Origin of the sequence: Pantoea sp. B566 (assembly GCF_024793925.1) — a bacterium.
In the GTDB taxonomy this organism is placed as follows: domain Bacteria; phylum Pseudomonadota; class Gammaproteobacteria; order Enterobacterales; family Enterobacteriaceae; genus Pantoea; species Pantoea ananatis.
Window position 1 is genome coordinate 1 of sequence record NZ_JANUQL010000003.1, and the last position, 56,898, is coordinate 56,898.

At 51.4% G+C, this 56,898-nt stretch carries 52 protein-coding genes and 4 pseudogenes (1 of these 56 only partly in view); 28 read left to right on the top strand and 28 right to left on the bottom strand.

Translation table 11 applies throughout. The annotated features are described in order from the left end of the window. Positions 1–86 precede the first annotated feature (86 nt). From NYE92_RS01720 to NYE92_RS01730, 3 genes are all read right to left on the bottom strand, one after another. Positions 87–776, bottom strand: a complete 690-nt coding sequence (locus tag NYE92_RS01720) for a DUF4440 domain-containing protein (protein WP_064373555.1) — start codon at positions 774–776, stop codon at positions 87–89. Positions 777–833: 57 nt separating this feature from the next. Then, positions 834–1,796, bottom strand: a complete 963-nt coding sequence (locus NYE92_RS01725; protein WP_259018439.1) for an alpha/beta hydrolase — start codon at positions 1,794–1,796, stop codon at positions 834–836. Between the two features lie 78 nt (positions 1,797–1,874). Then, positions 1,875–2,861 (bottom strand): LysR family transcriptional regulator, encoded by a 987-nt coding sequence (locus NYE92_RS01730; RefSeq protein ID WP_309600921.1) that lies wholly within the window; start codon positions 2,859–2,861, stop codon positions 1,875–1,877. A gap of 12 nt (positions 2,862–2,873) precedes the next feature. Between NYE92_RS01730 and NYE92_RS01735 the strand changes: the two genes are divergently transcribed. From NYE92_RS01735 to NYE92_RS01750, 4 genes are all read left to right on the top strand, one after another. Beyond that, complete coding sequence (locus NYE92_RS01735) at positions 2,874–4,439, top strand: NADH-quinone oxidoreductase subunit L (RefSeq protein ID WP_259018440.1); 1,566 nt, start codon at positions 2,874–2,876, stop codon at positions 4,437–4,439. A gap of 28 nt (positions 4,440–4,467) precedes the next feature. After that, positions 4,468–7,005 (top strand): YbcC family protein, encoded by a 2,538-nt coding sequence (locus NYE92_RS01740; RefSeq protein ID WP_259018441.1) that lies wholly within the window; start codon positions 4,468–4,470, stop codon positions 7,003–7,005. Positions 7,006–7,614: 609 nt separating this feature from the next. Beyond that, positions 7,615–8,733 (top strand): alkene reductase, encoded by a 1,119-nt coding sequence (locus NYE92_RS01745; protein ID WP_014606073.1) that lies wholly within the window; start codon positions 7,615–7,617, stop codon positions 8,731–8,733. Between the two features lie 14 nt (positions 8,734–8,747). Beyond that, positions 8,748–9,062, top strand: a complete 315-nt coding sequence (locus tag NYE92_RS01750; RefSeq protein ID WP_014606072.1) for a helix-turn-helix transcriptional regulator — start codon at positions 8,748–8,750, stop codon at positions 9,060–9,062. 230 nt (positions 9,063–9,292) lie between these two features. On the opposite strand, the gene NYE92_RS01755 is transcribed toward NYE92_RS01750, so the two are convergent. After that, on the bottom strand, positions 9,293–9,772 hold the full coding sequence (locus NYE92_RS01755) for a GNAT family N-acetyltransferase (protein WP_176017871.1): 480 nt from the start codon (positions 9,770–9,772) through the stop codon (positions 9,293–9,295). A gap of 243 nt (positions 9,773–10,015) precedes the next feature. Further along, positions 10,016–11,155, bottom strand: coding sequence for a YecA family protein (locus tag NYE92_RS01760; protein ID WP_014606071.1), 1,140 nt, complete (start codon positions 11,153–11,155; stop codon positions 10,016–10,018). A 528-nt stretch (positions 11,156–11,683) separates the two neighbouring features. Here NYE92_RS01760 and NYE92_RS01765 point away from each other — a divergent pair. After that, positions 11,684–12,514 carry a hypothetical protein gene (locus NYE92_RS01765; protein WP_014606070.1) on the top strand — a complete coding sequence of 277 codons (831 nt, stop codon included), beginning with the start codon at positions 11,684–11,686 and terminating at the stop codon, positions 12,512–12,514. Positions 12,515–12,751: 237 nt separating this feature from the next. Here NYE92_RS01765 and NYE92_RS01770 read toward each other — a convergent pair whose 3' ends face one another. After that, positions 12,752–13,927, bottom strand: a complete 1,176-nt coding sequence (locus NYE92_RS01770) for an alginate lyase family protein (protein WP_014606069.1) — start codon at positions 13,925–13,927, stop codon at positions 12,752–12,754. Between the two features lie 609 nt (positions 13,928–14,536). On the opposite strand from NYE92_RS01770, the gene NYE92_RS01775 reads away from it, so the two are divergent. The 3 genes from NYE92_RS01775 (at position 14,537) to NYE92_RS01785 (ending at position 16,613) form a co-directional block, all read left to right on the top strand. Beyond that, a complete protein-coding gene (locus NYE92_RS01775; protein ID WP_014333122.1) occupies positions 14,537–15,004 on the top strand; it encodes a GNAT family N-acetyltransferase in 468 nt (155 codons plus the stop codon). 380 nt (positions 15,005–15,384) lie between these two features. Then, positions 15,385–16,278, top strand: a complete 894-nt coding sequence (locus NYE92_RS01780) for a dihydrodipicolinate synthase family protein (RefSeq protein ID WP_088900466.1) — start codon at positions 15,385–15,387, stop codon at positions 16,276–16,278. A gap of 194 nt (positions 16,279–16,472) precedes the next feature. Beyond that, positions 16,473–16,613, top strand: coding sequence for a hypothetical protein (locus NYE92_RS01785; RefSeq protein WP_259018443.1), 141 nt, complete (start codon positions 16,473–16,475; stop codon positions 16,611–16,613). A gap of 179 nt (positions 16,614–16,792) precedes the next feature. On the opposite strand, the gene NYE92_RS01790 is transcribed toward NYE92_RS01785, so the two are convergent. Then, a complete protein-coding gene (locus NYE92_RS01790; protein WP_064373604.1) occupies positions 16,793–18,067 on the bottom strand; it encodes an MFS transporter in 1,275 nt (424 codons plus the stop codon). Further along, positions 18,042–19,112, bottom strand: a complete 1,071-nt coding sequence (locus NYE92_RS01795; RefSeq protein WP_013025464.1) for an amidohydrolase — start codon at positions 19,110–19,112, stop codon at positions 18,042–18,044. Before NYE92_RS01795 ends, NYE92_RS01790 begins: the two co-directional genes overlap by 26 nt. A 732-nt stretch (positions 19,113–19,844) precedes the next feature. On the opposite strand from NYE92_RS01795, the gene NYE92_RS01800 reads away from it, so the two are divergent. Continuing rightward, positions 19,845–20,540 (top strand): DJ-1/PfpI family protein, encoded by a 696-nt coding sequence (locus NYE92_RS01800; RefSeq protein WP_013025465.1) that lies wholly within the window; start codon positions 19,845–19,847, stop codon positions 20,538–20,540. Positions 20,541–20,776: 236 nt separating this feature from the next. Here the strand turns inward: NYE92_RS01800 and NYE92_RS01805 are convergent, their stop codons facing one another. Together NYE92_RS01805 and NYE92_RS23230 are read right to left on the bottom strand one after the other, a co-directional pair. Continuing rightward, the gene (locus NYE92_RS01805) at positions 20,777–21,670 is read right to left on the bottom strand and encodes a dihydrodipicolinate synthase family protein (RefSeq protein WP_013025466.1); all 894 of its coding nucleotides are present in this window, start codon (positions 21,668–21,670) and stop codon (positions 20,777–20,779) included. After that, positions 21,671–21,942 (bottom strand): annotated as a pseudogene (locus NYE92_RS23230) (hypothetical protein); the annotation flags it as partial. Between the two features lie 145 nt (positions 21,943–22,087). Between NYE92_RS23230 and NYE92_RS23250 the strand changes: the two are divergent. After that, positions 22,088–22,360, top strand: a pseudogene (locus NYE92_RS23250) (IS30 family transposase); the annotation flags it as partial. 88 nt (positions 22,361–22,448) lie between these two features. Here NYE92_RS23250 and fhuA read toward each other — a convergent pair. Together fhuA and NYE92_RS01820 are read right to left on the bottom strand one after the other, a co-directional pair. Then, complete coding sequence (gene fhuA / locus NYE92_RS01815; RefSeq protein ID WP_014606064.1) at positions 22,449–24,623, bottom strand: ferrichrome porin FhuA; 2,175 nt, start codon at positions 24,621–24,623, stop codon at positions 22,449–22,451. A gap of 850 nt (positions 24,624–25,473) precedes the next feature. After that, a complete protein-coding gene (locus tag NYE92_RS01820; RefSeq protein ID WP_014593501.1) occupies positions 25,474–26,322 on the bottom strand; it encodes a helix-turn-helix domain-containing protein in 849 nt (282 codons plus the stop codon). A 215-nt stretch (positions 26,323–26,537) separates the two neighbouring features. Between NYE92_RS01820 and NYE92_RS01825 the strand changes: the two genes are divergently transcribed. Continuing rightward, positions 26,538–26,918, top strand: coding sequence for a hypothetical protein (locus NYE92_RS01825; RefSeq protein WP_024471859.1), 381 nt, complete (start codon positions 26,538–26,540; stop codon positions 26,916–26,918). Between the two features lie 138 nt (positions 26,919–27,056). Here the strand turns inward: NYE92_RS01825 and NYE92_RS01830 are convergent, their stop codons facing one another. Beyond that, entirely contained in the window at positions 27,057–27,575 is a 519-nt protein-coding gene (locus tag NYE92_RS01830; protein ID WP_309600954.1) for a dihydroxy-acid dehydratase, read from the bottom strand. Positions 27,576–27,719: 144 nt separating this feature from the next. Between NYE92_RS01830 and NYE92_RS23255 the strand changes: the two genes are divergently transcribed. Next, entirely contained in the window at positions 27,720–27,902 is a 183-nt protein-coding gene (locus NYE92_RS23255; protein WP_110287061.1) for a hypothetical protein, read from the top strand. A 110-nt stretch (positions 27,903–28,012) separates the two neighbouring features. Here the strand turns inward: NYE92_RS23255 and NYE92_RS01835 are convergent, their stop codons facing one another. Further along, entirely contained in the window at positions 28,013–29,422 is a 1,410-nt protein-coding gene (locus NYE92_RS01835; protein ID WP_259018444.1) for an amidase, read from the bottom strand. Between the two features lie 128 nt (positions 29,423–29,550). Here NYE92_RS01835 and NYE92_RS01840 point away from each other — a divergent pair, with 128 nt between their 5' ends. Then, a complete protein-coding gene (locus NYE92_RS01840; protein WP_013025473.1) occupies positions 29,551–30,123 on the top strand; it encodes a TetR/AcrR family transcriptional regulator in 573 nt (190 codons plus the stop codon). A gap of 390 nt (positions 30,124–30,513) precedes the next feature. Here NYE92_RS01840 and NYE92_RS01845 read toward each other — a convergent pair whose 3' ends face one another. Both NYE92_RS01845 and NYE92_RS01850 read right to left on the bottom strand, forming a co-directional pair. Next, positions 30,514–30,786, bottom strand: coding sequence for a hypothetical protein (locus tag NYE92_RS01845; RefSeq protein ID WP_024471858.1), 273 nt, complete (start codon positions 30,784–30,786; stop codon positions 30,514–30,516). Positions 30,787–31,416: 630 nt separating this feature from the next. Next, the gene (locus tag NYE92_RS01850) at positions 31,417–33,069 is read right to left on the bottom strand and encodes a methyl-accepting chemotaxis protein (RefSeq protein ID WP_014606060.1); all 1,653 of its coding nucleotides are present in this window, start codon (positions 33,067–33,069) and stop codon (positions 31,417–31,419) included. Positions 33,070–33,528: 459 nt separating this feature from the next. On the opposite strand from NYE92_RS01850, the gene NYE92_RS01855 reads away from it, so the two are divergent. From NYE92_RS01855 to NYE92_RS01870, 4 genes are all read left to right on the top strand, one after another. Continuing rightward, on the top strand, positions 33,529–34,131 hold the full coding sequence (locus tag NYE92_RS01855) for a site-specific integrase (RefSeq protein ID WP_015701127.1): 603 nt from the start codon (positions 33,529–33,531) through the stop codon (positions 34,129–34,131). 199 nt (positions 34,132–34,330) lie between these two features. Continuing rightward, positions 34,331–34,864: a GNAT family N-acetyltransferase gene (locus NYE92_RS01860; RefSeq protein WP_013025476.1), complete on the top strand. Its 534-nt coding sequence runs from the start codon at positions 34,331–34,333 to the stop codon at positions 34,862–34,864. Positions 34,865–35,218: 354 nt separating this feature from the next. After that, positions 35,219–36,339 (top strand): IS3 family transposase gene (locus NYE92_RS01865; protein ID WP_085980269.1). Its coding sequence is split into 2 segments (ribosomal slippage): positions 35,219–35,477 and positions 35,477–36,339, totalling 1,122 coding nucleotides; the frame shifts between segments, so codons are not numbered across the junction. Between the two features lie 377 nt (positions 36,340–36,716). After that, on the top strand, positions 36,717–37,292 hold the full coding sequence (locus tag NYE92_RS01870) for a YceI family protein (protein WP_028715033.1): 576 nt from the start codon (positions 36,717–36,719) through the stop codon (positions 37,290–37,292). Positions 37,293–37,307: 15 nt separating this feature from the next. Here the strand turns inward: NYE92_RS01870 and NYE92_RS01875 are convergent, their stop codons facing one another. From NYE92_RS01875 to NYE92_RS01890, 4 genes are read right to left on the bottom strand one after another with little or no spacing between them, the layout of a single operon-like run. After that, the gene (locus NYE92_RS01875; RefSeq protein ID WP_128392162.1) at positions 37,308–38,126 is read right to left on the bottom strand and encodes an anti-sigma factor; all 819 of its coding nucleotides are present in this window, start codon (positions 38,124–38,126) and stop codon (positions 37,308–37,310) included. Continuing rightward, positions 38,123–38,680, bottom strand: a complete 558-nt coding sequence (locus tag NYE92_RS01880) for a sigma-70 family RNA polymerase sigma factor (RefSeq protein WP_014606046.1) — start codon at positions 38,678–38,680, stop codon at positions 38,123–38,125. Before NYE92_RS01880 ends, NYE92_RS01875 begins: the two co-directional genes overlap by 4 nt. Beyond that, positions 38,661–39,212: a tetratricopeptide repeat protein gene (locus NYE92_RS01885; protein WP_029568689.1), complete on the bottom strand. Its 552-nt coding sequence runs from the start codon at positions 39,210–39,212 to the stop codon at positions 38,661–38,663. Before NYE92_RS01885 ends, NYE92_RS01880 begins: the two co-directional genes overlap by 20 nt. A gap of 13 nt (positions 39,213–39,225) precedes the next feature. Next, complete coding sequence (locus tag NYE92_RS01890; protein ID WP_013025489.1) at positions 39,226–39,804, bottom strand: cytochrome b; 579 nt, start codon at positions 39,802–39,804, stop codon at positions 39,226–39,228. A 284-nt stretch (positions 39,805–40,088) separates the two neighbouring features. Between NYE92_RS01890 and NYE92_RS01895 the strand changes: the two genes are divergently transcribed. The 3 genes from NYE92_RS01895 to NYE92_RS01905 all read left to right on the top strand — a co-directional run bounded on the left by NYE92_RS01895 (position 40,089) and on the right by NYE92_RS01905 (position 43,698). After that, the gene (locus NYE92_RS01895; RefSeq protein WP_029568690.1) at positions 40,089–41,069 is read left to right on the top strand and encodes a D-2-hydroxyacid dehydrogenase family protein; all 981 of its coding nucleotides are present in this window, start codon (positions 40,089–40,091) and stop codon (positions 41,067–41,069) included. Next, on the top strand, positions 41,066–41,395 hold the full coding sequence (locus NYE92_RS01900) for a DHCW motif cupin fold protein (protein ID WP_013025491.1): 330 nt from the start codon (positions 41,066–41,068) through the stop codon (positions 41,393–41,395). Before NYE92_RS01895 ends, NYE92_RS01900 begins: the two co-directional genes overlap by 4 nt. Positions 41,396–42,114: 719 nt before the next feature. Then, on the top strand, positions 42,115–43,698 hold the full coding sequence (locus tag NYE92_RS01905; RefSeq protein ID WP_015700483.1) for an APC family permease: 1,584 nt from the start codon (positions 42,115–42,117) through the stop codon (positions 43,696–43,698). A gap of 59 nt (positions 43,699–43,757) precedes the next feature. Here the strand turns inward: NYE92_RS01905 and NYE92_RS01910 are convergent, their stop codons facing one another. The 3 genes from NYE92_RS01910 to NYE92_RS01920 form a co-directional block, all read right to left on the bottom strand. Continuing rightward, positions 43,758–44,006, bottom strand: a complete 249-nt coding sequence (locus NYE92_RS01910) for a DUF2543 family protein (RefSeq protein WP_013025493.1) — start codon at positions 44,004–44,006, stop codon at positions 43,758–43,760. A 310-nt stretch (positions 44,007–44,316) separates the two neighbouring features. Further along, positions 44,317–44,793 (bottom strand): bifunctional diaminohydroxyphosphoribosylaminopyrimidine deaminase/5-amino-6-(5-phosphoribosylamino)uracil reductase RibD, encoded by a 477-nt coding sequence (locus NYE92_RS01915; RefSeq protein WP_015700482.1) that lies wholly within the window; start codon positions 44,791–44,793, stop codon positions 44,317–44,319. Positions 44,794–44,938: 145 nt separating this feature from the next. After that, the gene (locus NYE92_RS01920) at positions 44,939–45,334 is read right to left on the bottom strand and encodes a VOC family protein (protein ID WP_013025495.1); all 396 of its coding nucleotides are present in this window, start codon (positions 45,332–45,334) and stop codon (positions 44,939–44,941) included. A 451-nt stretch (positions 45,335–45,785) separates the two neighbouring features. On the opposite strand from NYE92_RS01920, the gene yajD reads away from it, so the two are divergent. From yajD to NYE92_RS01935, 3 genes are all read left to right on the top strand, one after another. Beyond that, a complete protein-coding gene (gene yajD, locus NYE92_RS01925) occupies positions 45,786–46,133 on the top strand; it encodes an HNH nuclease YajD (RefSeq protein WP_013025496.1) in 348 nt (115 codons plus the stop codon). Positions 46,134–46,521: 388 nt separating this feature from the next. Further along, entirely contained in the window at positions 46,522–47,505 is a 984-nt protein-coding gene (locus tag NYE92_RS01930; protein WP_013025497.1) for a DUF1852 domain-containing protein, read from the top strand. Positions 47,506–47,530: 25 nt separating this feature from the next. Beyond that, positions 47,531–48,562, top strand: coding sequence for a methionine synthase (locus NYE92_RS01935; RefSeq protein ID WP_013025498.1), 1,032 nt, complete (start codon positions 47,531–47,533; stop codon positions 48,560–48,562). Between the two features lie 227 nt (positions 48,563–48,789). On the opposite strand, the gene NYE92_RS01940 is transcribed toward NYE92_RS01935, so the two are convergent. The 3 genes from NYE92_RS01940 to NYE92_RS01950 form a co-directional block, all read right to left on the bottom strand. Continuing rightward, on the bottom strand, positions 48,790–48,999 hold the full coding sequence (locus tag NYE92_RS01940; protein ID WP_019105799.1) for a DUF6434 domain-containing protein: 210 nt from the start codon (positions 48,997–48,999) through the stop codon (positions 48,790–48,792). A gap of 322 nt (positions 49,000–49,321) precedes the next feature. Next, a complete protein-coding gene (locus tag NYE92_RS01945; protein ID WP_028715045.1) occupies positions 49,322–49,804 on the bottom strand; it encodes a glutathione peroxidase in 483 nt (160 codons plus the stop codon). Positions 49,805–50,005: 201 nt separating this feature from the next. After that, on the bottom strand, positions 50,006–50,428 hold the full coding sequence (locus tag NYE92_RS01950) for a MarR family winged helix-turn-helix transcriptional regulator (RefSeq protein WP_029568692.1): 423 nt from the start codon (positions 50,426–50,428) through the stop codon (positions 50,006–50,008). Between the two features lie 195 nt (positions 50,429–50,623). Between NYE92_RS01950 and NYE92_RS01955 the strand changes: the two genes are divergently transcribed. From NYE92_RS01955 to NYE92_RS01965, 3 genes are read left to right on the top strand one after another with little or no spacing between them, the layout of a single operon-like run. Continuing rightward, positions 50,624–51,220 (top strand): non-oxidative hydroxyarylic acid decarboxylases subunit B, encoded by a 597-nt coding sequence (locus NYE92_RS01955; protein WP_029568693.1) that lies wholly within the window; start codon positions 50,624–50,626, stop codon positions 51,218–51,220. Next, positions 51,220–52,647 (top strand): non-oxidative hydroxyarylic acid decarboxylases subunit C, encoded by a 1,428-nt coding sequence (locus NYE92_RS01960; protein ID WP_259018446.1) that lies wholly within the window; start codon positions 51,220–51,222, stop codon positions 52,645–52,647. The genes NYE92_RS01955 and NYE92_RS01960 overlap by 1 nt, the downstream gene beginning before the upstream one ends. Before the next feature lie 9 nt (positions 52,648–52,656). Then, on the top strand, positions 52,657–52,884 hold the full coding sequence (locus NYE92_RS01965; RefSeq protein WP_013025504.1) for a non-oxidative hydroxyarylic acid decarboxylases subunit D: 228 nt from the start codon (positions 52,657–52,659) through the stop codon (positions 52,882–52,884). 200 nt (positions 52,885–53,084) lie between these two features. Here NYE92_RS01965 and NYE92_RS01970 read toward each other — a convergent pair whose 3' ends face one another. Together NYE92_RS01970 and NYE92_RS01975 are read right to left on the bottom strand one after the other, a co-directional pair. Continuing rightward, the gene (locus NYE92_RS01970; RefSeq protein WP_029568695.1) at positions 53,085–54,263 is read right to left on the bottom strand and encodes an MFS transporter; all 1,179 of its coding nucleotides are present in this window, start codon (positions 54,261–54,263) and stop codon (positions 53,085–53,087) included. Positions 54,264–54,353: 90 nt separating this feature from the next. Then, positions 54,354–54,536: pseudogene (locus NYE92_RS01975) on the bottom strand (hypothetical protein); the annotation flags it as partial. 728 nt (positions 54,537–55,264) lie between these two features. Between NYE92_RS01975 and NYE92_RS01980 the strand changes: the two are divergent. Together NYE92_RS01980 and NYE92_RS01985 are read left to right on the top strand one after the other, a co-directional pair. Continuing rightward, positions 55,265–55,700 (top strand): annotated as a pseudogene (locus tag NYE92_RS01980) (hypothetical protein). Positions 55,701–55,895: 195 nt separating this feature from the next. Then, positions 55,896–56,898 carry the 5' portion of a sugar porter family MFS transporter gene (locus tag NYE92_RS01985; protein WP_014593545.1) on the top strand. Its footprint extends 443 nt past the window's final position, so the window shows 1,003 of its 1,446 coding nt (coding positions 1–1,003); the start codon lies at positions 55,896–55,898; its stop codon lies beyond the right edge, outside the window.

The window sequence follows — 56,898 nt, forward strand, 5'->3', positions numbered from 1 at the left end:
AACCCCAAACCCCAAACCCCAAACCCCAAACCCCAAACCCCAAACCCCAAACCCCAAACCCCAAACCCCAAACCCCAAACCCCAGACTATGACCAGGCGGCTGCCGTGCTGCCCTGATGAAAAATCATCTGCCAGCCATGCGCTGAGGATAAAACCCAGTGGGACGAACGTAATGCGGCACGGCTGCCGTCTGGCTGCGCGGTGCGGTAAAGCAAAATGGCATGCTGGGTTCCGACCTCCATCAGTTGAAAGTCGCTGCTGATAATGGCCTGCGCGTTCTCTTCATTCATTAGCGCCGCGATGATTTGCTCACGGTTCAGCAGCGTGCCTGAAAGGGTGATCTCTTTAAATTCGGGATGCAGTCTCTGGTCAAGCCACGCTAAATCGTGGCGCTTTTCATGATGCAGACTGCATTCCAGCACCGTCAGGGCCGCCAGCAATGCGAGGTGAAGCGCACGCTCATCCTGACGCGGCGCGGAGTGGTGAATCACCTCAACCTGTGAATCGAGCTGAATCGCAGGATAATGTTCCTGCATTCCGGCCAGCAAGACCGCATCGGGCCATTCATCACCTTTGCCCAGATAGTGCGCGACGGATGACAGCGGCATGGTCACCACCTGCGCTACATCAACGATCACCCAGGTCGCAGGATCCTCGTTACTGACATAGCAAAGTGGTCCCGGCGTAATCTTCTGTTCCTGCCAGCGAATCGTATGGCGTTTTTCCCCCGCCCGCAGCGCTGTCATCAGGCGGGGTACAATGTTGAGCGTTTGCATCACGAAGCTCCGTGCGTTAACGGCGTTGCTCAACCCTGGCAGGATATGCGTCGCCCATCAACCTGCCGGGCAGGGATTAAAGCGCGACAGCCAGCACTGACGCAGTTCCCTGGCCTGCAGCGAAACGGCGGCCGTGTCGCTGGCATGGAAGCCATGAAAGGCACCGGGCCAGACGTGCAGCTCCACGGCAACGCCGGCACGGATCAGCCGTTGTGCATAATCGAGGTTCTCATCCAGAAACAGGTCCAGCGTGCCGACGCCGATCCAGGCAGGGGGAAGCCCGGCAAGGTTGCTGGCGCGTGCCGGTGCGGCATAAGGCGAGATCGTTTCGCTGCCGGGTTCCTCGCCCAGCAGGGCGGTCCAGCCAATACGATTGTATTCTCGCGTCCAGACAAACTCGCCGGTCACGGGATTGGGATGTGTTTCCGTCACCGTGCGGTCGTCCAGCATCGGGAACATCAGATTCTGGAAGGCCAGTTTGGGGCCATTGCGATCCCTTGCCAGCAGCGCCAGCGAGGCGGCCAGCCCGGCACCGGCGCTGTCGCCCATTAAGCCGATATGTGCCGGATCGATGCCCAGCCTGTCGGCCTGGCTTACCATCCAGTTCAGCACCGCATAGCCGTCCTCCAGCGATCCGGGAAACACCGTTTCCGGGGCCAGGCGATAGTCCACCGAGACCACCACGCAGTTCTGGCGCAGCGCCGTGGCACTGGTCAGTGAAAGCGACTGCTCCGGGCTGCCGAACAGGTGACCGCCGCCATGAATGTGCAAAATGCCCATGCGCTTTTCAGCGGCGGTTACGGGCGTTATCACACAGACTCTGACGGGGGGACGATCGGGAAATTCAATCTGCTGCTCATGGATGTGAAGCCCAAGGTCGCGATAAGACTGAACCTGCTTAACGGCAGCATCCTGACGCTGTTGGCGCAGTGCCACAATCGTTTCAGGCGTAAGTGCCAGCGGCGCGCTGTTTGCGAGAATGGGAAGTAACTCGGGATCGACTAAATGCAGCGTGTTCAAATCATTCCTCTCCTGAGGCTTAAGTGGCATTTGCCCGCTCTTTGCCCGTTAGCAGGCAAAGAGCGATAGCGGTGATGCTTAATCGTGCGCCGGGCGTTTTTGGCCCGTCAGAAGTTGTTCAAGCACGTCGATACGATGCCGTTGAGGCGTCGTAATGGCGTAGAAGCGCTCCTGCAGATCCGCAGACTGGCCGACGGTGACGAGCAATCCGCTACGCAGTTCATCCTGAACGACGACCTCGGGCAATACGGTGAGCCAGCCGCTGTCACGCGCGATCAGACGCAGCATCGCCATGTCATCGACTTCAGCGCGCACTCTGGGCCTTACGCCCGCTGTGGAACACAGCGCATCAAACTGCGCGCGCAAGGCATGGCGTGGGCCGGGCAGGGCAATCTCCACGCCATCCAAATCTTCCGGGATGCGCAGACTGCGCGATGCCCATTTGCTCGCCGGGCCGACCAAAGAGATGGACTGACTGCCCAGAAACACGAAGTGCAAAGGGCGATCGGTATCCACGGGAACGGTTTCATTGGCCAGCACCACATCGAGCTGATGTTGCATCAACCTGACCAGCAGGCCTTCCAGTAATCCGGACTCCAGCGTCAGCACCACACCAGGATCGGCAAGTGCAGGTCGAATCCAGTTTTCCTGATAGTTGCGCGACAGGGTTGCCACGCTGCCCACGCGCAGCCGTGTAACACCGGCAGACCGGCCTTTTAAGCGTCCCAACATCTCCTGACTGAGCCCAAAGATGTTATCGGCATAAGCCATGACCAACTGACCTGTGTCCGTCAGGATCAGGCGGCGGCCTTTACGGATTAACAAACTTTCTCCCAGCCGGTCCTCAAGCTGTCGGATTTGCACCGAAACGGCTGATTGTGAGGTCGCCAGCTCTTCGGCCGCCCGCGTCAGGTGCCCGAGCCTGGCGACTCGCCAAAAATAGAAAAGGTGATGAAAGTTCAGCTGATTAAGATTCATTTGTTCTGTTTTAGGTATCAATTTATTCAAATAAATATATTTTACAGAATAGTAACCGTCAATGAACATAGGCTCAGTCACATTCATAAGGGCTATGCGATGAATATCCTTGAAGTTTTATACCTGGTTTGTTTTTTGGCACCTGCTGTTTTAATGGCGGGCTTAGCAGGGCTGACACGTTTAAGTGGGATGTCTACAACGGCGCTGTGGCGTGTGCTGCAGATTGTGTCATATGGCGCCATTGCCTTCGCAGGCGTGTCCCTCGCCGCGGGCACCAGCGGGGCGCAATGGCCTGGTTTAGTAAAAGCAACGACGTTTGGCCTGGTGCTGGCTTTGATGGTACAACTGCTTGGCAAAGTCATCGCATCATTTTCTGTGCGTTACCTTGAAGGCGAAGCGAACCAGCGGCGCTACATTGGCGCACTGTCCGCTGTACTGGGTAGTGTTCATCTGCTCCTGCTGGCCGATAACTGGCTGCTACTCATTGCCGCCTGGGCCGCTGTAGGCCTGGCGCTACAGCAGCTGCTTTGCTTCTATCCCGATCGCCCCTTTGCCCTGTTTGCGGCACACAAAAAGTATATTGCTGACCGGATAGCAGACGTGATGTTGCTCGGCGCTTCCGCGCTGGCCTGGTGGGAAGTGGGCAGTTTCTCGCTGTCAGCTTTGTGGGCGCACATTGCCCAGCAGGGGGCGTCCGTGCCCTTGCAGGCGAGCGCCGTTTTGCTCGTGATGGCTGTTATTCTTCGCACGGCCTTGCTGCCGGTGCATGGCTGGTTGATACAGGTGATGGAAGCCCCGACGCCGGTATCTGCGCTCTTGCATGCAGGCGTCGTTAATCTTGGCGGCTTTGTCCTGATTCGCTTCGCCCCGATGTTAGAACAGGCAGGCGCTGCGCGCGTGTTGTTACTGATTTTCGCGCTGACGACCGCTGTACTGGCAGGCATTGTCATGTTGACGCGCATCAGCGTAAAAGTACGGCTGGCCTGGTCCACCGTCGCGCAGATGGGCTTCATGCTGCTTGAGTGCGCGCTTGGCCTTTACACCCTGGCAGCTCTGCATCTCATTGGCCATTCGCTCTACAAAGCCCATGCTTTCCTGTCCGCTTCAGAAAGCGTAAGACAAACTCGCCAGCAGACGCTGCACCGGACCTCGTTGCCCGGCACCCTGAGTGTGATGCTCGCCCCAGTGATGACGATTTCAGCGGTGTTTCTGGTGCTGAGGCTGGCAGATCTGGCCGCCTGGCCCTGGTGGTGGAGCGGGGTGTTGGGCATGGCGTGGGCACCCTTGCTGTGGTTGCCTGATGCGCAAGACGACGGCGCTTCACCTGCCTCACAGCTTCTTTTCGGGCTCTTCACTGTTATCGGCCTGTCGATGATTGCCCTGTTTCTGCATGCGCTGCCGCTCGGCCTGCAGGATGCCCCCGATGAACGTCTGGGCCTGATCGCGCTGACAGGAATGGCGGCCTTGTATCTGTGCCAGGTGTTGCTGCAAAAGCAGCCACAACGCCTGTCGCGCTGGCGTCGCTGGAGCTACGCGGGGTTTTACCTGGACGAAGCCTATACGCGCCTGACGCTGCTCCTGTGGCCAACGACCTGGGCATCCGGCAATGCCACGCCCGTTAAACCTGAAATGCCTGATGCACCTGTTGCTGACAGGCCGCGCTGAATAACCTGACAACCCGGAGCGTTTCCTGATGGATACACTGACCAACAAAGAGAAATCCGTGTCGGCGAGCCTGACGCAATCCGCACGCAATACAGATTCACGGCAGTCCGCCATTGAGCAAGCTTGCCACCGCGCCTGCCAGGCGATTGCACCGGCATGGCCACTGGATCGCGCCATCGCTGTCAATCCTCATTGGGCGCGTATTGGCATGCCGGTGCGCAGGGTGGCCGCGCGCATGGCTGCGCTCGGCGGTATTCAGGTTTTCCCACCGCGCGATCGGCAGATGCAGGCTTGGCGTGAGGGGCGTATTAGCGTTGCCGATCTCACCCAGGCGCTGCACCAGCTACCTGAGGCGCAAGCGGCCGGCCTGACGGTTGAACAGTGCACGCAGGCGCTGCAAGCAGGTAGCCTGCAAGTACAGTTACCGCTGCTGATCGATGTGCTCGACAACGATCCCCATCGCCACAAAAGGTTATCCTGGCGGCAAGCCATCACGCATCAGGTTAGCCAAACCTGTGCGGCTTACTTCGACGAACACCAGGCGAGCTGGCAGCCCGAGCGTCATCAGGGCTTATATGCCTTCTGGCTCGACACGCTGAAGCACGACCATGGCATTGGTCTGTTAATGGGCTTACCGAACATCAGGCAGGCTATCAAGACGTTACCGGATAACGCCGTGGACGCTGGAGGCTGGGTCATTGAGCGGCTTGGCCTGTCTGAAACCGTGTGGGCAGATTATCTGGAGTCGGTGCTGCTTACCGTTAATGGCTGGGCCTCCTGGTGCGCGTATCTCGGCTGGCAGGCAGGGTTGGCGGGCGGTAAGGATGCGCACCTGCGTGAGTTACTGGCTATTCGTCTGGCCTGGGGCATCATCCTTTTAGAATGCAAAGATGATGCCGCCACCCGGCAAGCATTTGCTTCCCTTCAGCAGGCCTGGGCTCAGGCTCCTCACGTGCTGGAGGAGACCGAATACGCGATGCGGGTTGACGAAGTGTGGCAGCTGGCGCTGGAGATTGGCTATCAGCGTGAGTTGGCGCATCGGCTGGCCACGGCTAAGGGGCAGGATGTGGACGCTGAGGCGATCGAAGTCCAGGCCGCTTTCTGCATTGATGTTCGCAGTGAACCGTTGCGCCGCGCCCTGGAGGCCGCGAGTCCTGGCGTTCAGACGCTCGGCTGTGCGGGGTTCTTCGGCCTTCCGGTTGCGTACACGCCTCTTGCTACCCAAGCCCGGCGCCCCCAGTTACCCGGCTTACTTGCGCCTTCCATCGACGTCAACGACCGAATTGTGAGCGCGAATTCGACGCCATCCCGTGCTGATACAGCGCTGCAAAACGCAGCCAGCAGATCGCGTCAGGCCCGATTTGCCATGGCCGACCAGTGGAATGCCGTTAGCCACTGGCCCGGTGCCGCCTTCTCCTTTGTGGAAGCGGTCGGACTGGGCTACTCCGTCAAGCTGGTGAAGGGGTTACTGCCGGGCAAAAAAGCACGAGCCAGGGACGATTTGGCTGGCCTGGCTGCGCGTTACCGCGCGATCTGCCGTCCACAGTTGGTTGGGCTGAATACAGAGGCTAAAGTTAAGCTGGCGGCGGGAGTTCTTCATGCCATGGGCCTGGCGCAACGTCTGGCTCCGACAGTGCTCCTTGTCGGTCATGGCAGCCAGTCAGCTAACAATGCTCACGCAGCGGCACTGGACTGTGGTGCCTGCTGTGGCCATACCGGCGAAGTGAATGCGCGCAGCCTGGCCCAGTTGCTCAATGAACCGGCGGTTCGCCAGGGGCTGAAACTGCAAGGCGTGGACGTTCCTGATTCAACGGCGTTCGTGGCTGCGCTGCACAACACGACCACCGATGAAATCGAGTGGTTCGATCTCGACCTGCTGCCCCAGGCGGCGCGTGCACGCTGTGAAAGGATACAACCGATTTTTCATCAAGCCTGCGACCAGGTACGCCGTGAGCGAGCGCCCGGCCTGCAACTGGACCCGCAAGCACGTGAGGATGTGTTACTGGGTCAGTTACGCCGTCGCGCTAACGACGGCGCGCAAACCCGACCGGAATGGGGACTCGCGGGCAACGCTGCCTTTCTGATCGCGCCGCGTCACCGTAGCCGCGGCGTAGTACTGAGCGGGCGCAGTTTTCTGCATGATTACGACGCCAGTCAGGATGTTGACGGTAGCCTGCTGGAGGGCTTAATGACCGCTCCGATGCTGGTTACACACTGGATCAACTGGCAGTATCACGCATCCACTTGCGATCCGCAGCGACTGGGCAGCGGCAACAAGGTGCTGCATAACGTGGTGGGTGGACGCATCGGCGTCTTTGAGGGCAACGGCGGCGATCTGCGCATCGGCTTGTCACGCCAGTCGCTCCACGACGGCGAGCGCTGGATGCACGAGCCGCTGCGCCTGACAGTGGTTATCGACGCACCGCAAACGGCCATTGAAGCGGTAATCGGAAAGCATGAGGTCATCCGGCAACTGCTGGATAACGGCTGGCTCCATCTGTGGCGCTTTGAGGCGGCAGGTTTGGCGCGCTATGCGCGCGGATGCTGGCTCGCACTGGACCTGTAGCGTACCTGAGGTCGTATTCGCCCCGAGCCGTTTGCGCGAAATCGAGCGGCTGCCTGTTCAGGGCAGCCTCTGCAAACGGCTGTTACCGCCCCTGAAGATAACGGATGCCGTGCCGGTACACATCTTCAGCCACTGCCGATGTACGGGGGATGACAAACGGCCCCAATGCTCTGTCGTGTTTGAGACGCGCAATCCAGGCTTGCTGACCTTCTGCCCCAGATAGGAATTTTACCGAAAAATACAGGCTGCTGGATTAAGTCGCCCGGCAGAGATCAACCGCGCCCTGCAACGCTGCGTGAGTGCGGGATAATCAGCATCAGGAGGCGTAATTTCTGTGGATGTCGTAGATATCACCGCATCGGCGATCACTTCGCACCAGGCGCAACGCCTGCGCCGCACGACATCAGCTTAAGAATGCGCGCGGGATCGTGTTCGCTGCGCGCGAGGAGGATACATCCACCGTTTTCCTGATGCGGATAGCGGTTTTGTTGGCGTCTTCACTGACGCATTAACAGGGAGCAGGGCGGTATGACCGCACAAATTACACATTTACAAATTTAAATGTGTAAATATAATGTTGTCTTTCTTTCTTCTCACAGGATAATTGTTATGTCGTCTCTCTTCGCGCCCCTGACGCTGGGTGATCTCAGCTTGCGTAACCGTATTGCGCTCCCACCGCTAACCCGTTGCCGCAGTGAGCAGCCGGGCAACGTACCCGGCACGATGATGGTGGACTACTATCGCCAGCGTGCCAGTGCGGGATTTATGGTAACCGAAGGGACGCAAATTGAGCCACGCGGACAGGGATATGCCTGGACACCTGGCATTCACAGCGAAGCACAAATCGCGGGTTGGCGAAAAGTAACCGACGCCGTTCATGCAGAAGGTGGGATCCTCTTTTGCCAGCTCTGGCACGTTGGTCGCGTATCGCACAATGAACTGCAGCCCGGAAAGCAGCCACCTGTTGCACCTTCAGCCGTTGCCGCCAGCGGCGTACGGGTGTTTATCGAAACCGGACCTGGTGCCGGTATTCTGACGGAACCCAGCATGCCGCGCGAGTTAACCACATCGGAAGTGAAAGCGATTGTGGCGATGTACCGTACGGCGGCGGAGAATGCCAAAAAAGCGGGCTTTGACGGTATCGAACTGCATGCCGCCAATGGTTATCTGATCAATCAGTTTATTTCTGAACATACTAACTTCCGCACCGATGAATATGGCGGTTCGCTTGATAACCGCCTGCGCTTCCTGCGTGAAGTCACCGAGGCCGTGAGTTCGGTGTTTGGCAGTCATCGTGTCGGCGTGCGTTTCGCGCCTCTGTTCTCAAGCACAGAGGAAGAGCGCGTTTATCTGGGGCTGGTGGAGAGCGATCCGCAGGCTACCTACCTCCGTGCGGCCCAGATGCTGAACGCGCTCGAAACGGGATATCTCTCCATCGCCGAAGCTGACTGGGACAACAGCCCGGATATGCCTGAAGATTTTCGCAAAGCGCTTCGCGAAGCCTTCCGTTCGCCCATTATGTATTCGGGCCGTTACACCAAAGAAAAAGCCGAGCGCATGCTGGAAAAGGGATGGGGAGATCTGTTTGGTTTCGGGCGCACGTTTATCGCTAACCCCGATTTACCGGCGCGTTTCAAAATGGGTTATCCGCTGAACGACGTCGATAGCGCCTCACTGTATGGTGGAAGCCAGAAAGGCTATACTGACTATCCTTTTTATTCTGCTTGAGGTTTGAAGACGGCATGACACCCGAAAATGCCATTAAATTACTGGCCAACCCGACACGGGTTGCGGTGCTCAAATGGCTTAAAAGCCCTGACGAAGCCTTTGCTGATTATTCTCAGCTCTATCCCTTCGATCAGTACGGTGTCTGTGCCAGTCTTATTCAGGACAAAGCGGGCCTTTCACAGCCCGCTACCTCACTGTGTCTTAAAGCGCTGCATGATGCCGGTCTGCTTGAGGCCAGTAAGGTAGGCAAATGGACCTACTATCGCCGACGCGAACAGGCGGTATGCGAGATGAATGAGGCGATCATCAGGTCTCTCCAGCAGCTGTAGGCGGCTTCTCAAAGAGGAATGCCCCTCTTAAAACCGTGCGTCAGACATTAAAATCACCCGCTTATGCGCACCTTCGCTTGCGGCGCAACGCTCACAGACTCGTGGAGAAACGTTCACAAAGCGCCCACAGTGGACTGGATGGATGCCGGAAGAGCAGGGGATACAGGCCGTTAACGTTTAATGTATGGTCAGATAAAACGTTAACCGTACCGCGATATTGCCTGTCGCTTTCAGGCCGCGTCCGGGCAGGGCAGGCTGAGAACCATCACCGTAACAGATTCACCCGCTACGAGACGTTGTTCACGTTCTTTCCAGCCTAAATTCCGGTAAAGCGCCTGCTTGTCAGGCGTATAGAGCCAGAGTTCAGAAATATTTCTTTCAGTAGCTAATTCAACGATGCGTTTTATTAATGCAGAGCCTATCCCCTTGCCACGATGCGTAGAATGGGTAACAACCTCGCCTAACCAGTACACGCGCTGGGGGTTATCTATAAGTTCATAAAGGATAAGGCTACCAGTAGCCGTCACCTTATTCTCAGCGTCCAGGGCAACCAGGGTAAACTGCTCTGTGTCTGAACTATTACGCTCGGTAAGACGCGTAAGTATCTGCCCGGATTCCGACCATGAAGACAGGTGAGACCACTCATCAAACAGTAACTCCGTCGTCTGATTAAGATAGTCCGGGTCATCCATAAGGTATTTGATGTACATTTTAGACCTGATAATCAACAATTTAATTTTTGTTATAACGTCTTCAGGTTCACGTTTCCATTAGATTCATTATCCGGTACGTATCAGTTTGACAGCCTGCAAGCTTCTTTATATTCAATTAAGAGAATTAGACTTCCCGCTTCTGGCATAAAGTAGACAGGCTGACTGAGCTGAAGGTCCGCTATGAGCGATAAGCGGACGCAAAACATCAGTTTCCCCCTTTTTCCATTGGCGTGAAAACATTCAGCTGGAAATCTCGCTGTTGCTGCACCTTATCTCTGTAAGCACAACAGCATTATAATCAACGGAATGATCGACCCGTGATATAGGGCTACCAAAAAATTCAACGCCCGACATAATCATATTGCAGATATTCTCTCGCTGTTTATTACTGAGGCTGTCCCACCAGTCAGGAGATGAGTATGTATTTTCAGCTTTTGTGAAGAAAAAATACAGGAGAGTGGTGAAAATCCTGTCTGCTGAAATCTTAATCAGTGATCGTATAAAACGTCTGATAATTGCTGAAGTTCCTAGCCAGCTGAATACTATATATCCTTTACCTTCGCCGGAAAAAGCATTGAAGCAGACCTGTTCCGCCGACACGTTAAGATCGTTCAAATCCTGAATCTTAGTGCCATCGAAATCCCTCTCTGGTGACAGAATTGACGAAACCGCAATGGGTAATGGATCTGAAAAAGTGAAGATTACACTTTCAATTTCTGAAAACTGTCTGCTAAGAAGAATGCGGTCGAGGTTAGTTTTAAGATTACTAAGTTCATTTATTGCTGCATTCAGACCGCTTTGATGCAAGCTGACATATTCCTGAATATTAAGCTGATCGGCCTGTGGCTTACCTTTATCGGCATTTCTAGCAAAATCGGAAGACCGCCGCCCCCCCTCCTTGGCATAAATTTCTTTAGACAACGAACGAAACATTAGTGCAAAACACTGCTCATCCGTGCCTGTAAATTTTTCGTTCTCTAGGCATGAAAATAAGACTCTGTCGTGAACTGCACAAAATCCGGTGAAAGTGGATGCCTGATTTATACCGATCTTCTCGGGAATCCATCTTCCTTTGTTTCTCATTAGGCTCGGAAGGTTCATTACTACGCCCATGACATGATTACTAGAATCAGCAATCGCTTTAAGGCTGCTGCTCTTTGACAGCGTATGTGCCTGAACGATGCGTTTATCACAATCTTCATGCATGGATGCTGGCGCATAACACGCCTTCCTCTGGGAATTAGACTTTGAAAAGTTCAGGGCTTCGGCTTTGGATACCGGAGTTTCACGGTCTCGATCGAGATGGCATTTTTTATACTTAATTCCTGAATTGCACCAGCACTTATCATTTCTTCCTATCTTCACTTTATCGTTTTCCACGCAATTAATGCTCTAACAAAAACATTCACTGAAATTAGGTATAATTTACCACTCCGGCAGCTAAAAGATCACCTACTACATGCTTAGGAATAAATCTTCTTGGTACCACTATTGCTATCTATTCTTAAATCAGGTGTTGCCTATGTGCGAAGGGTTGGCGAAGTATAGCTGCCGAAATGTGTGGCCTTACCCACCAATAGTGAACAAGCAACTATACGTGAATTCCCCCCCCTAAACCTAAGGTTAATGACTCATGGTAATACAATATTATCCTGCATTAATGACCAATCCCGTATGTTAAATTTTTCTCGATCAAACGACCGCTCTTGGCACATTACGGAAGCCGAGGATATAGGGTACGTCGGGATATGGGGGGTATCGAAATCCGCCTGTGCGAGCAGGGACGGAGCTTCGTTAAGCCGCTTAACCTTAATGTTAATGGATTTATACAATTAGTAAGGATACGCAAAGCTTTTATTTCTCTCTGAAGAAAAGTGATAGCGTCAGATCAAAACACAGGAGAGACAGATGAGTTTACCAATGCCATGGAGTTTAGCTGGACGCCTCTTCAAATGGGGCAGGGAAAAGATCACACGATTATGGTTACTGAAAACCTATCAGAAATCGCATGAGTATAAATTCAAGCGCTATCAGTTAGGCGCATACTGGAAACCACTGGGTGAGTATTTAGAGTACTCGGTGCGGCTTGCTCATTCAGCCGATCATGAGTCGGTTAAATCCCGCGTGGCGTTCCGGGCAAAAGGGGAGCTTGTGGAGAACCTCTCGCTTTATTTTGAGGCGTCAGGGCATGGTATCCGTTACCAGCAGAAAATTGAGCTGGTCAATCTGGACCAGTCCGTGCTGATTGTTAACCTAAACCAGATACCACGTCAGGAACTAATGGAGGTTTCTGAACGCGGAATTTATTTTTCAATTACTGAAACACAGTTTATTCAGTGCGTCATTACGCTACCTCGTGGCAAAAAACAGGCATCTTTTAACTCACAACGGTTTTCTCTGATGCATGGCTGGATGTTAAGAGACACATGGGAAAGACGCTGGGGCGTGGTTTGGAACTGTAATGCAATTGAGGACGCAAAAAATGAAATGAAGTCATACTGGCGCTGGCGACTGGGAGAATACCGCTATTTCTCGCTTAACTATCCGAGATTTAGACCCCTTACTTTGAATGGTGTGTTCCGAAAAGGCCTGTGTAGACTGCTTATTAACCCCTATTTTATAACGCTGCAGTTCTGGCTGGCGATACACTCCGGGCGATATGCTCTGGGCGATGGCAGGCTTATGTTTAGCCGTAAGAGAATTAAAAAAATGAAGTTACGTAAAACGGCAAGGCTCTGATTTCTGCTGCCGTGTTATACACTCCGGATCACCCTGAGCCGTTCTCTCGTTTACTAAGACAAACGCTAAGTAACGTCCGCTCTTGGCACAAAGCGGACGTTCGCAGTTATTCTGAAGCAGGCTGAAGTTTGTCACATTGTCGCGTATTGCTTAACAGGTGGCGGGTCACTGCAGACAATGTAAGTATCTAGGATCGCTTCTCACGGCCAGCTTTATTGCCAAAAAATTAATTAAATATCAGTTAAGGAAAGTTAGGGTGCCATAACCCAGCTGGTCATACCCGCCACTGTTCGGGCCGTAATTACCGCCTCCACCCTCAAGGCCCTCCTTCTCCAGCGCCACCTTTATCTCTGGTGCGCTGAGATGCATAAGCTGTACATAATGTCCGTACAACAATGCCCACACAGGTCTTATTTCTCCACGACCTTTGTCTGAAATAACTGACTGTGCGACGTCACTGTTATGGTAAACAGTATAAGGGACGCTGATTCCTGAATTATATCTGGCTACGTAGCGGGCCGCCCCGAGTAAGCGATTATTATAGGCACCAAACAGGTCATCACCCTGGTTCCAGGCAAGCTGACAGATGGTTCCTGCCAGACCAATGCCGAGCAACGTGTGCGCCTGATCTCGCCCGCTCTCCTGCCACTGGACAAGTCCGTCAGGATAAACTTTCCATGCAGCTTTTCTGAGCGCGCCGTTACCGTTTCCATCAAGATAGTAGTGCCGGGCCTTTTCATAAAAATCTTTTCGGTCTGCATAGATACCAATAGCCATCAGTGAAGCGGTACTAGACAGGTCCCAGTTTGCCCAGTAGTGGTCCGTTTTTGCGCCGTTATGATGCTCAAGAAAGGCGATGTTCATGGGTGCAAACACCGTAACGAGCATATTTCTGATCGCCTTTTGCTGAGAAGCTGAGAAGTCGGATGACCCCCGAAGCGTTTCGGCTGCGACAGCAAGCTGGTAGCCGTAGAGTCCGGCCGCGAGAAATTTATCTGATGTTCCGTCAATGGATCGCAGTTTTTCCGCCCACTGAGTGAGAATATAAACGGCCCGCTTTGCACGTGAGTCGTCTCCGCTCAACCGCCAGTCCAGAGCTAGAGCATATGCGGCCGCAGCGTCATTAAAGAGGAGTGCGTAATTTTCTTTTGGATGGCCTGCCGCCGTGCCCCTGTAAAGAACAGCCACAGGATGAGGCGTATAGTCAGGTGAATCATGCGCATTACTGCGTAATAACGCAAAATCTGAAGACCAGGGTTGATGTCCTTCTTTTACTTCCAGAGCTGTTTTTTTGAAGTCATCAGCCGTGTTTAATGCACCAGGATGGATAAACGAACCATTTTCAGAAAAACACGAAGGTGAAAGTCCAAAAAAGAACATGGCTGTAATAATCGCGTTTTTACTTTTCATCATGTTAGCTCATTTATCCCGATATTTTATCGTACGAAAGTAATACAGCTTAAACCCGCATCTCTTTTGACATGCTACCCCTTAAACTGGTTCCCGCCGAAGTTAGCAACGCGAGCTTATGGCACAATCGCTGGTCAAATCAAAGCCAGTAAGCAGCGCAAAACAAACAAGAAGATTGCAACTTTCATCCATATGCAGAATCCAGAAATGGATTACGCAATACCTGAGGGGTTCAGGGGAAGGTGAGATGGTCATTCGTCCGCTTTGAGCGATCTGCGGACATTGTTAACAGCGTTCTGTGGAAGAGCAGGTTATCGCCACCCGCATTGGCCAGAAAGTGTCCTTAGTGCAGAATGTAAGCAATCAGTATGCGTTCATGTCCCACACTTCCTTAAGACCGTGTGTCACTCACTTTATAAAAAAAATCAGGCATATAGCGTACTTATAACCTGATCTGCTACCCGTTGATTCACAGGGGCTGTTATTATCTACTTCCGCCTCTGGCATGGAGAAAACATCCAGGGCAATAAGGACAGAAGCTGTACCGGTGTCATAAGGGGCACTCAGGAAATTCTGTCCAGTCTAAGCAGACTGAAAACACTGGAGCGGCTCATGGATATTCATTTCGCAGACATCTCCCCGGACAGCTCAGGATTTGTTGAATTGCGAACGCAGAGCATGACTGAAGGATTGAACATGCTGCGTCGGCTAGAAGAAAATTGGCTCAGCGGCTATAACCGTTTTGACAGGCCTGGAGAAAAACTGATTGGGGCTTATGTTGATCGTTTGATTGTTGGCGTGTGTGGGCTTAACGTCGATCCTTTTACACAAGAAACTGGTGTCGGTCGTCTACGGCATCTTTATGTAGACACTGAATGGAGAAAAAATCGGATTGGCAGTGGTCTACTCAATGAAATTCTGAAAGATGCTGGCCGCTGGTTTGATTTTATCAACACGAATGCACCTTCATCAGCATTCACTTTCTATGAACGAGCTGGTTTTGTAGCTTTATCAGGTGTAGAAAAAGTTACACATCAGTTATGCCTGAAAAACCCAGCACGGCACTTCCTCAGGTACTGAACACAAATATGCTGAGTGGCTGCCGAAACACCTTACGGAGATTAAAGTACCTGACTGGCAGCTATGAGCGAAGAACGAACCTTCGAGATTGTTCTTAAGCCCTTCTAAGGTAATCTGATATCTGTTCGTAAAACTCAGGTTGATGCTGTTTTAGCAAGTAATATGGTCCGGGTCCGTATGATGATTTTACTGGCGGAATTATGTATTAATCGACGATAAGTAATTCAGAGGCTTAAGACAATATCTGCGTCGCCAGACGCAATGAATCTGAAATATTACTGTAAAAAGGATTTAAGCAGACTCTGACTTACTGCAACTTTCTCAGTGATAGCTTTGTCGTTTATCAATCAGGCTATAAGTCAGACTTAAGAGGAAAAGTCATGTTTAAAGGTCTAAGCGCGTTTCCACTCACTCCGTTTATATCAGGCTCTCCTGATGAGAAAAGCTTCCTGAGAATACTGAGAAGACTGACAGATGCGAAAGTCGATTCTCTCGGCGTGCTTGGATCGACAGGCAGTTACGCCTATATGACCCGTGAACAACGTGAGCAGATAGCCAGACTGGCTGTAGACAATGCCGATAATATTCCAGTAATGGTGTGTGTTGGAGCAGTAAGCGCAGATGAAGTGTTACGGCTGGCTGATGATGCGCAGGAAGCTGGCGCCAGTGCTTTGCTCCTGCCTCCACTTTCATACCAGGCACTATATGAAGAAGAAGTATACGAACTCTTTGAAATGGTAGCCCGCAATGTCTCGGTTCCCCTCTGCGTCTATGACAATCCTGGAAAAACCCATTTTACCTTCTCAGATAACCTGCACCGTAAAATTGCAACTCTGCCAGCCGTACATTCGCTCAAAATTCCGCCCGTTCCTTCGGATATGGAGGCTGCCGCTTCCAGGGTCAGGAACCTACGCGTTATATTGCCTGCAGACGTGACAATCGGCATCAGTGGTGACAGCTCTGCTGCTAACGGCCTTATAGCCGGCTGTGAGGTCTGGTATTCTGTATTTGGTGGTCTTTTCCCTGATGTGGCAAAGAAAATAACAGATGCGGCAGTGGCGGGTGACCACACGGCAGTAAGGGAACATCACGGACGACTCAGCCCACTCTGGGAGCTTTTTCATCAGTACGGAGGTGGTTTTAGAATCATCGCAGCTGCTGCCAGTATTCTTGGACTGGCTGACGAAAACTGCCTGCCTCGTCCACTATTGCCTATTCGGGGTGAAAGGTTTGCTGAGCTGAAGCACGTCATATCCAGTCTTGAACTTACTTAATTGCTTCTTTGGACGTATGGAAGATGTCCGCTTTGAGCGAGGAGCGGACATCAAATGGTGGTCACAGGTAAGCTCTGGCACATTAAACATAACAACCCCTGGCCGCACCATCTGAAAAGCTCTCAGCGCGTTTCCGCCGCGTCCGGGCTGTTTCCGGCACCTTTCCCTGCTTCAAAACCTGAAAAACGCGCCTGATGATTTCTGCGCGCCTGCATGATTATGTAGTAAAAGCTATTCTCGACAAATTAGTGCGTGCAGATGCTGAAAACGTCCGCTCCTGGCACAAAGCGGACATCATTTTCAGCAAGAAAAGTAAAAAGCAAAAGCCGGATTAACGCTCTTCCGACAGTCGGCCTGTGGCAGCAAGAGTCGCACGTCATTAGGGTGATGAATTGATCGGAAGCGGTGGGCCCGGAAAGAGGGGTAGCATTGTACGGACCATCGGTTGTCTCTCCGCGCCACTGAATAAAGCACGACCAAAACAGCCGTGCCTTATCAGGCTAAAGGAAAAGGGCTATTGCAGCTTAATGCCTTTCGTTTCGGGTGCCATCCACACGACAACCATCGCGGCGATAAAAGCCACAACGGTAGTCGCCAGCCCTGCGGTAAATCCTCCTATGCTGGCAACATAGCCAATGAGTAGCGGTGCAATAAACCCACCTAAGCGACCGCCGTTATAAGCCAGACCCATTAAAAAGCCGCGTGACTGTGTGTCGCCAATCATTTCGGCAAGGAACGGCCCGGAGCCGGCAAAGATGCCGTTTACACCAAACCCCGCCATAAAGATGGCGGCCATCAGAATCAATGGCTGAGTTGTCGCCAGATACAGGCCGACTGCCACAGCGCCGATAAACAGGTAGATCAAAAACATGGGTCTGCGTCCCCATTTATCTGCCAGGAGTGAAAACACAAGGAAGCCGGCAATCGCACCTGTTTGTAAGGCCAGTACAAATTTCAGGCTGTGCAGGAAATCAAGATGCTTCACTTCACGAAGATAGGTGGGCGTCCAGGTGAAAACCCCCCAGAACAGATACTGAATGAAAAAGATAAAGGTAAAGGCCAGTAACAGTCCTTTGAGGTTTGTTTTGCCCGACCGCGCCGTTTGGGTCGGTCTGTTAATCCGTTCCCGCTGGCGTGCCAGCCACACTGGCGATTCAGGCGTGATATACGCAATGACCATCATGATAAAAACCGGCAAGGCGCCAATCATGAAAAGGTATCGCCAGCCGCCGTTTTCCAGTTTGCCTGTCATCGCCGTGACCAGTGCCGTCAGCCCAATCGCTAAAATGGCCCCCACCGGCAGTCCCATTTGCATCAGTGCACCACCCCGGGCACGGCGTTCAGGACGCCATGTTTCGGCGATGAGTGCTGCGCCAGAGGTCCACATTCCACCCATTCCCAGTGCCCCGCAAAATCGCAACAAAACAAAGGTTTGTTGATGATGAGAAAAGGCCAGGAGTCCTGAGAAAAGCGAATAGATCGTAATACAAATGAAAGCGGTTCTGACTCGTCCGATTTTGTCGGCGACCATCCCGAACAGAATGCCGCCAATGATCTGTCCGCCAGCCGTGGTGCTGATAAACAGACCCAGTTCAGTTTTGCTGACAGCAAACACCACGCCAAGCACAGGCAATAAAAGCGATAGCAAAAATGAGTCATAGCTTTCAAAAGCCCACCCGAGCCCACCCAACGCGAGCGTTCGTTTTTCTACCGATGTTTGAGAGAGTGTCAGGTTGGCTTCATTCTGTTCCAGTGGATGAGTCTCATGCGGTCTTGATTTGATATTCATCAGCATTCTCCAGGGAAGATAAGCGATAGCTTAACGCTGCGGTGCGCCAGAAAAGATGTGCTTTTTCCTCGACGGACGCGTGCTCCGCCAACCGTTTGCAGGCGTTCCAGAAAACGCCATAGCTGAACATGCCTTTGTCGACCGGAAAATTGCTTGCAAACATACAGCGCCTGACGCCGAACGTTTCGACCAACGTTTCAAACAGTGGCCGCCAGGCGAGACACAGCGCCCGCGAGTCTGGCGGTGTGGCGCTTTGTGCGAAGGGAAAGCCCATGACAGTCATACCAAAGCCGCTGATCTTCATGCTCACGTTTGGCCGTTCAGCCAGAGCGGTAATGGATTTTTGCCACGCCTGAAAGGCGGTATCCCTTTTGCTGGCATAAGGCCCCGTGCCGAGCGGCCCGCCGCAGTGGTCCACAATGATATGAAGATCGGGCAACGCATCTGCCAGCGCAATAATGTCATCAAGCTGGGTGTGGTAAACCCAGACATCCAGCGAAAGTCCGTTCCGGACAAGGCAGGCTGCGCCTTTGCGAAATGCGGTAGTGGTGGCAAGGCCAGCAGGGGGTGTGACAGGGCTTGATACAACGCGAGGATCACTGTGCCAGGCAAGCGGATTACGCAGCCCTCGTAAACGTCCACCAGAGCGCGCCATCATGAGTTCAATGACGGGTTGCAGGTCATCCTCTGCCAGCAAACTGACACCACCCACTATCGCTTCACAGCCTGATGCCTTGCCATAGTGGCCACTGTCAAACATAGCGGCAGCGCCGCTCGCGAACTCAACCTCACCGACTGGCCTGAAGGTTTCTGGTCCGTTACGGCGCAGCATGGAACGGCACTGCACATAAACCGTCGACAGAACCCGGTGTCCGGACTGCTCAATATCGTGGCTGAAATCAGGAACCAGATAACGTCCTGACTGGCGATCCCATAAGTGATGATGAGCATCGACTATCGCCAGATCGGGCATCAACGCTTTTTCGTGATGCAGTGCCAGCCAGTTTTCTCTGACAGGCAAATGCGGTGCATTAACTGTCTCCATCGCTTCCCCTTATGCTTTTTAACCGCGTCTGTTCTGACGTTGCTCACAGGGCTCAGAAGCCAGGCTGAATGCAACTCAGGGTTTACAGGGTAAAACTGTGTTTTACAGAATGAATCGACTATAAAGTCATTTCCTGAGGGCAAGCCAGTAAAAAGAGAATGTTAATCGTGTAAATAAGGTGTTAATCACAAATAGCCTTTATTAACACCAAAGTTGCGTTTCAGAGGGAACATCCAGGTGCAAACTGTACGTATCAATCAGTAGAACATGGGCGAAAAGCGGACGTTGGCCATTCATATATCTACGATTCTTACGTTGACTTGCTTAGATGGATACCATTAATTCAGAGACTAATTGGCATGCTCTGAGGTTGCATATGTTGATTTATAACGTTTTTGGGCGGCCTTTTCGCCGCGCTGCTTCAGCGTGGCCAGCAGCTCGAAGGGATGGGGGGCCGCCTGGCCTGCACCCCAATAATCACAGCAATGCTGAAATATCAATGTCTGCTCCTGGCACAAAGCGACTGTGCGTAGGTGATGTCTGCGATGAGCGAGAATCGGATGTTTTACCCATAAATCATCCTGACGTTTGGGTGGGTCATAAATTGCTTAACGCTACGATAATAAAGCTGGGTTAAACAGGACATCCATTCGGCGAGCGTCTGTTTTTTACGCAACGATTGCCTTTGGTGAAGGAAAAGCCATTATATCTTTTTAGGTTAAAGGATTTTCTATGCGTGATTCTGCAAGCAAATCAATCGGGCTGCTCCTGTTCCCAGCGCTTACTCAGCTTGATCTTACCGCGCCATATGAAGTTTTCGTCAGGGCACCCAATACAAAGGTTCATCTCATCTGGAAAAACCTGGACCTTGTTGTTTCCGATCGTGGTATGGCTATACAGCCAACGACCACTTTTAACACATGCCCACAACTGGATGTAATTTGTATCCCCGGAGGGCCTGGTCAGATAAACCTAATGGATGATGAAGACGTTCTTTCATTTATCCGTTTCCAAAGTGAAGAAGCAAAGCTGGTGACTTCTGTATGCACTGGTTCGCTGATTCTGGGCGCAGCAGGACTTCTGGATGGATATAAAGCAACGACGCACTGGGCTTCTCTGGACCAACTCGCTCTGTTAGGTGCGGAGCCAGTTAATGAGCGCGTCGTCCGTGACCGTAACCGTATAACCGGCGCAGGTGTCACTTCAGGAATAGACTTTGCGCTCACCGTTGTATCAGAAATGCACGGGAGCAGTATTGCTGAAAATATTCAACTGCATATGGAATATGATCCCGCACCGCCGTTTACCTGTGGCTCGCCCCGAACTGCATCTGAAGAGCAGTTAAAAAAGGCGCGGGAACAAACAGCGCCATTTATTGAAAAGAGGCGACAGGCGACGTTAAAAGCCGCAGCCAGACTACAGAAATAAGGCTTAGCGAAAGAGGGGCCTTTTTCGACTTTCACTCCCCGCGCCTGGCACAAACCGGACATGTCCATCAGGCAACGCTCGCTTTAAACCGGGCAGCGGACATCGCGATCTCACGCTCTGCACGAGTGCTTGAAACCTGTCCGGCCCACGGCGCTCATGATGATAAGGCGCATTATTAAGATTATGCTCCAGCCAGATATGTTGAGGATCGGCGGATAACCGATCCTGTTGGCGCGTTATTTAAGATCCAGATCTGCAATCACACCTGCGACATCGGCAATATCTTCTTTCGACAACGGCAGCAGGGGACGAGGCAGACAGTCTGGATCGGTAAGCCCGAGTATGCCTGCTGCAGCGGCGATTACACGGATGCTTCCCCCATGTTTACGAAACAGCGCCCATAAAGGTTCCAGACGGGTAGTGAAGGCAGTCACGCGTTCATGGTCGTTAACTGCGGCGGCCTGCGTAATTTGTTTGGCGGTTTCTGGAAACAGACCACCGCAAACGGAATACCAGACTTCACAACCGGCATTTAATCCCAGCCCGGCACTGGCGTCACCGCTGATGCCAATGGTCATGCCAGGACGAAGATGTTGCCGTAATGCATTGACCCGTTCAGCCGCAGCAACGGGATTATCCGATACGCCTGAAATTTTAACTGAGCGAATGCCCTTCAGTGACGACAGCTGCCCGTGCAGTTCATCTGTGAACGTGAAATGCGTGGTCCGTGGGTTGTCATAAACACAAACCGGGACTGAAACATGTCGGGTAACCGTCTCATAAAACGCATAAACCTCTTCATTACGCAGCGGCTGGTAGCTCATCGCCGGAAGCAGCAACGCATCAGCGCCTGCAGACTGCGCATCTTCAGCCAGATGCAGGACGGCATCGGTGCTCATTGCACCCACGCAAACCATCATGGGGATTTGCCCGGCAATCTGACGGGCGAGCGTTGCGACGCGTTTACGCTGTTCCCTGCTCAAATAGGCATAGCTGCCGGTTGAACCCAGAATACCCAACGAATCGACACCGGCTGCCGTCAGGCGAGCCAGAATCTTAGTCAATCCCTCTTCATCGACACCACGCGCCGTGACAGGTGTTAACGGGAAAGCAGACAAACCGGTAAACATTCAGTTTCTCCAGAGCAGAGTTGAAGGCGTTATTCGCCGATGAGGGTGACGTGACACTGCAGCCGGGCCCCATTTCTTCAGGCCTTCGGTCAGCATCGTTCCCGCGTCATGAAGCTGCTCAGGTGGCATCTGAGGCAGACTTTTCAGAATAAACCACATGTGTTCAGCTTCAACGCTTAAGCACGTTCTGATTCCCTGCCGTCCGTTGCAGCGACGGCTGGTTAATCGACATTATCGCACCAGACGACTTTACCAGGCGAAGGATATTCCACCGTCAGACCCCTTATTTAAAGGGTATCAAAGGGGTTATCGTCACTCTGCAGAACGCCATTCCGGCTTGCTTAGGCTGGCTAAAGTCTGGGACAGCAGATCCTAAGGGTGATGCCTCCACTCATCACATAAGCCCTGGAATGAGCTGCTGAGCGTTATAAAATATCAACATGGATTCGGGGAGGTGAAAGGATCAGTCACACCTAATTTACTGTAGCGACAGACATTCGGATTTATTTCTGTGCTCCTCAATCTCCCTGGCAATGCGGCTTAAATGAAAATACGAACAGCGTGTTCAGACAACATTTTCCCTCAGGCACTTGTTTACCGGGTTACCGCCAGTAAAGCGTTTATGGCGTAGCCCGGCCGCTCGACGAGAGGCCGGGAAATCCGCCATACCCTGAATCACCCGCAGAGTGATTCAATTAATGTGTTGCATCCATCGGTGGAACTCGCAGGATAAAAGCCAGTCTGATTCTGGGAAACATTCATTTCAGGACGTGCATTATCAGAACCTGAGCGTAGCCGTTGCCGTAATTTGTCGCTCCGCGCCGTAAAAACACGCCGTCGTGGCGTAACAGCCTGCGACGTAGTTCTTATCAAAAAGATTGTTAACATTTAAGCCAATTGATGAACCCGGCAGATTGAACCTGCTCAGATCGTACTGGATGACGGCATTCCAGATCGTGTAGGGCTTCACTTTAAAGGAGTTAGCGTTATCACCTTCCGTCGACCCGACATAGCGACTTCCCAGCCCTAACGTCAATCCGCTTAACGCCGTTTCATGAAAAGTGTAGTTTCCCCATAATGCCGCCATATTTTTAGGGATCTCAGCTGGGCGATTACCTTCGTATGAGGTGTCTTTGGTATATTCAGCATCCGTGTAGGAATAGCTGCCGATAATATCCACATTTTCTGTCAGTGCTGCTTTCGTCTCCAGTTCTATGCCTCTGGAGCGTAACTCGCCATTTTGCACTGAATATAAAATATGCTCAGGATCTGACGTCAGATTTTTATCTTTTGTTATCTGGAACAGCGATAAGGTGGCGGAAATCAATTTACCGTCAGGTATATATTTGATTCCGGCTTCATACTGTTTGGCGCGAGATGCCCGAAACATTTTCCCTGTATAATCCGCTCCTGCTGTTGGCAGGAAGGATTCACTGTAGCTAATGAAAGGTGAAAGACCATTATCAAACAGGTAGTTCAGACCTCCTCGCCATGTAAATTCATTATCGTCCTGTTTGGAGGCTGAATTGTTATTAAGGCGATTGACGCTGTCTGCTTCAGACCAGTCATAACGACCACCCAATGTTAATAGCCAGTGATTCCATTCAGCCTGATCCTGCAAATAGAGGCCAGTCTGTTCAAGACGATCGACCTGACTCCTGTAACCGAAATATTGTACAGCGGTATTACCATACACAGGATTAACCAGGTTCAGACTGGATGCCAGACCGAGCGCCTGCCAGACATCATTCCGTGTGCGCCGGTAATCTATGCCCATAAGCAGGGTATGGTCTGTGTTACCTGTAGAAAATTTATTTTGCACCTGAGTATCCATCGCGAAGCTCGATAAATGCTCTTTGGCCGCAAGTGCACCCCGGGTTAAAAAAGAAGGATCAAACGGAGAAACACTGCTTCCATAGATGGTTCGGTAATCCATATCTACCGTTCCGTAGCGCAAGTTCTGACGCACAGTCCAGTTGTCATTAATTTGATGCTCAAAGGTATAACCGACTAACTTCTGCTTACGGGAAATTTTGTTATAACCCGGTTCCCCATCATTAAAACTTGTGGGTAATTTTCCACCCGCACCGCTGGTTACCGTGCCGTCTTTCGGTAAATAGCCAAACCATCCTATATTGGGTTCATCGAGGAAACTGCTTAAAAAAGTAAACTGAGTTTTGTCATCGGGGCGCCATGTGAATGAAGGCGCTAATGAATAACGCTTTGCTTTTTCACCCGTCTGTTGCTGGTCCTGATCGCTGGCTACACCTGTCAGGCGGTAGGTTAATTTCTCGTCATCATCAACCGCGCCGCCAAAATCAAAGCCCGTCTGGAAAAGATTATGGTTGCCAGTTTTAAACTGCACTTCGCGAATGGTCTGCGGCGTGGGGCGCTTACTGACCAGCGCGATAACACCGCCAGGCTCACTCAGACCATACAGAACAGATGCAGGGCCACGCAGCAATTCAGCACGTTCAAGCATGTAAGGATCGACCTGGAAGGAAGTAAAACTGTCGGCCTGAAGTTTGAGTCCGTCCAGATAAATATTATCCGAGATCTGGCTGAACCCCCGGATATTGACTGAATTAAAGCCGCTTACCGATCCCCGACTGTCAACCATCACATCTGCAGCGTAACGAAAAGCATCTTTCAGCGTCGGTGGGTCCAGCAAATCCATCTCTTCACGCGTAACAACGGTAATGGACTGAGGCGTTTTACGGAGTGGCGTGTCAGTTTTAGTCGCTGTCGCGCTTCGCTTTGCCACCACAGAGCCTACTGGCCCCCAGGCATTTTCTTCCGGGGGAGTCTCCCCCTCGCTTGTTACAGTGAGGGTATTCTGTTTAGTCGCAGCCACGGCGCTGTCTGCTGACAGTGCAGGGAATGACAGTGAACTCATTAATGCACTAAGCATTACTGCACAAGAACGTGGAATCAGAGCTCTTCGAACTTTCATGTCTGTATGTACTCGTCTAGGTTTAATAAAATACATTTCACTGAAACGAATAAGAGCCAGGTTGCTCACGATGTTTTTTTAAACATCAGTATGCTTTTCATAACGTTAAATCGTACCCGAATGGTCGTATCCACGCCTTCCATGACTTCGTTATCAGTCAATGCCACTTACCCTGCGCTGCAGTGAATTCAGCACCTGTTGCCGCTGCAGTACGCTGACTCCCGACATTTCAATCACATAAGACTCATGTAATTAAAAATAAAAATCATTCTCATTTAACAGCGAAAATCTTTTTTCCGATAGCGAAACACAGACATAAAATTTTTCATTTCAGCCAAAAGTTGCCTGTTTTCTTTACATCAGGGTAAAGACAGATTTAACGACAGAAAACGCGGGCACACTCGGGCAATCGTTCCGGACAATTAAGGGATGAGTGCCTGTCAGACAGGCAGCTTAAAAGGGGGGAATATTAACGTTGCTGCAGAAAAGTCGGTTCTTTTACGCACTGTCGGTAAGGTAATGGCGCTGACAGTGCGAATCTTTTTCGTCTTACGTGCTGCCGGATGATAAGCAATACCCATCCAGGATCGTTCCCCTCAGGTGCTTCAACACTGTCTTGAATTGCGACGGGAGGTATGTTTAAAAAGAAGTCAGAGATGCTGCCGGAATGTTTCTTGGCATTATGGATTGTTATTGCCCGGCGTCTTCCGTCAGCGCCCGCCTCATACCGATAGCATCGCGCAGGGGATGACCGGTTAACGCAAGGCAGCGCTGTCAGTGCAGAAATAAGGGTAACGGCTTTACCGTCTACGAACAGAGCGTGCAATGGATGACGGATCCGGCAGTGCCTTTAATCCAAATAAATTTTGCCGGGCATAATGCCCGAAGCTCCGCCTGTTGCCTTCTCTGTTCTTTCGAAAAGGTAGCGAGCGGGCGGCTTGCCTACTGCTTTTCGAAACATGGTGATGAATCCGCTGGCGTTCTCATAGCCAAGTTCCAGCGCGACTGTCTGAACACTCTCCCCACGGGTTAGCCGTTGAAGTGAAAGGATGACATGTAACTGCCGACGCCAATGACCAAAACTCATTCCGATCTCCTGCAGCATCAGTCGGCTCATGGTTCTTTCACTCATACCGATGCGATGGGCCCATTCGCCCAAAGAGGATTTATCAGCAGGTTCGGCCAGTAGCTTTTCAGCAAGCTGTCGCAGCCTTCGATCGCGTGGCATTGGCAGATGCAAATCTTCTACTGGTGCCGCTGATAATTCATCAAGAAGGGTTGCTATCAAGCGGCTTTCCGGTCCCTCTGTCGGATAAAGCCGCGGTAACCCCGCAGCTTTAAGCAACAACTCGCGCAGGAGTGGGTTTACGGAGAGTGTACAGCAGGTTTTTGGAAGCGCGGGTATCGCCTCAGGTTCAATAAACAGACAGTAACATTCTGTATTTCCAGAACCCCGTGCTGAATGTGGCATGTTGCCCGGTATCCAGACTGCACATTGAGGTGGAACAATCCACATCCCCTCGTCGACCTCACAATTGAGCACACCACGGACTGAATAGAGCAATTGCGACTTACGATGTTGGTGTGTTTCATGTTCCCAGCCATTTGAAATCATGGATGCGCTCAGTGCAAAGATGGGGCGAGGGATACTGTCAATATCAGGCAAAGCAACAGCATTCAGAGAAGATAGCCGGGACATGTATTCAACCTTGGTTTTGAAAGCAGCATTTGGCAATTTTGAATAATATTATGACCAACATTCGCAATGCAGTCTAAAAGGGATTCAGATAATTTCATTTAACAGGGCTGGCGGTTGCCTGGTGCGTTGCGCGTCATGCTACCGAAGCGGCCATTTTTCAGCGCTGCATCAGGAGGGCTGAAAATCTTAATCAACCGATTCACAGGATTATGACTATGCAAATTGACGATGCCGATTTTCCCGTTGTATGGATAAAAATGAATGCTCCTGGAAAGGATTCGGCTGCCCCCGCATTTAATGAATTCGAAGCGTTACTCGCCCGCAAAACACCCTTCGTACTGCTTAGCGGTGAAGGCTTTACTGAAAGCAAACATGAGCATTCCGCCGATGAGATGAAGATGACAACCCGCTGGATGAAAGCGCATAAAAATGAATTAAAAGCCTTTGTTAAAGCGTCAATCCTGATTGAACCCAACACTGTAAAAAGGGCTGCAGCCAGACCTTTCGCCATTATTTATGAAAAATTTTGGGGCTATCCTTTATTGATGGCCGCTTCTAAAGAAGAGGCTTTAGCAACCGCAAAAACATTGCTTTAGGTAAAGCAGAAAAGTATCCCAGTAAAAGAGACCACGACGACAACATCGCTATCAAAGCAGGGGCTGGCTAGGGCTCCCCGGACTGCTGATTACTGACATACCTCGACCATTGTCAGTAAACAGCGTAATCCGGTACGTTTATCCGTTACACGCGCCCCTGGAAGCCGGAATCGCCATTTGGGCAAACTTCGCAAGCACACCTCTTGTGTAACGTGGCGCTGGTGGGCTCCAGCGGTTTCTTCTTTCCTGCAGTAGCGCCTCATCGACACTCAGTTGCAGCAGTTGCCGATGGGCATCAATAGTGATGGCGTCGCCTTCCTCCACCAAGGCAAGGGTTCTGTCTACAAAAGTTTCCGGTGCGACATGACCGACCACCATTTCCTTGGTGCCACCAGAGAAGCGGCCGTTAGTGATCAGGCCAACGCTCTCTCCCAATCCTTTGCCCACCAGGGCCGCTGTCGGGGAGAGCATTTCGGGCATCCCCGGCCCCCCTTTGGGTCCTAAATATCCCAGCACCAGCACATCACCAGGCTGTATCCGATCCTCAAGGATCGCCTGCTTTGCGACGCGCGCCGGACCGGTGATGGCGGGCATCTTCAGGCCGCTGATTTTTGCGACCGCCCCGTCAGGGGCCAGATTACCCTTAAGTATTGCCAGGTGGCCTTCTTTATAGAGGGGGCCTGAAGCGGCAGGATGACGTTCTTATCAGGCTGCGGTTGTGCTGGAATATCCGCCAGCTCCTCTGCCAGGCTGCACCGGTGATGGTCAGGCAGTGACCATGCAGACCTCGTTTCAGCAGGGATGGGAATAGCGCGGGTTACTGCATCGCTAAGAAACCTGCAACGTCACGGCGTACTTTACCTGCAGTTACAAGGCGAGGCGCCTGACCTCGAAACCGGGCTGGCCTGGAATCAGCAGAACATTTCGTCAGCTCTGAAGCGGTTGATCGACAGTGCTTCTGGGTGGGTTGCCGACGGTCATTAGCGGTAATTGCGTGCGCCATGAAGGAAATGTGGAGCAACGGGTTAAGCTCCATGCTGAGACGTGAGCGACGATCTTACATGCCCCACGGGGTTCGTGGGGCACGATCCTTGTTACAGTGACGGATGAGAACCTTTCACAGGGCTCACTGCTTCCAGCAGAGAGGCAATATGGAGAATGACGTGCTCATCATGCCATTTGCCGACGATCTGCACGTTAATCGGCAAGCCTTCACGACTCTTACCAAACGGCAACGCTACGCCAGGCAACCCTGTGACGTTAAGCGGCACCGTGGCACCTTGCAGATAAGTGGCATCAACGTCCTGACCGTCAATAACAAACCTGTCCACGCCGTGTTTATGTGCCGGGATGGGGAGTACATGCGTGATAAGCGCATCGTAGCGTGAAAAGTATTCCGCGAAGCCGTCACGCAATCGTTCGGCGGCCTGCTCTGCATCAATATAAGCAGACATCGGTGTATCAGGTAACGACAGCATGGTTTTCGCCATTTTATAGATCTCATCAGGCTGGCGACCGGCCGTGGCCGCCGCAAAGGCGGGCTTCATTTCCATGACGTGGAGCCGGTTAAACACATCCAGCGCAAAGTCCTTCTCCAGTGCAGGAATGCCGACATGCTCCACAACGACGCCCGGTGCTTTTAGCGCTTCCGCAGCCGCCTTCACGATGGCGTTAACGTCCGGATCAACCGGCCCAAAGCCCGGGCCGGTCATCCAGCCAATTCGCAGCGGACGCGATGCTACAAACGGCAGCCCGTCAGAATGAACGGGCGCAGCGCTGGAGAATGCGTCGTGACCATCCGGTCCCGAAAGCTGCGAGAATGCCAGGGCAATATCGCGAACTGAGCGGGCCATAGGGCCAACATGCCAGAAGCGGCGGGGCGCACGCGGCCAGATGCCTGTCATGGGCACGCTGCCGTGCGTGGCTTTCATGGAAGTGATGCCGGTCTGCGCCGCAGGGCCTCGTACCGAGATGGCCAAATCCGTGCCAAGTCCCAGCGGAGACATGCCTGCGGCAATCGCGGCAGACTCACCGCCACTGGAGCCGCCGGGCGTCCGGGTCAGGTCCCATGGGTTATTAGAGCGCCCGGACAGCAGGTTGTCGCTTTCAATCCAGTATGAAAATTCCGGCAGGTTCGTCTTAGCCAGCAGGATGCCGCCTGCTTTTTTAAGACGAGCCACGCTGGTTGCGTCTTCGTCAGGACGACGGCCTTTGAAAATAGGTGAACCACGCTGAGTCAGCACACCTGCCGTATCGATGGAGTCCTTTACGGTAAAAGGAACGCCGTGAAGCGGGCCCAGTTTCTCACCCTTCATCACGGCGGCTTCGGCAGCGGCAGCCTGCTTCAGGGCATCCTCTGCCACTGTTACAACAGCATTGACGTCCGGGTTAGTGGCGGCAATCCGATCAAGATGCGCTTGCATCACCTCAACGGGAGAAACGTCGCGGTTACGGATCATTCTGGCCAGGTGAGTCGCGTCTGAGTAATAAATTTCTTTGCTCATGATAAATCCTCTTGGTTAATAGCCTACCTAACAGTTGGTAGGTAAACTCTAGTCCTGTAAAATGACGCTGTCAATACCTACCTAACAAATGTTAGAATTGGGGTTCTGGCTTCTGGAGGAGTGACATAATGAGCAAAACATCCCGCGACGAAATTCTGAACGCAGCCCGTCTGGCGGCGCAGGCGCATGGTTATACAGGTTTGAATATCCGCGGACTGGCAGATGAAGTGGGGATTAAAGCGGCAAGCATTTACTATCATTTCCCCAGCAAGGCCGAGCTGGGTGCGGCGGTGGCCCAGCGTTATTGGGAGGATACGGCGCGTGACCTGGACGTATTGAGGGATGCGGAAGGCGATGCGCTCAGGAGTCTGAGCCGCTATCCACAAATATTTCGCCGTTCGCTGGAAAGCGGAAACCGACTTTGTATGGGAAGTTTCATGTCGGCGGAATATGATGATCTGCCTGAACCTGTCAAAGTTGAGGTGCAAAAGTTTGCGGACGTCAATATCGACTGGCTGGCAGGGCAGCTACTGGAAGCGGGGATCACTGCGTCAGAAGACAGCAGAATGCGTGCCGGTGCCATTTTTTCTGCCATCGCCGGCGCACAGCTAATGGCCAGAAGCCGGAACAATATTCAGCTTTTTGATGAGCTTATTGAGGGATACAGGCTTGCAGGTCTGCTACCCGCAGCTGAGAGATAAAATTCTGAAAAAACGTAACTGACTGGCGCATTGAATAAGGTCAGTCTTTCGTCTATGCAGCTCCGGATATTTATATTGAGAGGAATGACACCGCATCGGGTTTATCTGTTATCCGCGAATTCCCGTGAACGGAGGAGGTTCAAACTCACGACGCCTCTGACCCTCTACAGGTAAACGGGTATCTGGCAAGACCCTGCAAAGAAACCGGCAGGAATGGCCGGGTCGGCAGGGCAGTAACCAGCACGCGACGCCAGCCTTTACTTTGTAAGAGGCTTTACATGCCTCATGCTCCAGTGCCTGAATGAATAGCAGTCTGGATGACGGTACTTTTTATCTCTTCCTCTCAGTGCAGACACCGCATCTGTAAACGGTGCCTGCAGCTTTTACGCGTTATGCATTGTCATCGTCGGTGCAACCAAGACCTGAAGAGGGATCATTACAACCCGGATTAATCTCCAGATGGTGATGCCACGCGGCCAGTTTGGTAGCGCTTTCATTAGTGGAGGCGTTTGCTTTTTGAGCGGACATTTCTTTAACTGAATCGGGCCCTAAAGTCGTGCGAGAAGGCAGATCATTTGCGAACGAAACGCCCTGCAGGCCAGCCAGTACGATCGCTGCTAACGCGGCGGTTTTAACTGCGTATTTTATAACAGATACAGGCATAACGATTCCTCTCAGCTTAAGAAAACAGAAGGCTGATTGCCCTGACAGCGCTCAGCGAATTGAGAAACGTAATCACAAAAACTTGTAGGAACACAGCGGGTTGCCTGGAAGGTGAAACCCAGATGCGCCTCGGTTATTCAAAGATTTTTTGATGACAGTTTGATGACGCCTTTAGTTAATTACGGTAAGTAAATATTAATAAGCGGAAGGCATGACGTCCTGACGAACATGTGATACCTCGTATTTAGGATTAGGATTAAGTTCGGGAGAGCAGGCCGAATGACTCTTTTTTTAGTAAAATGACGTCTCTTTTTCGGTGATCTTCAGTCTGCTTCCTGAACCCTGATAAATTCAGCACAGTTCAGCGCTCTGTTCATCAGAGGCGTTATGCATGTGTGCGTTCATCGGTTGAATTCACAGCTCAAAGCGGACCTTCAGCTCAGTCAGCCTGTCCGCTTTGTGCCAGAAGCGGACTTAGCTGGGATCTGAATGCATTAATGACGTGTAATTTTGTCCGGTTAACATCTTTATGCCTCTGATATTTCTCCGGCGAGCCGGAGAAATTTAACCATTTTATCGAAAGCATTCAGTCTTAACTGCATCACGTCAGCAGCAGGCGTTGTACACCGATCAGAAATGCGTCCAGCTTCCGTCTTCGTCTTCCGCGCGGGTTTTTACAGCTGCGGTTTTAAAACCCGGCTTTACAACCGTGGCGGGCACATGAGCAACGGAAAGCGCAGAAGGGCCACTCAGACTGAACACAGACACAGCCTGTAGAAGCCGTTCCGCCTGCTCCCTGAGGCTTGAAGCAGCGGAGGCCGACTCTTCAACCAGTGCAGCATTCTGCTGTGTCGTCGTGTCCATCTCCGTAACGGCAATGCCTACCTGCTCAATCCCACGAGCCTGCTCGGCACTGGCGGAGTTGATTTCTTCAACAGTGTCTGTGAGCTTTCCTACGGCGGAGAGAATTCCTGACATCGTTTCAGACGCGTGAATCACCAGTGCATTACCCTGTCCCACAGTATCAGCATTGGCTGCAATCAGCTGCCGAATCTCACCCGCAGCCGAAGCGCTTCTCTGTGCCAGTGACCTGACCTCGCTTGCCACCACCGCAAATCCCCGGCCGTGCTCGCCGGCACGGGCGGCTTCCACTGCGGCGTTCAGCGCCAGAATGTTGGTCTGAAAAGCTATGCCGTCAATGACGGCGGTGATTTCAGCGATACGGCCGGAGCTTTCGCTGATAGATTTCATTGTGCCGGTAATGGCCGTGGTGGCCTCGTTGCCTTTATTTGCCACGTCCCGAACGCTTACAGCAAGCTGGCCGGCCTGACGGGCATTGTCTGCGTTGTTTTTTACCGTCACGCCGAGCTGCGTCATGGTCGCTGATGTTTGTTCAAGGGCACTGGCCTGCTCCTCGGTACGCTGCGACAGGTCTGTGTTGCCCTGGGCAATCTGGGTACTGGCGGATGCCACGCTTTCTGCATTGCTTCTCACGAGGCTGACCGTGTTAATCAGCGAAGCCTGCATGTCACTGATGGCAGACAGCAGTATGCCTGTTTCGTCTTTACGATCTGCAGTGACGGTACCAGTAAGGTCGCCGCGCGCCACCCGGCGGGCGGCCTCAACGGCCACATTAAGTGGCCGCGTGATACTCCGGGTGATAACCCAGGCAGATACCGCGGCCAGCAACAGCGCAACCACGCCGGCAACAACTAACATCATCAGCGCACCCGAACGGTCGGCGCGAGCCTGCGCAGCGGCAGAGCTCATTCGGGCCTCCTGGAAGGTCTGCATCTCTTTCAGCGACGCCATAAAGTCTCCCTGAGTCTGGTAACGGGGGCCAAACAGGAGTTGGGTGGCATCATCGCTTTTTCCCTGTTGGGCAAGTGCCACCACCTCATCAATGAAAGGCAGAAAAAGTTCTGCACGGGCCTTGAGGCGGGTGAAAATTTCGCTTCCCTGGGGCGTATTCACCTGCTTACCAATAAGACTGAGAAGACTGTCAACTTCATGTCTTTCGCCGCGATAATCGCTGATGGCTTTTTCCCTTTTTGCAACGTCTTTAAGGAGAATCGCATTACGCGCAAGCCGGCTCATATCTGATGTGTAGTAACGGATCGACAGAGAAGTGGAGGCTTTGGTGTAAAGACTTCCTGATATGTCATCATTGGCATTACCGAGAGCATTAATTTTTACGATGCCGATGAGCACCATAAACATAACAAGGAGCGCCATAAACCCGAAGGTGATACCGAGACGCACTCCGATTCTAATGTTGTTCATATTTATTCCTGGTGTAGGCGTCAGCATTCATGCATGGTGCTGACGAAATATACTTCCCTTAAAGGAAAGATAAGTAATGTGTACAGAGCCGCATGATTTGATTGCGGTGAATGTTTTATCGGCAATTTTCAGAAAAGGTTCATGAGGCAAGGTGGAGGTCAGATGAGTACATCAAGGAAGCAATCCACTCATTGCGAAGGGCAAGCACGGGGTTGTGCACTCCAACAGAAGCCTTCTCAAGAAGGAAACTTCAGAAAGAATAATACAGGCAGCTCAGATCCAACTCTCATTTTATTGGTGCAAGTCCTGCGTTTCCGTAAATGGATCACCTGCAGAGAGAAGTCTCATTTTTGGCAATGGGCTCTAAACTCTGGCCGTTGATTGGATAGCCTGAATGACCGTTTCTCGCTCATGAGGGACAGCCATACTCAGATCACCCACATTTCAGGAGATTTGAGTATGAACACATCACCGTGGAACAAAGACCGTATCATCGGCCAAAAAAGACCACTTCAGATATCTCATATCTGGGGGATCCGAATCAGGCTTGAACTGGAAGGTAAAACGCGCGATTTGGCTCTGTTCAATATGGCCCTGGATAGTAAGCTTCGAGGCTGTGATCTGGTAAAACTCAAAGTATCTGATGTTGCATATGGTAGCTCTGTTTCAAGCAGAGCTACGGTGCTACAACAGAAAACCGGCAGCCCTGTCCAATTTGAGATAACCAAAGGGACAAGAGAGGCTGTTTCTGCATTGATAAAGCTTGGCAATTTACGCAGTAAAGACTACCTGTTCCGATCTCGGGTCGGTATTAACCAACACATATCACCCCGGCAATACAACCGAATTTTTCATGGGTGGGTAGCAAAAATTGGTCTCGAAGATTCTCTTTACAGTACACATTCCATGAGAAGAACAAAACCTTACCTGATCTACAAGAAAACTAAGAATCTTCGTGTGATTCAACTCCTGTTAGGTCATAAGAAACTGGAAAGCACGGTCCGTTATCTGGGTATTGAAGTCGATGATGCGTTAGAGATTTCTGAATCGATTGAAGTCTAAGTTTGTCAGGGCTGCAACAGCAGCCCTGTGCCAGAAGCGGACATTTACGTATGAGGTAAGCATTCTGTCACCATGAGTTTTCCAGATTCATTTTCATCCTTGCGCAAGATGTGATGTATGGTTTGAACCTGGTAAGCTGATTTTCGACTGAATGTGATTTTGCTAACATGAAACGCCATTGCGTTTGTGAGAGGTAACAGTGATTCACTTAAGACAGGCTCAGCACAGTGATGCCGATGCAATAGCACATCTACACACCGCCGGATGGAGAGATACCTACACGAAAGTGATGTCTGCGGATTTCCTTGAAAATCAGGCGCAGAAAGATCGACTTTCACACTGGCGCTCAGCACTGAATCAGAGCAATGAAAGCGAAACAGTGTTTGTAGCTGAATATGATGGAAAGGTTGAAGGCTTCATATGTATTAAGCTCCACTATGACGCGCAGTGGGGCTGTTATATAGACAGCCTGCATGTAAGCTCTTCACTACGTGGTCACGGTGTAGGAAAACAACTTCTCTGTCGCGCAGCCGAATGGGTCAAGAGCAGGGATGATGAGTCACCGCTCTATTTATGGGTGTTTGAAGATAACACCCAGGCAACAGCTTTTTATCAGCGCCTCGGGGGCACCATTGTGGAGAGAACATTATCCGATATGCCTTCATCAGATCATGCCCCGGTATTCAGAATCAGCTGGAAAAATGCCGGTCAGCTTCTGGTATCTGCTTGCTGAAAAATTAGCCAATGCCTTTTCTCTCTAAAATCGACACCGCTTTCGGCCTGCTTACCGATTACCTGTTCAGTTAGTGTAAGGAACGAACGGGCAATTTTATGTCTTGATCGGTTCCCGTTAACCCCAACACGGCTGTGTAAGTAAAATTTCCACCTGCTGTGAACACCCCAAACGGCCGCTCCTCGCTCATAGCGGACCTTAGCTCAATTAGCCTGTCCGCTCTGTGCCAGGAGCGGACGCTGCTTGCATCATGGTAGGTTAGTTTACAGGGAGCAGGTCAGTTTGACCTGCTCCCCGTTGATTAATACACCGTGATGTTAGTAATGTCTTCATAAGCCACATGAGGACATCCCCATGAAGAAGCGATTTTCCGACGAACAGATCATCAGTATTCTCCGCGAGGCAGAAGACGGGGTTTCGGCCCGGGAACTCTGTCGCAAGCATGCCATTTCAGATGCCACCTTTTACTCCTGGCGCAAGAAGTTCGGCGGCATGGAAGTTCCCGAAGTGAAGCGGCTCAAGTCGCTTGAAGAGGAGAACGCCCGCCTCAAGAAGCTCCTTGCCGAAGCCATGCTGGATAAGGAGGCACTTCAGGTGGCTCTGGGGCGAAAGTACTGACGACAGACCAGAAGCGGGAAGCCGTGGAGGTCATGTGTGAGGCAATGGGTCTGTCGCAACGCCGTGCCTGCAGTCTGGCTGGTCTGTCACTTTCAACCTGCCGTTATTCGGCCCAGCGTCCTGCTGCTGACGCGCAACTGTCTCTACGGATCACAGAGCTGGCACTTGAACGCCGGCGATTTGGTTACCGGCGGATCTGGCAGTTATTGCGCCGGGAGGGCCTTCACGTCAACCATAAGCGGGTTTACCGCATCTATCACCTTAACGGTCTGTGTGTAAAACGCAGGTGCCGCCGTAAGGGTCTGGCGACTGAACGGCTTCCGCTTCTCCGCCCGGATGCGCCGAACATGACATGGTCAATGGATTTTGTCATGGATGCACTTGCCAGCGGCCGCCGGATTAAGTGCCTGACCTGTGTGGATGATTTCACGAAAGAGTGTCTGACGATCACAGCCGCTTTCGGGATTTCAGGTGTTCAGGTCACGCGGATTCTGGACAGCATTGCGCTGTTTCGTGGATATCCTGCGACAATAAGAACCGATCATGGTCCGGAATTTACCTGCCGCGCGCTGGATCAATGGGCCTTTGAACATAGTGTTGAGCTGCGCTTAATCCAGCCAGGCAAGCCAACTCAAAACGGATTTATTGAGAGTTTTAACGGTCGCTTTCGGGATGAATGCCTGAATGAGCACTGGTTCAGCGATGTTCTTCATGCCCGGAAAATCATTAATGACTGGCGGCAGGACTATAACGAGTCCAGACCTCATTCATCGCTGAATTATCAGACGCCATCTGAATTTGCAGCAGGCTGGCGAAACGGGAAACATGAAGAAAAACCCACCGACATTACTAACTGAAGGTTGTATCTAATACTGGGGGCTGGTCACGTTATCTAGTGTAAAAAACGGTGATTGTCTGCTTGTCACTTATTGCGGACCCGACATGCTGATCTGCTTTGTGCCAGAAGCAGACAGTCTTATTTCAAGGCTGACAGCAGACAAAACCGTTTTCCAGAACGCTACAAGCAGAATGCCGGTCATCAGGCCGCACCCGCAAAACATCATCTGCACCCGGCATCCCGAGTCTGTCTGAGCCGCACAAGCTACCCGCTTCCACATCAAAGCGATGAGGCGGGATCCACATCCGTTCAAATGTTATATAACTGTAAGTATTAATCGAATAAAGTTGCTACCTGGCGCGTTAATGCGTTGTCTGTTTACTGGAGAATCCCGTTATGACGCGCGCTGTATCTGTTCTGGTTGCTGGGCTGCTGCTGAATCCGTTATCCCACGCGGCTTCACTTTACTACACGATTTCCACACCTGACACCGCGATAGGGCTGTCATGGCACGCATTTGGCGGTATTTCGCATGCGAAATTAACGGGCGTAACCGGCGAGGTTGCGCTGAATCCGGCAAATGAAATGGATAATCGTGTGAAGGTCACTATTCCGGTCACCACGCTTATCGCGTCCAACAACCTGCTGACGTATCAGTTAAAAAGCAGCATGTTTTTTGATGCTCCCCGTTATCCCAATATCGTCTTTACCAGCAGCCGGATCGTGGCGCAGGGCAACGGCAATTTCAGGATTTTTGGCTCATTGTCGGTAAAAGACGTTCAGCGACCGGTCATTCTGGAAGCCACGATGGAAGAGCACGACCGCACGGCGCAACGCGATGAACGGATCGTGCTACATGCCATGACCACGATTTCCCGCTCGGCCTACCATATGGATCGCTTCACCGCGTTGGTGGATGATACGGTGACGATCAAGATTGATATTCAGGCAGAGGCCAGTCATGTGCCTTGAAAGCGCCCCACGCCGTTAAGCGCTAAGGGCGTTTTTCAGGGCGCTGGCGCTGCTTGCCAGTGCTTCGTCCGGGTTGCGGCCAATCAGGACAAACTGATAGCCGCCGTGGTGCCACCAGACCAGGCGCATATCATGGCGCTGTTCGCGCTGAAGCCCGGTTGAGGCAGGCTGGGCGTCCGGCGAAATGCATAGCGCCATCGGGCCATATTCCGCATGGATCCACGCAATTTGCGCGATAGATGTGCTGTCATAGCGCAACATGCGCACCATCTTCAGCTCTGCATCCGGCAGGGAAAGCTGCTGCGTATTGAGATGCAGGCCAATATCCTGCGCGGTGCGGGCCAGGCCATGCTGTAACGCGGCAGGGGAGTTATCCGCATCCAGCAGCGTTTCTGCGCTGTAAAGCGACATGTACTGGGCTTCGAGATCGCGAATCTTCTCGCTCTCGCTCAGCCTGGTTTTAGCCGGGCGGGCGAGGTAGCCGAGGCCTGAACCGATCATCAGAAAACTCAGCGAGGCTGCAATCAGCGAACGACGGCTAATGCCCGATGTCTCGGTAGCGACAACATCGGCGGCGGGTGCCTGCGCTGGCGCGTTTAACAACGCGTCGAGCCGGCGCTGCATTTTTGCTTCCGGGGCCTTATCCAGTAAGGGCGCAAAGGCCGTGTCAAAGTCGAGCTGGCTTTTCATCAGTTCATCGATGCGTTCAGCCAGTTCAGCATCGGTTTCCAGCAGTAATTCGAGCCTGCGTGCGTCATCAGGGTTCATTTCGCCATCCAGCCAGGCCACCAGCGCTTCGTCGCTGAAGGGGGGCGCAAAGCGTAGCGTGTTCATGAGCGTTTCTCCTGCGCAGAAGCCTGAGCATCAAACGATTTTGCCAGCGCCGAACGCGCGGTTGCCAGCCGGCTCATAATGGTGCCGATGGGTACGGCCAGCGTCTCTGCGGCTTCCTGATAGGTAAATCCTTCAACATAGACGAGAAAGACGGTATTGCGCTGGGCTTCTGGCAATGCGCTGACGCGCTGCATGATTTTCTGAAAATGCAGGCGTTCATCATCACGTTCCCGCGTGTCAGGCGCCAGCAGTTCCTCACTTTCAACAAAGCCCTGTCCTAACCGCACGCGGCGGGCGCGCAGGTCGGAAATCCAGATAGAGTGAAGGATCGAGAACAGCCAGCGATCTATCCGGGTACCCGGCGTAAACTGCGCGCTCTTTTCGAGCGCGCGTACGCATGTAGACTGCACGAGTTCTTCAGCAACGTCGTGGTTTCGGGACAGCACCAGCCCGTAGCGCCACAGGCGCGTCAGATGGGCAGCAAGCTGCTGGCGAACTTCGCTGGTCGTGATGTGACTGTCCTCATCGTAGGTATCAGGATTCCGGATGACCATTAATGGCGGCCTGCAAATCACGATACTCTTCGCATCCTGTACCGCACAGGCTGGCGATGGTTTTCAACTGCACTTTTGCCAGGTCGGGACGGCCCTTAATCAGCCACGCTTCGCCCAGGTATTCGCGCACTTTCGCATAGCGCGGGTTAAGCGCTAGCGAGCGTTGATAATACCCGATCCCTTCGTCGGTACGCCCGAGTTTTCGGGTGGCATAACCCCGGTAATTCCAGGCTTCTGCGGTGTCGGGCTGTTTCAGACTATCCAGCAGGGTAAGCGCGGCCTGATAGTCGCCTTTCTTCGCCAGATGATAGGCATAGTTTGTCTTGTCTTCGTCACTCAGGCGCGCCGTTTTGTCGGAAACACACTGTTTGGTCTTGCTGTCGTAAACCTGCCCGCGCGGACAGTCCGGAATTTTACTGTTGGTGCTGTCATCGCCTGCGGCCAGTGCCGGGGCGACGTGGATAACGAACAGCAGGGCCGGAACCAGCAGCTTACGGCCTGGGATACGCAGCAGTGAAGCGGTGTTTTTCATGGTAGTGCTCCAGTTAACGAAAGAGGCGAACGGGCAGCATGCGGCGCAGCACGTTATCGCGGAGAAAATAGTGATGGAACAGGGCGGCCAGAGCATGGAACGCGGCCAGAATAATTAACGCCCAGGCGACATTGTTGTGTAATTCACCCAGAGCATGTTTGAGCAGAGGATCGACATGCACCCATCCGCTCAGATCGAACAGGCCAAAAAAGCCAAAGGGTTCCTGCTGCGCCCAGCGAAACATAAAGCCCAGCACAATTTGCGTGAACAGCAGCAGATAGAGCGCACCGTGAACGCAGTGAGAAAGGAATTTCGCCGGACGTGAAACGGCGGCAGCGGGCATCGCGTAACGCGGCGAACGTTGGCTCATTAACCGCCAGACCGGACGGATCACCATGACCAGCGCCAGCACGATCCCGCAGGAAATATGCACTGACTGTAAGCCTTTCCGGAGCGGTGTTCCGCGCTCCAGCCATTCCCAGATGTGCGCACTGGCAAACAAAAAGATGACGCTGGCCGCGGTAATCCAGTGCAGCGCCAGGGTCATTCCGTCGTAGCGCTGTCGGGGTTTCTTGGGTTGTGTGTGAATCATGGCTTTCGTTCTCTCCTTCAGGTTTATGATGAGTGAACGTGCGTATGCGGATTTTTATTCGACTTTTTTTGCGATGTTTTAGAGCGAGATAAGTGACGGGGAAAGGGTGAACAAGCGCTGAGGTGCGAATGACATCGTCCGGCGCACACTTCGCACTGCCTCGGGCGGCATGGCGCGCATCCTGCACAAGGACATTGACGTAACCGAGAGGCTGTTTTAATGATGTAGGGCGGTTATTCAGCCGACGGTAACAAGCCAACTCCATTCTTAAGGCGCGCGATCCCATGACGATACAGGTTTGTATTCCCGACGATTATCATCAGGCCACGGCAGGCCTCGACTGCCTGCAATGCCATCCCCAATTTACCTGTACCGCTGTTGGGGATATCAGCCTGGATCCTGATGCAGAACAGGCGCTGGCGACGGCTCAGGCCTTGATCCTGATCCGTGAGCGCACCACCATTGACGAGGCCTTTTTACAGCGCACGCCGCAACTAAAGCTTATCAGCCAGACCGGTAAGGTCGCCCGCAATATCGATATTGCGGCCTGCTCACGGGCGGGTGTGGCAATTGTCGAGGGCGTCGGCTCGCCCGTTGCACCGGCTGAACTGACGTGGCTGCTGATTATGGCAGCCCGCAGAAAGTTCGTTCAGGCCGTTAACGCCATGCGCGCCGGTCACTGGCAGGCAGAACTGGGGCAGGGAGTGAGTAACCAGACGCTGGGGATCCTGGGCTACGGTAAAATTGGCAAGCGGATTGCGGCTTATGCAAAGGCATTTGGTATGCGGGTGCAGGTCTGGGGCAGCGATCGTGCCAGGCAGGAAGCGCAGCAGGAGGGAGTGATAGTGCCTGCCAGCCGTGAGGTTTTTTTTGCCTCCAGCGACGTGATAACCGTTCATCAGCGCTTAGTGGCAGCAACCGAGGGCAATATCACGCGCGACGATCTGGTGCAGATGAAGCCCGATGCATTGTTCGTCAACACCAGCCGGGCTGAGCTGGTGGCCGCCGATGCGCTGCTGAGTGCGCTGCGCCAGGGCCGCCCGGGTTTTGCCGCTCTGGACGTTTATGAGCAGGAGCCGGTATCCGATCCCGCGCATCCGCTGTTATCACTGCCCAACGTGCTCTGCACGCCGCACATCGGCTATGTCGAGAAGGACAGCTACAGCCTGTATTTCGGCACCGCGTTCGAAAACGTGGTGCGCTTTTTCGACGGTGACCGAAGCCATGTAATCAATCCTGAATCTCTTAGGGAGCATGAAAAATGAAAATGGAAAATATCCCTTTCGGGATAACAGACTGGGCACAGATAGAGGCAGAACGGCATCCGGGTGATAGCGGGTTTGCGCTCTGGCGCGTGGCAAAGTTTGGCGATATCAGAGTCAGAATGGTTGACTATTCCCCCGGCTACGTGGCCGATCACTGGTGTATAAAAGGGCATATTCTTCTGTGCCTGAAAGGCGAAATGGTCACAGAGCTGGACGATGGACGCACGTTTGTATTAACGCCGGGCGTGAGTTATCAGGTTGCCGACGATGCCGAAGCTCATCGATCAACCACCAGAGAAGGGGCGACGCTGTTTATTGTGGACTGATGGCAGTATAAAAAAGCGGTTACCGCAACGGATAGCCATCAGTTGAATATAGGGTGCTTCTGCTGATACTTGGACTAAAAAAAGCAAGGAGACAGAGGGCACCTTTTTCAGACGATGATTTCTTATTGCCGTAATCATTAACACAGGGCGCAGCAGCATCATTACGCTGAATGTCTGATGACCCCTCTCTTTTTTAATTTTCTTTTTTTATTCATAAAACATCCGATGGGAAAACGCATTGAAATATCGGGTGTCAGGTGAAAAAGGCCAACCTCATCCGCATTTTTACGCAGTCTGCTTTACACCTTGATGCTCCTCCATCACTGCAACGCAGGCCCTGACAGCAAAGGGATGACGGGGAAACTCACGTCGCGTTATTTTGCGTGGCGTCATTCAACTGACTAAAGGCGATGCTAACGACCTGTCCCCTGAATATATGTCACAACTTTTGCACTGGTGACGGAATGTTTCAAATAGCGTCGCTATATATTTTCTGGATCATTGCAGTGCGCGTTGCACCCTGATCTCATGCTTAACATCGCTGCTCATGCCGACGGATATTTTATATTTCTGTTGAAACGGATTCCTGAAACCCTTATCTGGCAGGTTATGTGATCTGGAATGTTTCTTACATAAACTATTACGACAGCAAAATATTGCTGGCACACAATATGCTTTATTCCCACCTACAACATCCAATAATCAGACAGGGGCATAGCATGGCATCTACGGGGCTTAAAAAGAAATTAGGGTTGGTCGATCTGTCATTACTTGGCATCGGCTCAATGATCGGTTCGGGCTGGTTATATGCCGCCCTTAACAGTTCTGGCTATGCGGGCAGCCATACCGGCTGGGCATGGGTACTGGGTGCCGTGATCGTTCTGATGATTGGCCTGGTTTACGCCGAGCTGTCCTCGGCGCTACCGCGCGCCGGCGGTTTTGTTCGCTATCCCAATTATTCGCACGGCAACATCGTTGGTTTCGTGATTGGTGTCAGCTCGCTGCTGGCCTATACCAGCACCGCAGGGGTGGAAGTTGAGGCCGTTCGTCAGTATGCGATCTACTGGTGGCCCGCACTGGGGCATGAGGACGGCAGCCCAACGGGGTTAGGGTTTGGCGTGCAGATTGGGCTGCTGGTGGTGTTTTTTCTGCTCAACTACTGGAGCGTCAGCTTCTTTGGACGGGTGAACACGATTGTCACCACCTTCAAATTTATCGTGCCGTTGCTGACCATCGTGACACTTCTGCTTTACTTCCATGCGCCGAACCTTGATGTTCCACCTTCACCGCCGGGTGGGGCTCATGGCGTTTTCAGCTCACTGACGGGGGCAGGGATCGTCTTTGCCTATCTTGGCTTTCGTCAGGCGGTTGATTTTGCCAGTGAAGCTAAAAATCCACAGCGCAACGTGCCGCTGGCAATCGGTATTGCCATTGCTGTCAGCTTCGTGATTTACCTGGCCCTGCAGTATGCGTTCATGGGGGCGGTACCGACCGATTTGCTGTCACAACATGGCTGGGCAGGGCTGAAGCAGATATTCCAGTCTCCCTATGCCGATCTGGCGCGCAGCCTGGGGCTGACCTGGTTGATTAACCTGATTCTTATCGACGCGGTGATTTCCCCGGCCGGGACCGGCAACATCTACCTGGCCGGCGCCGCGCGCGTGCTGTTTGCCTGGGCGCGTAATGGCCATCTGTTTAAAGTGTTTGGCAAAGTGGATGCAAAATCTGGCGTACCGCGTGGTGCATTGTGGCTGTCGTTGCTGCTGGCCATCGCCTGGACATTGCCTTCCGAGTTTCAGGTCTGGGGCGGTTTAATCGGCGCGGTGACGTCGGCAACCGTTTTTACTTACATGCCCGGCCCGATAACCCTGGGCGCTTTTCGTCAACACCTGCCCGAAATGCAGCGTCCGTTTCGTCTGCCCGTTGCGGCGGTTCTCAGCCCGCTGGCGTTTGTTGCCAGTACGCTTTTGATTTACTGGAGCGGCTGGTCTGTTAATGAGATCCTCATTCCGATTCTGATTGTTGCCTGGGTCGCTTACGCGATCTTTGGCAAAAAGAGCAACCAGTTCAGTCAGGATTTGCAGTGCGCCTGGTGGCTGCTGGCTTATTACATCGCGGTCATGGTGGTTTCTATGCTGGGTACCTATGGCGGAAGCGGTATGATTGACGCACCACTCGACATGATCCTCATTATTGTCGCGTCTCTGGCCTGCTACTTTTGGGGCGTTAAAGCGAGCTTTTCTCAACCCAACATTACCGATGAGGAAGCGGAATCCGCATCCTTTAGCCAACACGCGGTATAGTGTTTATCGCCTGCACCTGTGCTCCGGCACAGGTGCTTTAGCGGCAGCGTTTACCGGAATTAGTCTTCGTTGCCCCACTGATTCAGGAAGGTGGCGATCTCATCAATGCGTTGTTCATTAATGCCCGCTTCAACGGCCATCTCTTTCTGCGCTTCTTCACTGATTTCTTCGTTATTCATTAAACGGCCAATCAGCAACTGGAAATAGTGTGCCAGGGCGTCACGCTCGGATTCGCTTACCGGCGTTTCCGTTTCTGACGAATACTCATCGGCAATGTCATAGTATTTCAGTGAGACTTCGTTGTTCATATCTTGCCCTCAGGGTTTGCACCTGTGTCTTTTGTGACTGAATAGAATGGGTTAATCATAACATTCATCTCGCGATTTTTCTGCCAGTCAGCGGCGGGGGGCGGGAAAATTAACAAGCGTGCGGGCATCCGCTTATTTGCCCGTTCATGCATTAACCAGAGTGAGCTGCGCGTGCCCACAGAACAGATTATTGGCTACTGGCAAAGCCGGGCCGTTCTGGCCGGGCGGTAAGTGCCATCACGACGAAAATGTCGGGATGATGATGGGATAACGTCCCGCGGAGATCCCAATGCGGCGATAAAAGTGATGTTTATGAAGAAGACGTGTCCAGATAGGGGAAAAGAAATTTCTCGACCGCCTGCTTTCCGATGCCCGATGTAAAGCTGATGCCTGCCTTTTTTAAAATAGTGCGTCCCGCTCCCCTGTTCTTCGGGTGCGGATCGTCCATGGCAATATAAATATGTTTTGGCTTTAGCTCTGCAATTGTTAAAGCACACGAAGGCGTTCTGCCCTGAAAAGAGCAGGGCTCAAGCGTGACATATATTTCACATTCGCTAATGGGGAAGGTAAGTTTTGCGATCGCGTCGATCTCAGCATGGTGTTGGCCTGGCGGTTGTGTAAACCCCTTAGCAACAACCTCGCCGTCATGAACGATCACGCATCCGACAGGGGGATTGGGTCTGCATTCGGGTAATGCCTGGCGGGAGTACTCAAGCGCCAACATCATAAATTTTAGCTTTTCTTCCATAATGCCTTTATCTGCTGAAGCTCTGGGATCAGAAGACATCCATATTTATGGCCCCTGTCATCGATGTCCAGCGATTAAGGAAACTGAACCACCGCATTGAGTATGGGTAATCACATCACAAGGGCAGATGGCAGCCCTTATTTGTGAACCTCTGTTTCCTGTTTTACAGGCCTGTCGTTTTGGTTTACCTGTTCTGGTAAAGATCCCAACGGTTACCATAGAGGTCTTCAAATACCACAACCAGCCCATACTCTTCCTCTCGTGGTTCCTCACAAAACGTCACACCTTTCGCTTTCATGGCTTGGTAGTCGTGCCAGAAATCATTGCTCTGCAGGAACAGGAACACTCTGCCGCCGCATTGATTACCAATAAAGCTTTCCTGGCGGTCATTTGAGGCGCGTGCCAGGAGGAGATGACAATCGCTTTCCGGATTCGGCGTGACGACCACCCAACGTTTACCCGGCTGCGGTGTGTCCTCAACAAGAATAAAGCCCAGCTTGTCAGTGTAATACTCAATAGCCCGATCGTAGTCATCAACCACAATGGCGATATAACCTATGCAACGTTTCTGCGTTCTCATTTCTGCTCCATAAATTCAAAGGGAAAACGGCTTTAGAGAAGGCCTGAAATCATGAACGAATTTTTTATTCTGTCTGGGACGCTCCAAAGCTGGAAGGCTGACGTTAAGCGAAATGCTTACAATGCATGTCTGTTCAGAATAACATGCACGTTTTGTGTCGGAACAGGTGAAAGCATTCAGGGCAGGCTTGGCATTTTAACAGGCCGACAAGGGGGCCTGGTTACCTGCTTCTGGTCCTGTCCCTTTATCCAGCACGCATAACGTCATCGCACCCAGGCATTGCTCAACAGACAGGAAATGTGCTTCTGGCTTTAGCGCTGAACGGAACAGGTAGGCGGCGGGAAAAACGGGCAAAAAACGGACCCAGCATACAACTTGAAGTCATCCGATAAGCAGGTTAGCCTGCTGCAATCACAAGTGAAAAAATCTCATCATACAGGTAACGTCGGTCATGGCTCTGATCCCCAAAAACTACTCGCGGCTGGAAAGTGGCTATCGTGAAAAAGCATTAAAAATCTATCCGTGGGTTTGTGGGCGATGCTCGCGGGAGTTTGTTTATTCAAACCTGCGGGAATTAACGGTTCACCACATCGATCACGACCACACCAATAATCCGCCAGACGGCAGTAACTGGGAGCTGCTGTGCCTGTACTGCCATGATCATGAACACTCAAAGTATACGGAAGCCGATCAGTACGGCACCTCCGTTGTGGCTGGCGAGGATGCGCAGGATGATGTGGGGGCCGCCACCTACAATCCCTTTGCCGATCTAAAGTCGATGCTCACCAAAAAGAAATAACCGCAGGCCATCCTGTTGCGTCTTGTCTTTCTGCATGACGATAGCAGGTGCTGACATCTGGCAGCGTTTGGAACAGGGCAGGAGAGAGGCGGCCTGCCGAGTGTTAGCCGCGTTCTGTCAGCCCCGGCAGGCCTTTTTTTACTCTGCACGTTGCGCTCCCCATGCCCACCAGCCACCGTGTGGGCAGGGGTTCGTACAGCAACGGAAGGACCACCATGAAGAAGGCTCATGTTAATGTGAAATTAAGTCGCTTTCACTCATGTTACGACTCTGGCATAAAATATGCTTATTGATTGCAGGCGCGTTAAAAACTGTGAAGCAGACGAGACAAGCAGACCAGTCTGGCAAATAACGCAGTTTTTACATCAGAATTCAGGATCCAGACACGATGAATAACAATTTCACCTTTACGATTAAGAGCAGTGTTTTTGATGAGAATTACAATCCGTCAGAAAACACCCGCATCACGACCAACTTCGCTAACCTGGCCCGTGGCAAGAACCGCCAGGAAAACCTTCGTAACGCCCTGGTGATGATGGATAATCGTTTTAATTCCCTGGCGCACTGGGATAACCCGAAAGGGGACCGTTATTCTGTCGAGCTTGAGATCATTTCCGTTGAGATGAATATCAATGTGGAAAATAATCGCGATGCTTTCCCGGTTATCGAAATATTGAAAACCAGTATCGTCGATAAAAAAACCGACGAACGTATTGAAGGCATTGTGGGGAACAACTTCTCTTCTTACGTGCGTGACTATGACTTCAGCGTCTTGCTGTCAGAGCACAACAAAAATAATCCGGTGTTTACTATCCCGGAAAACTTTGGCGAGCTGCATGGCAATATCTTCAAATGCTTCCTGCAATCAGAGGCTTACAAGGCGAATTTTAGCAAGTCACCGGTGATCTGCCTGAGTGTTTCAAGCAAAAACACCTATGTCCGCACGGGCAACCGTCACCCGGTACTGGGCATTGAGTACCAGCAGGATGAATATTCGCTGACCGATAAATACTTCAGTAAGATGGGATTACATGCGCGCTATTTTATGCCTGAAAACAGCGTTGCGCCCCTGGCGTTCTATTTTACGGGTGATTTGCTGCGTGATTACACTAATCTCGAACTCATCAGCACCATCAGTACGATGGAAACGTTCCAGAAGATTTATCGCCCTGAAATCTATAATGCAAACTCGCCGGCTGGTATTGAATATCAACCGAGCCTGAGCCATCGGGATTATTCTTTAACGCAAATTGTTTACGACCGAGAAGAGCGTAGCCATCTGGCTATTGAACAAGGGAAGTTTACCGAGAAGAACTTCATCAAACCCTACAAAAATGTTCTTGAGCAATGGTCTGCTAATTACGTTCTTTGATTAACTCAGTATAAGGTTACCTGTTATGAAAACTTTGTTACCGACTTCCACGGCGGGAAGCCTGCCAAAACCGTCCTGGCTTGCGCAACCTGAAACACTGTGGTCGCCCTGGAAACTGGAAAATGAAGAATTAATCGATGGCAAGAAAGACGCACTGCGTTTGATTCTGGACGATCAGGATCGCGCCGGTATCGATATCGTCAGCGATGGTGAGCAAACGCGCCAACACTTTGTGACCACCTTTATTGAACACCTTAGCGGTGTGGATTTTGAAAAACGCGAGATCGTCAAAATCCGTAATCGTTATGATGCCAGCGTGCCGAGTGTGGTGGGTGAAGTGGCCCGTCAGAAGCCGGTCTTCGTTGAAGATGCCAAATTTTTACGTCAGCTGACGAATAAACAGATCAAATGGGCGCTGCCGGGTCCCATGACCATGATCGATACGCTGTATGACAACCATTACAAGAGCCGCGAAAAACTGGCCTGGGAATTTGCCAAAATTCTTAACCAGGAAGCGAAGGAACTTGAGGCGGCGGGTGTCGATATTATCCAGTTTGACGAACCGGCATTTAACGTGTTTTTCGATGAGGTGAATGACTGGGGCATTGCCGCCCTGGAACGCGCCGTTGAAGGGCTCAAGTGCGAGACCGCTGTGCACATTTGCTACGGTTACGGCATCAAAGCCAACACCGACTGGAAAAAGACGCTCGGAACCGAATGGCGTCAGTATGAAGAAGTCTTCCCTAAGCTGCAGAAGTCGAACATCGATATCATCTCGCTGGAATGCCAAAACTCTCGCGTGCCGATGGATCTTATCGAACTGATTCGCGGTAAAAAAGTGATGGTCGGGGCCATTGATGTGGCAACCAACGCGATCGAAACCCCTGAAGAAGTGGCCGATACGCTGCGTAAAGCCCTTCAGTTTGTGGATGCCGATAAGCTTTATCCCTCTACCAACTGTGGCATGACGCCGTTATCCCGTCAGGTTGCCCGGGGCAAGCTGAGTGCCCTCAGCGCCGGTGCAGAAATCATCCGTAAAGAACTGCTGTCGAAATAACGGCGTCAGACATTCGGTGAATGACCTGTGTATGAGCAAAGGCCCGATCGGCGATCGGGCCTTTTTTGTCACCCAGTCAGGCTTGGCTCTGTAAAGCCGCAATAAAATAACCGCCGCGTACGCCTGCTGGCCGTTATTTTCACGCGCTGGCATAAGGTGTGGACGTAAACGGTGCCCGGACAGATGCCCGAAAGCAAAAAGGAGAGGGGATGAACAGATTGTGAGTGTCAGCCAGCCTTTCTGCGCTTCCACTCATCCACCACCTCTCCCAGGTTTTTGGGAATGTCATTGCGTATCCAGGCCATAAAATCCCGATCGAACCGGAAACGTTCTCCGCACTGTGCAACCATAAAGCGGCGCACATTTTGCGTATTTTTATAGTTTTTATCCACGATCGTCATGCGCGTCAGTTCTGCGCTGTGCCAGTCAATGTTCATCCGCTTGCCTCAAGTAACACGTGGTAAAGGCGAAAATCGTCGCGCCTGGCCGATTACGCTTCAGTGCTGGATAGTGGCATTAAAAATGAATGGATACCGGTATTGCGCGCTGAGGACAGGGTATAGCAACATCCCTGCCATCCCTGCCATCCCTGCCATCCCTGCCCAAGAGAAGGGCGCGCTTTTTATTAAGCGACCGGCTCTTTGCGTAATGAGCAACGTTATAGCGTTAAAAGACGTTGCGAGCGATCAGTAAAGGGTAATCCAGTCTGGATAGCATCAGTTTGTAGAAAATGGCCAAGGATAAATTTGACCACCCTGGTTAGCTTTCAAGTGCCGCCAGGAGGGTGGCTTCCATTTTTTCCGGCGTAGCGATGGGTGCAAAACGCTTGAGTGGTTTGCCGTCGCGTCCGATCAAAAACTTAGTAAAATTCCATTTAATCCGCTCACCCAGCACACCGGGTAATTCCGCTTTCAGGTAACGAAATAGCGGATGCGTTCCGGGGCCGTTAACCTCTACTTTTTCGAACATGGGGAAGCTCACACCGTAGTGAATGTGACAGGTCTGCGCGATGTCGTCGGCACTGCCCGGTTCCTGCTTACCGAACTGGTTGCAAGGGAAACCCAGCACCACCAGCCCCTGCGCAGCGTACTTTTTGTAGAGTGCTTCAAGACCTGCATATTGTGGAGTGAATCCACAATGGCTGGCGGTATTTACCACCAGAACCAGCTTGCCAGCATAGTCGGCCATCGAGATGTGTTGGCCATTCAGGCTGGTGGCGTTGAGTTGATGAAAAGTGGTCATGCTGAAATCCTTAAAGTGCGTGTTAGTCAGGGCAAAGATGAGCACTCAGACGGTTTCTTGCTTCGCCCCGTCAACCAGCGCTGTTTTCTCTGTCATTTCAGTGACCCGCCGACCTTTGATTAACTCAGCGTTGCGTGAATCATGCCCGATCAAGGCACAACCCTGCCATTAAATCTGTTTCTGAAGAATAACGGGATGCTTTCAGGAAGCCTGTTTTTTTAACATGATTTTAAGAAGGCTTATGATTTCCTTTTGCTCATGGTCTTCTAACCTGTTCAGAAAATGTGAATCAACGCTTTCAGCAATCGGTGATGCAGTGTTAAGCATCTCTTGGCCCTGATCGGTAAGCGTAACAAATCTACGACGTTTGTCTTTTTTTCCTTCTTCACGTTGTATCAGACCTTTATGTTCCATGCGAACCAGCAATTCTGCCAGCGTAGCCTTCGAACTTAACGCCGCCTCTGTTAATTCCAGTTGTTCGATTCCCGGTTTAGCATGAACGGCTGAAAGAACAGCATACTGCTGCTTTGTCAGAAAGGGCATCGCTTCCTGCCACAGGGCGGTATGTTCCTGTAGAAGTTGCCTCGTCAAATGGAAGAAAAGGTTGCTCAAGTCATTGTTCATATTAAATTTTCTCTGGCTCTGTCATCCTCGTATTTAGTTAATGTTAAATCATTATCCCACCGTTAAACATTCTTTATCACCAGATACAAAAGGTCACATTGAAAATAGTAACCATGGAAATCAATTGACTTTATGGGTTTGAGTAGATTACCGTTAATTTCATTCGTACACGAACGTTATTTGCAAGGAAGTCAGATGAGAATTGTAATCGGTATGACGGGAGCAACAGGTGCCCCTTTAGGGGTGGCTCTGCTCAGCATTTTGCAGGAAATCAAAGAGGTTGAAACTCATCTGATTTTGAGCAAGTGGGCTAAAACCACAATTGAACTCGAAACGCCTTTTTCATCGCGTGAGGTGATGAGCATGGCTGATGTTGTGTATGGCCCGTCCGACCAGGCCGCTACTCTCTCGTCAGGTTCTTTTCACACCGATGGGATGGTCATTATTCCTTGCAGTATGAAAACCTTAGCGGGAATTCGCATGGGATACGCGGAAGGCCTTATTGGACGGGCTGCTGATGTCGTCATTAAAGAAGGCAGAAAACTTGTGCTGGTCCCCAGAGAGGCGCCTCTCAGCACCATTCACCTGGAAAATATGCTAGCCCTTTCCCGTCTTGGCGTATCCATGGTTCCGCCCATGCCCGCTTTTTATAACCACCCCGCAGTAATTGATGATGTGATCAATCATGTCGTTTCTCGTGTTCTCGACCAGTTTGGGATTGCCTCGCCAAAGGCAAATCGCTGGAAAGGCCTGAACAATTCTAAGAAATCCCTGAGTATGGAGAGTAAATAATGGCTTTTGATGACCTACGTAGCTTCCTTAAGGCTCTGGACGAGCAGGGGCAGCTTCTTGAGATTGATGAAGAGGTTTTACCCGAACCTGATATTGCCGCGGCCGCTAATGCTACAGGCCGAATTGGTGAAAGTGCACCGGCAATCTCATTCAAAAAAATAAAGGGGTTCAATCATGCTCATGTTGTGATGAACACTATTGGTTCCTGGCAAAACCATGCAATTTCACTGGGCCTCCCAATGAATACCCCAGTGAAACAGCAGATAGATGAATTCATTCGTCGCTGGGACACTTTTCCTGTGGCACCAGAGCGGCGCGACAATGCGCCCTGGTCAGAAAATACCGTTGATGGTGAAGAGATCAATCTCTTCGACATCCTTCCCCTGTTCCGCCTGAACGACGGCGACGGCGGTTTCTATCTTGATAAGGCCTGCGTAGTATCACGTGACCCGCTTGATCCAGAACATTTCGGTAAGCAAAACGTCGGCATTTACCGGATGGAGGTGAAAGGTAAACGTAAACTCGGGCTCCAGCCCGTGCCGATGCATGACATTGCACTTCATCTCCATAAGGCCGAAGAACGCGGCGACGATCTGCCAGTGGCTATTACGCTGGGCAATGACCCCATTATTACATTGATGGGCGCCACGCCGCTGAAATACGACCAGTCAGAATATGAGATGGCAGGTGCGCTGCGTGAAAGCCCGTACCCCATCGCCTCCGCGCCTCTGACCGGCTTTGATGTGCCGTGGGGATCGGAAGTCGTTCTTGAAGGCGTGATAGAAGGGCGCAAACGTGAGATTGAAGGACCGTTTGGCGAATTCACCGGCCATTATTCCGGCGGTCGCAATATGACCGTTGTACGGATTGATAAGGTCTCCTACCGCACTAAGCCAATATTCGAGTCATTGTATCTGGGAATGCCCTGGACCGAAATTGATTATCTGATAGGCCCGGCAACCTGTGTCCCTTTGTATCAACAGCTGAAAGCGGATTTCCCTGAGGTGCAGGCTGTAAATGCAATGTATACACACGGATTACTGGCCATTATTTCTACAAAGAAACGTTATGGTGGATTTGCCCGTGCTGTAGGCGTACGGGCGATGACAACCCCGCATGGTCTGGGCTACGTCAAGATGGTGATCATGGTCGATGAGGATGTCGATCCCTTTAACCTGCCTCAGGTGATGTGGGCGCTGTCTTCAAAGGTCAATCCGCAAGGCGATCTCGTTCAACTGCCAAACATGTCCGTACTGGAACTGGACCCGGGTTCCAGCCCTGCGGGAATCACGGATAAACTTGTGATCGATGCGACGACTCCCGTGGCACCGGATACCCGCGGCCACTACAGTCAGCCGGTAAAAGACCTGCCAGAAACTTCAATCTGGGTTGAGAAGTTAACGTCCCTGTTATCAAATCGCGGTTAAGGAGAAAGTATGATTTGTCCACGTTGTGCTGATGAACACATTGAAATCATGGCAACATCCCCAGTTGAGGGGATATGGACGGTGCATCAGTGTCAGCATTGCCTGTACACATGGCGCAATACAGAGCCAGCCCGAAGAACGGAGCGGGAACATTATCCTGAAGCCTTCCGGATGACTCAACGTGATATTGATAATGCGCCGGAAGTCCCGTCTGTCCCTCCTCTGTTAGCTAAGTAACTTACTTTTTGGCGGGTCCAGGCCAGGCCCGCTATGCATGATTTGCCACGTTAAAAAATCACATTGTTAACGTCCTGCCTTGAGATGCCAAATATCAAACCTAATCTGCCTTTTCTGGCGTCACAGGTTAAACATGCCCCGATCTCCTGGATTTTGCTTACTGAACAGCAGGTCTGTCATGAGAAAAATTTTCATGCTTCTCATTCATTCTTGATGAAAAGGGCTACAAAAATGACGCCCGCAATGCTACATCCACCCGCCAACAGGAAGACCATCGGATAACCGGCTGCAACCGCGATCAAACCTGCAAGGGGGCCACTAAGCCCATAGGCGATGTCCTGAAAAGCGGCATAGCCACCTAATGCCGTTCCTCTTGTTTGCGGAGGAGAATGACGCAAGGCGATAACACCTAGCGAGGGAAAGATTAAAGAGCATCCGGCACCAGTCATGCCTGCTCCAATCAAAGCGAGCATTTGTGTGGATGCTGTACCCAATGTCAGCAACCCCAGGCTTTCAGTTAAAAGCGAAAAAATTGCGACAGTTTTGCCGCCAAACCGGTCCGGGAAATGACTAAAAATGAGTCGTACAGCGATAAACATCGCGCCAAACGCTGTTAATGCCAGTCCCGCGTTCGCCCAGTGCTGCTGGTTAAAATGAAGGGAGACAAACGTACCGAGAACAGCAAAACCAATGCCCTGAAGTGCAAGAGCCAGCCCTGGACGCCAGATTTTGCCGACAACGGACCACAGAGGCAGGCGAACGCCATGTGAGGGGATGACAGCGGGAACGGCAGCATTCAGCGTAAAGGCAATAACAGGCAGCATGACGGTACAAAGGCCAATTGCCCAAAATCCATAATAGTGAAAGAGATAAAGGCCAAAAGGCGCGCCTGCTGCCAGAGCACCATATGTGGCTATCCCGTTCCATGACATGACTCGGCCCCCTTTTTTGTCGCCACTCAAACCCAGCCCCCATGCCAGGTTCCCTGTCAGGATCTGGCTTTCACTGATGCCCAACAGTATCCGGGCGGCAAAAAGGAAGAATAACGTCAGGAAAGGAAAGTGAGCGACCCTGTCCGCCACAAGCAGCATAAGGCCGGAAAGTGTGCTAACCGCCAACCCCATATGCATCACTTGCTTTGCGCCACGTTCATCTGCATTACGTCCCGCGATCCCGCGCGTCAGCAGCGTTGCGACAAACTGGCATCCCATGACTAATCCAACCAGGGTGTCGCTGTAACCAAGAATATTATGGACATAGAGAGGAACGACCGTCAGGGAGAGCCCAATGGTCATGTAGGCAAAAAACATGGCGAAACTGCTACGTAACACGTGCAAGGTTGACTGGCGATCGTTGAATACAGCCGTAGATAAACGCATTGGCATTCACCAGAAAAATGATTTTTTACTGAATGGCCCTGAATGTAGATCAGGGTCAAATACAGGCTTACGCGTGAGTCGCAGGGCGATCGCCAGCATGCCTGAGCGCAGCCCTTGAATCGCTGTGCCATAAGCGGCGTTGCCTGAAGAGCCACCTGAAGCGTTAGAGAATGTACTTATGTCTTCCAGACAAGCGCCAGTTAGCTGTCCGTCGGGATCTACAGCGATACGGCCAGGGTAAATGACATCTGATTTTTTTGGTCTCCTGACCATAACGGGATACCTTCGACTGTGTATAAAAGAGGGATAAGCCACGATGTTCAACATGAATGTTAGAGATTTAAAATTCCATTTTCAACATAAATGGATTTAAAATTTTACTGCTGCATGTAATTGAAATCACTCATTACCCGTCTGCGATTGCCTTTTTGTTGGTTTATATTAATTATAAATCATGCATATGTAATTTTTTTGATTGCAAAATAAATATTTCATGTAAAGGGAATTTACGGCTTAAATGTTCCTTTTTGAGATCGTCTTCCCAAAAATGAAATATGAATTTTAAATGTGTTGATGTTTCGATTGTTTGTTTCATAATCCTGTTAATCCATTACCTGCATGCCATTCCTTACCTGCGTTCGCTGGTGAACAACCTTGAAACTGGCAGGCGGATCGAATGGAAACCATCAGATTGACTATGGCCCAGGCGTGCGTTCGGTTCATTGATAATCAATACACTGAAGTAGATGGCAACGCGAAGACATTCGTTAAAGGCATTTTCGCTATTTTTGGGCAGGGATATGTGTTGGGTTCAGGTCGGGCGCCTGGAGGAGAGTGAGGGGGCATCGCTGTCTGTCAGTCACGAAAAGAGAGGAGATGGCATGTCGCTGGTGCCCAAGCCGGGTATCGCAAAAGAGAGCATTCGCGCTATTGCCGATATGCTGGCGAAAAGAAATGGCCAGGCCTGTCACTACTGATTTATTCAGAAGGAGAAAGGGATAATGAAAGTCGCTTTTGATGTTGACGTCATTAAGCATTTATCAATAACCGGCATGATTCGTCAGGTTTCTGAGTGGGGTTATAAATATATTGAACAATCCCCGCATCCGCGTATCAACCCGTTCTGTAAACATCCCCGAGCTTCCAGAGCGTTGATGAGCGAGTATAAACGTGCACTGAATCAGTACGGGGTGGAACTCCCTTCCTTCATCGCTAATCCACCAGATGTTAATGCCATAATTCACCAGCATAGGGGCATTGGCAAAGGTAAAGTGGATTTTTCGCGTATTACGTGAAATGAATTTTGCAAATCGAAAATTCGAAGTCGGCGGTGAATCCATTATTACCGCATCACTATTATGATATCCGGAAAAAATGAACTCACAGGCCGTCGAAACGCGCAGGATTATCGAAAGAGAACTTTTAGGTCAATCATAAAGATGACATCAGCGCCGGAGGGATTTTTTGTGTGCGGCGTATCCATGCCTGATTTTCTGGAGGCTACATATTAAGAATGACAGTTTAACATTGTTTGTCTTTTACGTTTCTATTTCATTATCTACGCAAATTCAAAACAGTCATTATATGACTTCACTCAGTCAAACTGTGTGAATTAAACGCAAAGGTAACCGTATGAGTACGAAAGAGAAGAAATATAATCTCGCCTATGTTATGGCGATCTGCACCGTGGCAGCATTGGGTGGCCTGTTACAAGGGTATGATACTTCCGTTATTTCAGGTGTTATTGAGCCTCTCAACAGACATTTTAGTTTAACGCCATCGCAGACCGGTTGGGCGGTATCAAGTATCGTTATCGGCTGCGTATTAGGCGCATGGCTCGCCGGTAAACTTGCCGATAATTATGGCAGAAAAAAAGCCCTGACTATAACAGTATTCTTTATGCTGGTTTCTGTAGCGGGCATGGCATTAGCCACCGACTTTACGATGTTTATTATCTTCCGTATTCTGGGCGGATTCGGCATTGGACTGGCATCGGTTGTGTCACCTATTTATATGACGGAAGTTGCACCAAGGGATTATCGCGGCCGCGTTGTCGCAATGAATATGGTCTTTTTCGTTGGTGGACAGGTTTTGGTGCTGATCGTTAATTATTTGATCGCCAAAGGAGCAGATGAAACCTGGCTGGTGACGGTTGGCTGGCGTTATATGCTTGGATTTGGTGTTATTCCTTGCTTCCTGTATTTAATGTTTATGGCTTTTATTCCGGAGTCTCCTCGCTGGAATATAATGAAAAATCGTGATGCCGAAGCGATGAAAACCTTGACTCGCATCTCCAACCCTACGCATGCTTCGAATTTATTTAATGAAATCAAAGCATCTTTTAATACTGATTCAGTAACGACATCTGTAAAAAATGTACCTTCGATAAAGGGGTTAACACGTAACGCGAAGATGTTCATCATCATTGCGTCAATGATTGCCGTATTCAACCAGTTCACCGGCATCAACGTTATTCAGTACTTTGGGCCAACCTTGTTGATGAATGTCACAAGCAGCATGGAAGAAGCCATGTTTATGGTCACCTGGCTAGCGGCGTTGCAGTTCCTGGGCGTGCTTGTCGGTATTGTCTTTGTTGATCGTGTCGGGCGCCGTATTTTACTGCTGATTGGCTCTT

What these genes read in the sequence shown, in the direction of transcription:
- NYE92_RS01720 (WP_064373555.1), bottom strand. Translation starts at nt 776, where the DNA reads ATGCAAACGCTCAACATTGTACCCCGCCTGATGACAGCGCTGCGGGCG.
- NYE92_RS01730 (WP_309600921.1), bottom strand. Translation starts at nt 2,861, where the DNA reads ATGAATGTGACTGAGCCTATGTTCATTGACGGTTACTATTCTGTAAAA.
- NYE92_RS01735 (WP_259018440.1), top strand. Translation starts at nt 2,874, where the DNA reads ATGAATATCCTTGAAGTTTTATACCTGGTTTGTTTTTTGGCACCTGCT.
- NYE92_RS01740 (WP_259018441.1), top strand. Translation starts at nt 4,468, where the DNA reads ATGGATACACTGACCAACAAAGAGAAATCCGTGTCGGCGAGCCTGACG.
- NYE92_RS01745 (WP_014606073.1), top strand. Translation starts at nt 7,615, where the DNA reads ATGTCGTCTCTCTTCGCGCCCCTGACGCTGGGTGATCTCAGCTTGCGT.
- NYE92_RS01750 (WP_014606072.1), top strand. Translation starts at nt 8,748, where the DNA reads ATGACACCCGAAAATGCCATTAAATTACTGGCCAACCCGACACGGGTT.
- NYE92_RS01755 (WP_176017871.1), bottom strand. Translation starts at nt 9,772, where the DNA reads ATGTACATCAAATACCTTATGGATGACCCGGACTATCTTAATCAGACG.
- NYE92_RS01765 (WP_014606070.1), top strand. Translation starts at nt 11,684, where the DNA reads ATGAGTTTACCAATGCCATGGAGTTTAGCTGGACGCCTCTTCAAATGG.
- NYE92_RS01770 (WP_014606069.1), bottom strand. Translation starts at nt 13,927, where the DNA reads ATGATGAAAAGTAAAAACGCGATTATTACAGCCATGTTCTTTTTTGGA.
- NYE92_RS01775 (WP_014333122.1), top strand. Translation starts at nt 14,537, where the DNA reads ATGGATATTCATTTCGCAGACATCTCCCCGGACAGCTCAGGATTTGTT.
- NYE92_RS01780 (WP_088900466.1), top strand. Translation starts at nt 15,385, where the DNA reads ATGTTTAAAGGTCTAAGCGCGTTTCCACTCACTCCGTTTATATCAGGC.
- NYE92_RS01785 (WP_259018443.1), top strand. Translation starts at nt 16,473, where the DNA reads ATGATTTCTGCGCGCCTGCATGATTATGTAGTAAAAGCTATTCTCGAC.
- NYE92_RS01790 (WP_064373604.1), bottom strand. Translation starts at nt 18,067, where the DNA reads ATGAATATCAAATCAAGACCGCATGAGACTCATCCACTGGAACAGAAT.
- NYE92_RS01795 (WP_013025464.1), bottom strand. Translation starts at nt 19,112, where the DNA reads ATGGAGACAGTTAATGCACCGCATTTGCCTGTCAGAGAAAACTGGCTG.
- NYE92_RS01800 (WP_013025465.1), top strand. Translation starts at nt 19,845, where the DNA reads ATGCGTGATTCTGCAAGCAAATCAATCGGGCTGCTCCTGTTCCCAGCG.
- NYE92_RS01805 (WP_013025466.1), bottom strand. Translation starts at nt 21,670, where the DNA reads ATGTTTACCGGTTTGTCTGCTTTCCCGTTAACACCTGTCACGGCGCGT.
- fhuA (WP_014606064.1), bottom strand. Translation starts at nt 24,623, where the DNA reads ATGAAAGTTCGAAGAGCTCTGATTCCACGTTCTTGTGCAGTAATGCTT.
- NYE92_RS01820 (WP_014593501.1), bottom strand. Translation starts at nt 26,322, where the DNA reads ATGTCCCGGCTATCTTCTCTGAATGCTGTTGCTTTGCCTGATATTGAC.
- NYE92_RS01825 (WP_024471859.1), top strand. Translation starts at nt 26,538, where the DNA reads ATGCAAATTGACGATGCCGATTTTCCCGTTGTATGGATAAAAATGAAT.
- NYE92_RS23255 (WP_110287061.1), top strand. Translation starts at nt 27,720, where the DNA reads ATGGGAATAGCGCGGGTTACTGCATCGCTAAGAAACCTGCAACGTCAC.
- NYE92_RS01835 (WP_259018444.1), bottom strand. Translation starts at nt 29,422, where the DNA reads ATGAGCAAAGAAATTTATTACTCAGACGCGACTCACCTGGCCAGAATG.
- NYE92_RS01840 (WP_013025473.1), top strand. Translation starts at nt 29,551, where the DNA reads ATGAGCAAAACATCCCGCGACGAAATTCTGAACGCAGCCCGTCTGGCG.
- NYE92_RS01845 (WP_024471858.1), bottom strand. Translation starts at nt 30,786, where the DNA reads ATGCCTGTATCTGTTATAAAATACGCAGTTAAAACCGCCGCGTTAGCA.
- NYE92_RS01850 (WP_014606060.1), bottom strand. Translation starts at nt 33,069, where the DNA reads ATGAACAACATTAGAATCGGAGTGCGTCTCGGTATCACCTTCGGGTTT.
- NYE92_RS01855 (WP_015701127.1), top strand. Translation starts at nt 33,529, where the DNA reads ATGAACACATCACCGTGGAACAAAGACCGTATCATCGGCCAAAAAAGA.
- NYE92_RS01870 (WP_028715033.1), top strand. Translation starts at nt 36,717, where the DNA reads ATGACGCGCGCTGTATCTGTTCTGGTTGCTGGGCTGCTGCTGAATCCG.
- NYE92_RS01875 (WP_128392162.1), bottom strand. Translation starts at nt 38,126, where the DNA reads ATGAACACGCTACGCTTTGCGCCCCCCTTCAGCGACGAAGCGCTGGTG.
- NYE92_RS01880 (WP_014606046.1), bottom strand. Translation starts at nt 38,680, where the DNA reads ATGGTCATCCGGAATCCTGATACCTACGATGAGGACAGTCACATCACG.
- NYE92_RS01885 (WP_029568689.1), bottom strand. Translation starts at nt 39,212, where the DNA reads ATGAAAAACACCGCTTCACTGCTGCGTATCCCAGGCCGTAAGCTGCTG.
- NYE92_RS01890 (WP_013025489.1), bottom strand. Translation starts at nt 39,804, where the DNA reads ATGATTCACACACAACCCAAGAAACCCCGACAGCGCTACGACGGAATG.
- NYE92_RS01895 (WP_029568690.1), top strand. Translation starts at nt 40,089, where the DNA reads ATGACGATACAGGTTTGTATTCCCGACGATTATCATCAGGCCACGGCA.
- NYE92_RS01900 (WP_013025491.1), top strand. Translation starts at nt 41,066, where the DNA reads ATGAAAATGGAAAATATCCCTTTCGGGATAACAGACTGGGCACAGATA.
- NYE92_RS01905 (WP_015700483.1), top strand. Translation starts at nt 42,115, where the DNA reads ATGGCATCTACGGGGCTTAAAAAGAAATTAGGGTTGGTCGATCTGTCA.
- NYE92_RS01910 (WP_013025493.1), bottom strand. Translation starts at nt 44,006, where the DNA reads ATGAACAACGAAGTCTCACTGAAATACTATGACATTGCCGATGAGTAT.
- NYE92_RS01915 (WP_015700482.1), bottom strand. Translation starts at nt 44,793, where the DNA reads ATGTCTTCTGATCCCAGAGCTTCAGCAGATAAAGGCATTATGGAAGAA.
- NYE92_RS01920 (WP_013025495.1), bottom strand. Translation starts at nt 45,334, where the DNA reads ATGAGAACGCAGAAACGTTGCATAGGTTATATCGCCATTGTGGTTGAT.
- yajD (WP_013025496.1), top strand. Translation starts at nt 45,786, where the DNA reads ATGGCTCTGATCCCCAAAAACTACTCGCGGCTGGAAAGTGGCTATCGT.
- NYE92_RS01930 (WP_013025497.1), top strand. Translation starts at nt 46,522, where the DNA reads ATGAATAACAATTTCACCTTTACGATTAAGAGCAGTGTTTTTGATGAG.
- NYE92_RS01935 (WP_013025498.1), top strand. Translation starts at nt 47,531, where the DNA reads ATGAAAACTTTGTTACCGACTTCCACGGCGGGAAGCCTGCCAAAACCG.
- NYE92_RS01940 (WP_019105799.1), bottom strand. Translation starts at nt 48,999, where the DNA reads ATGAACATTGACTGGCACAGCGCAGAACTGACGCGCATGACGATCGTG.
- NYE92_RS01945 (WP_028715045.1), bottom strand. Translation starts at nt 49,804, where the DNA reads ATGACCACTTTTCATCAACTCAACGCCACCAGCCTGAATGGCCAACAC.
- NYE92_RS01950 (WP_029568692.1), bottom strand. Translation starts at nt 50,428, where the DNA reads ATGAACAATGACTTGAGCAACCTTTTCTTCCATTTGACGAGGCAACTT.
- NYE92_RS01955 (WP_029568693.1), top strand. Translation starts at nt 50,624, where the DNA reads ATGAGAATTGTAATCGGTATGACGGGAGCAACAGGTGCCCCTTTAGGG.
- NYE92_RS01960 (WP_259018446.1), top strand. Translation starts at nt 51,220, where the DNA reads ATGGCTTTTGATGACCTACGTAGCTTCCTTAAGGCTCTGGACGAGCAG.
- NYE92_RS01965 (WP_013025504.1), top strand. Translation starts at nt 52,657, where the DNA reads ATGATTTGTCCACGTTGTGCTGATGAACACATTGAAATCATGGCAACA.
- NYE92_RS01970 (WP_029568695.1), bottom strand. Translation starts at nt 54,263, where the DNA reads ATGCGTTTATCTACGGCTGTATTCAACGATCGCCAGTCAACCTTGCAC.